A 50067-nucleotide genomic window follows, 5' to 3' on the forward strand; every position below is an offset into this window, starting at 1 on the left:
CGCGGAGTCGCGGCCCGCACCGCATATGCGCTGGTTGGCCGAACAGCTGCCCCAGGCCAGCGTCGTCATGGCCAGCAATGACAGCAGCGCCCGGCTTGAGGCGATCCGCGCCGGTCTGGGTCTGGGTTGGCTTTTGCCTGCCGACGCGGGCGAGATGATCGCTGTCATGTCGCTGCCGGAATGGGAATCGCAGCTTTGGCTGGTCAGCCATGTCGATCTGCACCGTTCCCCGAAGGTCCAGGCGGTCCTGCGCGCCCTGCGCGAGACCGGCTAGCGTGGTCGCCCAAGGGGGCTTGTATCCCGGCAGCAGATGTCGATGCTCTGCCCGCCTGAACACAAGGGGAAGAATCCATGGCCGATACGATCGCGGTGCCGCATGAGCGGCGGGAATCGCTGCGCGGCCATGCTGCCATGCTGGTGTTTTCCCTGCTGATTGCCGGATCCTTCTCGCTTGGGGCGCGGGCCGCAAACCTGATCGACCCGGCGGCCATATCGGCCGCGCGCTTCGTCATCGCGGCGGCGGCGGTCGGCGGCTTTGCGCTGGCGGCGGGCCCGGGCCTTCCGCGCGAGGCGTTTCGCGCGCCCTGGCGCTACCTGATCCTGGGCGGACTTTTCGCCGCCTATTTCGTGCTGATGTTCGAGGGTCTGAAAACCGCCCTGCCCGTCTCGGCCGCGGCGGTCTTTACCCTGACCCCGGTGATGGCGGCAGCCTTTGGCTGGATGCTGATGCGCCAGCGCATGACCTCGCGCCTGGCAATGGCACTGGCGCTTGGCGCGGCCGGGTCGCTGTGGGTCATCTTCCGCGGCGATGCCGCCGCATTGATGCGGCTGGAATTCGGTCGGGGAGAGGCGATCTATCTGGTCGGATGCGCCGCCCATGCCCTTTACACGCCCATGGTGCGGCGCTTGAACCGGGGCGAGAACCCGCTGGCCTCGACCTTCGCGACGCTGGTCGCAGGCGCGATCATCCTGGCCGTCTGGGGCTGGCAGGCGATTATCCACACCGACTGGACCAGCCTGCCCGCGATCGTCTGGATCACACTTTTCTACGTCGCGATTTTCGCAAGCGCCATGACCACCGCGCTTGTGCAATACGCGACCATGCGCCTGCCTTCCGCCAAGGTCATGGCCTATACCTACCTGACCCCGGTCTGGGTCATCCTGCTGGAGGCGATGTTGACCCACACCGTCCCCGGCATGATGATCCTGCCCGGCGTGATCGCAACCGTCGCCGCGCTGCTCCTGCTTCTCAAGGACTGATCGCGGACTTGGCAAGATGGGTATTTGGAAAACGGTGAAGACGGACGCCGCGCACCAGAATTCACCGTTTCTACAAATACCCCTGCAACGCGCGCCACAAGCTCAGGCAGCGACCTCGTCGGGCCCGGCGAGTGCCACGATATCCATCATGATGCGATTCAGCTCGAAATCCTTGGGGGTATAGACGCGGGCGACGCCCATCTCTTCCAGCCGCTCGGCATCCTCTTCGGGGATGATGCCACCGACGATCACGGGGATATGGGAAAGGCCCGCCCCGCGCATCCGCGCCATGACCTCGTCGATCAACGGAAGGTGACTGCCTGACAGGATGGACAGGCCGACGACATGCGCATCATCCTGCGCGGCCCGCGCGACAATCTGCTCGGGGGTCAGGCGGATACCTTCATAGGTGATGTCCATACCGCAATCACGCGCGCGAAAGGCGATCTGCTCGGCACCGTTCGAATGGCCGTCCAGCCCCGGCTTGCCGACCAGAAACTTCAGCCTCCGCCCCAGCCGCCGGCTGACCTGGTCCACCGCCTCGCGGATCGGCTCAAGCCCCTGCGTCCGGTTCGACGGGCTGGCAGAGACGCCGGTCGGGCCGCGATACTCGCCATAGACCTCGCGCATCACCGACGCCCATTCGCCTGTCGTTACACCGGCACGTGCCGCCGCGATGCTGGGTGGCATGATATTCGCGCCCCCCTGCGCGGCCACGCGCAGCGCGGCAAGGGCGGCAAGGGCGGCCGCGTCATCGCGGGCCTCGCGCCAGGCCAGAAGCCGCGCGATCTGGTCCTGTTCATCCGCGGGATCGACGACAAGGATCCCGCCTTCGCCCGCGGTCAGGGGTGAGGGTTCACCCTGCTGCCAGCGGTTCACGCCGACCACGACGGTCTCGGCCGCCTCGATCCGGTTCAGGCGCTCGGCATTTGACTCGACCAGTCGCGACTTCATGTAATCGATGGACGCGATCGCCCCGCCCATGCCATCCAGAAGCGCAAGTTCGGCCCTGGCACCGGTCTTCAACTCTGCGACCCGGGCGGCGATGACGGGGTTTCCGTCGAACAGGTCACCATATTCCAGCAGGTCGGTTTCATAAGCCAGGATCTGCTGCATCCGCAGCGACCATTGCTGATCCCAGGGTCGGGGCAGGCCCAGCGCCTCGTTCCAGGCGGGAAGCTGAACCGCGCGGGCGCGCGCATTCTTGGACAGCGTGACCGCCAGCGTCTCAAGCAGGATCCGGTAGACGTTGTTTTCGGGCTGCTGCTCGGTCAGGCCAAGGCTGTTCACCTGCACGCCATAGCGAAAGCGGCGGAACCGTTCATCCTCGATTCCATAGCGCTCGCGGCAAAGTTCGTCCCACAATTCGGTGAAGGCGCGCATCTTGCAAAGCTCGGTCACAAAGCGAATGCCGGCATTCACGAAGAACGAAATGCGCCCGACCATTGCCGGGAAATCCCGCGCCTCGACCTTGCCCCGCAGATCGTCGAGAACGGCGATAGCCGTCGCCAGCGCATAGGCAAGTTCCTGTTCGGGCGTCGCCCCCGCCTCTTGCAGGTGGTACGAGCAGACGTTCATCGGGTTCCATTTTGGCATGTGCCGAGCGGTGTGGGCCGCGACATCGGTGATCATGCGCAGGCTGGGCGCCGGCGGGCAGATATAGGTGCCGCGCGACAGGTATTCCTTGATGATGTCGTTCTGCACCGTGCCCTGAAGCGCGGAAACGTCGGCGCCCTGCTCTTCTGCCACCGCGATGTAAAGCGACAGCAGCCATGGCGCGGTCGCGTTGATGGTCATCGAGGTGTTCATCTGTTCCAGCGGGATCTGGTCGAACAGCGCGCGCATGTCGCCAAGATGGCCGATCGGGACACCAACCTTGCCGACTTCGCCCCGTGCCAGGACATGGTCGCTGTCATAGCCGGTCTGCGTCGGCAGGTCGAAGGCGACGGACAGCCCGGTCTGCCCCCGCGCAAGGTTCATGCGATACAGGGCGTTCGACCGGGCCGCCGTCGAATGGCCGGCATAGGTGCGGAAAAGCCAGGGCTTGTCCTTGATGGGCGCGCGTTCCGTCATCATCCATCCCGCAATATTATTTCTGCACCTGCGTTGATATCGTAACAATCGTGCCCGGTCAATTCGCCGCAGCGCAGAGAGCTTCACCACTTGCTCCGCCCGCCAAGCAAGGGACCGGGGCGGTGGGAACACATTTATTCCACTCCTTCGCCCGGATGTTCATTTGTATGTTTGGACTGCGGGGAAAGGGATGTTAGCGTCCAAACTCAGAACACCGACCGAGGGGCCGAATGATCACCCGCCGAACCGTCCTTGCCTCGCTGGCCGCGACGCTCGCCGCGCCGGCGCTTGCCAGTCCGAAGACCCCGTCCGGGATCATGGAACTGGCCTATTCCGACCATTCGCCCCGCAACATGCTGGACATCTATCGCCCCGAGGGGCCCGGCCCCTTTCCCGCGATCCTGGATATCCACGGCGGCGGCTTTCTGACCGGCGACAAGCGCGACCTGCGGGTGCCTCGGCAGGTGCTGGATCGTGGAATCGCGGTGGTCCGCATGAATTACCGCCTGTCCAGCCAGTCGCGCTGGCCCGCGCAGCAGGATGACGTGCTGAGCGCGGCCGCCTTTCTGCAAAAGCACGGCAAGGATCTGGGGCTGGTAACAGACCGGATCGCGCTTGGCGGTCGCTCGGCCGGGGCATTTCTGGCCGTTTCGGCCGCGATCAGCATGGTGCAGGCAGGCTGGTCCCCGGCCGCAGTGGTGAATTTTTACGGGCCGATGGATTTCGGCAGCATGGACGCCGACATGGCCCGGCTGGACCTGAAGGTCACGCGCCCGCCCGCGGATTCTGCGCAAAGCGTCGAATCGCTGCTGGTCGGTTATGCCGTCGGCGACCGCCGGAAAGAGGCGACGGCGATGGGCCCCGTCGGAAGGCTGGCCATGATGGCAGAGGGTGTGCGGCTGCCGCCGCTGATGATCCGCCACGGGATCCGGGACAATATCGTCTCGGCCCATCAGGCCGAACACCTGCGCACCGCCTGGCACCGCGTCGATCCGCTGACACCGATCGACTTCCAGCTTTTGCCCGATGAGGGGCATGGCACGGCAGCCTTTGGCGGCGACAAGGTGCTGGGAGATCTGGCCTCTTTCCTGGCGCGCTATCTGGTTCCTGTCATGAGCGGCTGACCAGCCAGAATCGGCCGGGTTATATTGTTGCTCATTCACGCCAGAATTTTATTGCAATGTTGCGCGAGCGATTTTACTCAGGGGGTGAGACGCCGATTCTGCACTGCGGCAAGACAGGAGATGCCGATGGCCCTTGATGCACCGAACTCCATCGCGCCCTATGACGCGCCCCTGAAGGACTTGTACGAGGTCGGAGAGATGCCGCCCTTGGGACATGTGCCCAAGCAGATGTATGCTTGGGCAATCCGGCGCGAGCGGCATGGCGAACCCGACAAGGCGATGCAGATCGAAGTCGTGGACACGCCCAGCATCGACAGCAACGAAGTGCTGGTTCTGGTGATGGCGGCAGGCGTCAATTACAACGGCATCTGGGCGGGGCTTGGCGTTCCGATCAGCCCCTTCGACGGACATGGCGCGGATTACCACATCGCTGGTTCGGACGCGTCCGGCATCGTCTGGGCGGTTGGAGATCGGGTCCGGAACTGGAAGGTTGGCGATCAGGTCGTCATCCACTGCAACCAGGACGACGGCAATGACGAGGAATGCAACGGCGGCGATCCGATGTATTCGCCGACCCAGCGCATCTGGGGATACGAGACGCCGGATGGCAGCTTTGCGCAGTTCACCCGTGTGCAGGCGCAGCAATTGATGAAGCGTCCCCAACACCTGACCTGGGAAGAATCCGCCTGCTATACGCTGACGCTGGCCACCGCCTATCGCATGCTTTTCGGGCATGAGCCGCATGAGCTGAAGCCGGGGATGAACGTGCTGGTCTGGGGTGCGTCGGGCGGACTTGGTTCCTATGCGATCCAACTGATCAATGCCGCCGGCGGCAATGCGATCGGTGTCATATCGGAAGAGGACAAGCGGGACTTCGTCATGGGCCTGGGCGCCAAGGGCGTCATCAACCGCAAGGAGTTCAGTTGCTGGGGCCAGCTTCCGACCGTGAACACCCCCGAATACAAGGAATGGTTCAACGAGGTGCGTCGCTTCGGCAAGGCGATCTGGGACATCACCGGCAAGGGCGTGAACGTCGACATCGTCTTCGAGCATCCCGGCGAGGCAACCTTTCCCGTCTCGACCTTCGTCTGCAAGAAGGGCGGCATGGTCGTGATCTGCGCGGGCACCACCGGATTCAACTGCACCTTTGACGTGCGTTACCTGTGGATGCACCAGAAGCGCCTGCAAGGCAGCCACTTCGCGCATCTGAAACAGGCCAGCGCCGCCAACATGCTGATGCTCGAACGCCGTCTTGACCCCTGCATGTCCGAGGTCTTTCCTTGGGCCGAAATCCCGGCGGCACATCTGAAGATGTATCGCAACCAGCACAAGCCCGGCAACATGGCCGTCCTTGTGCAGGCCCCGACCACCGGCCTGCGCACTTTCGAGGACGCGCTGGAAGCCGGACGGCGCTAAGGCGAATGCCGGTCGCGGCCATTCAGGCCGCGATCCGGTTTCCGCGCGAACGGCAGCCCCACCGATGGATGGTTTCGCGCGGATGGCTTCGCGTCCATTCCGCCAATTGGCTTTGCCCCTGCACCATGCACGTCATCAACCCGACGTCCTGCGTGAAAAGCAGGCTGCGATCCTGGCATTGCATCGGGCTTGCTGTCAGGCAGGTGACGAAGAACAGCTCGATCATGGGTCAATCCCCGCTGTAGTCGCCCTCCCCTGATTTCATCATGCCAGCAGCTGCGATCCGGCGGAAATCCGCAATCCGGGGGCTCCAGGCCGCGCCATCTGTTGCCGATCCAGTGCGCAGGCTCGGGGCCGCTTGCCCGCGGTCAGTGCAAAAGGGGATCAGATCTCGCGCATTTCCGGGTGCGCATATCGGCACTTCCACTCGCGCACCCGCTCACGCGGATGACCTTCGACCCAGCGCGCCAATTCGGTTTGACCGCGCTGCATGCAGGTGAAAAGCCCGTGCCTTTCCTCGAACAACAGGCTGTGCGGGTGACAAACCTGGGGGTCTGCGATCAGGCAGGTCACGAAGAACAGCTCGATCATGGCGTCTCCTCCGACCCAGTCAGCATACACGCTGGAACGACAGAAAAGTAGCCCGCAGGCAATTCCGGGTAACGCAATTGCAGGTTGAAACGCCTGTTCCCGCCGCGCTAAGCCAACCGGCAAACTGCCGTTGGATACCCATGCTGATCTTTATCGAACCGCGCCTTGTCCTGCTTTCGGTCCCCAAGACCGGGACGACGGCGCTTGAACAGGCGCTTCTGCCCCATGCCGAAATTTCCTTCCGCTCTCGGCCCGAGATCAAGCACATCAACCACCGGCAATATCTCAAGCAGATCCGGCCGCTGCTGGCGCCGCTGGGCCACCCGTCCTTTGACCGCGTGGCCGTCATCCGCGAGCCATTGGACTGGCTGCGCAGCTGGTATCGATACCGCGCACGGGATGCGCTGATCGGCCACCCGAACAGCACTGCCCAGATCAGCTTCGACCAGTTCCTGCGCGACTACCTGAGCGAGGGCGAGCGTCCGGCCCATGCCCGTCTGGGGCGGCAATCTGATTTCCTGCTGGATGCGACGGGTCGGATCAGCATCCAGCACCTTTACCGCTATGAGGCGCTGCCCGAGCTGGTCCGGTTCCTGTCCCAGCGGATCGGTGTGCCGATCAGTCTGGGCCGCAGCAATGTCTCGCCCGAGGCAGCCACGGATCTTGACCCCAAGGCCGAAGTCTGGGCCCGCGCGGCGCTGGCGCGGGAATACGAGGTGTGGGAGGGCGCGCGTCAGGCAGCGCCATACAATTCCTTGGCGCGCTCTTCGAACGCGCGGACGATACGGACCATAGCTTCGTGAAAGACCACCCCGATGACCTTGCCCAGGATAGCATTGCGGAATTCGAAATCGACGAAGAACTCGACCAGGCTGCCGCCTTCGGGCTGATCGACAAAGGTCCAGCCACTTTTCAGGTATTTGAACGGTCCGTCCAGATATTCGGTGTCGATGCGCCTTTCGTCTGCCCACAGGGTGACGCGGCTGCCGAAACGTTCACGAAAGACCTTGAAGCTGATGACCAGGTCGGCCTCGACCAGCTCACTGCCATCGGGACGCATCTGGCGGGACCGGATGCGCGCGGCGCTGTTCCAGGGCAGGAACTGCGGATAGCTTTCGATATCGGCGACCAGCCCATACATCTGGTCGGCGGAATAGGGCAGGATGCGGCTGTCGCTGTGATGAGGCAAGACATGGTCCCGGAGCTTGTTTCCGTTTCGCGCAGCACTAGCAGGGGATGGGGCAAATGAACAACCTCAACTGGCTGATCCGGGCGTCCCGCTGGGCCCGCCACCCGCCCAGCGCGAAAAGAGTTCGGCTGGTTCTCGCCGTGGTGGGCATATCCCTGGTCCTGGTCGGGTTGGAGCATTTCGGCCTGTGGCCGGATTGGGCGACGATGGACCGCCCGCGTGGAATGCACCTGCACCGACCCTGAACATCACGCACGATAACAGATGATCACGACTTGCTGATTGCCTTTTTCATGGGGCCGATGCAACGTCGCCCCAGATGATCCCTGGAGTCGACAGAATTGTCCTTACGTCCCGTTATGATTGCCTTTTCCGCGCTTGTCCTGATCGCTGGATGTCAGGATGAAGGCAGCCGCCGACCGAATGACATCACTCAGTCCAACATCAACCGCGAAACCCGGATCGTGAAGAACGACCCTGCGACACGGGCGATGGTGATGAATGATTGCCGGGCCAATGTCCGCAGGGGATCCGCCAAGGACCGTCAAAACATCGCCGTCTTCATGAAAGTGCCCGTGTCCGAGGCTGCAGAGACGTTCTGCTCAAGGATAGTCGGCGGACTGGAGAGCGGTCGACTGACCGCAGCGGACGGGAACGCTCTCAAGCGCGGCCGGATCACGCCCGCCGCGCTGGCGGTCCTTCAGGGCGAGTGAATGACGCGGCGGGGCCTACAGCCCCGCTTCCTTGAATGTGTTGCACTGCGCGATCTGCCCACTGTCGAAGCCGCGCTTGAACCAGGTCATGCGATCCTGCGATGAGCCGTGGGTAAAGCTGTCCGGGCGCACCGCCCGGCCCGCATTCTGCATCAGGGTGTCGTCACCGACGGCGGCGGCTGCATTGATGGCCTCTTCGATATCGCCATCCTCGATGGTGCCGAACTGCTCGTTGGCGTTCTTGCCCCAAACCCCGGCAAAGCAATCGGCCTGAAGTTCGGTCAGGACGGAGATGTGGTTCGCGTCGGCTTCGCTGGATTGCTGGCGCAGTTTCATCGTCTCGCCCAGGATGCCCAACAGGTTCTGGACATGGTGCCCAACCTCATGCGCAACCACATAGGCATAGGCGAAATCGCCGCCAGCCCCCATCTTCTGCTGCATGATCTTGAAGAAATCGGTGTCGAGGTAAAGCTTCTGGTCATTCGGGCAATAGAACGGCCCCATCGCCGCCGACGCACCACCGCAAGCCGACTGCACCGCGCCCGAAAACATCACAAGTTGCGGATCGGTATACTGGACGCCGGCCTGTTCGGGCAGGATGCGCTGCCAGACTTCCTCGGTATCGGCCAGCACGACCGAGACGAATTGCCCGACTTCCTGTTCCTCCTGGGTCAGTTCGCGGGGTTCCGAGCTTTCCTGACCCTGGTCGATGGCCCCCACGATGGGTGAGATGTCGATCCCGAAGAAATAACCGACGGCCAGGACGACCAGGACGCCCACGATCCCCATCCCCCCCGCGCCCGCCGTGCTGATGCCGCGCCTGTCATCGACGTTCCGGCTTTCCCGTCTGCCCCGCCACTGCATGAGACTTCCTCCACCACCCCAGATCCGGCGCGATCAGGCTACGCCAAACGCGCCATTGCACAATAGGTCTCAAGGGTTGACAGCGCCGCATGCGACCTTCAGCAAGCCCCCCAGACAAATGGAGTAACGCATGTTCGACTGGGTGGTTTCGACGATCGACAGCTGGGGCTATCTTGGCGTGCTGTTGCTGATGCTTGCCGAGAACGTCTTTCCCCCGATCCCTTCCGAGATCATCATGCCGCTGGCCGGGTTCCTGGCGGGACGCGGCGATCTGTCGCTGGGCCTGACGATCCTGATGGGCACCATCGGTTCAGTTCTGGGCACGCTGATGTGGTACCTGATCGCGATGTGGATCGGCGAGGCGCGCCTGCGTCATTTTGCTGCCCGGCACGGGCGGTGGCTGACCATGTCGCCCAGCGACATCGACACGGCACAGGGCTGGTTCGACCGTCACGGTGCAGCCGCAGTCTTCTTTGGCCGGATGCTTCCCACGATCCGCACCCTGATCTCGGTCCCCGCGGGCATCTCGCACCTGCCGTTCTGGAAGTTCCTGATCTACACCACCTTCGGCAGCGCGATCTGGACCGGGGGGCTGACCGTCGCGGGCCTGCTGCTGCACGAAAACTATGCGCTGGTCGGGGATTACGTCGATCCCGTCTCGAAGCTGATCGTGCTGGTCGTGGTCGTGATCTATCTTTACCGCGTCTTCACCTGGAAACCCCATTGAGATCACGCGATTGGCACTTGCCGGAAATCGCCTGCGGCCCTAACCCGGCAGCATGACCCAGACGAGCAACAAACAGCTAGGAACGCTTGCAGGCGCGGGATCCGCCGCGCTGCTGGCGGCCGCCCTGACCTTCCAGTCGCTGGGTTATGCGCCCTGCGAATTGTGCATCCTGCAGCGTTGGCCGCATCTGGCGGCGGCGATCATCGCCGCGCTGATGGCGGTCTTGGGCTGGCGACGGTGGCTGGCACTGCTGGGGCTGATCGCCGCGGCGACCGCCTTTGGCTTTGCCGTCTATCACACCGGGGTCGAAATGAAGCTGTGGCTGGGGCCGCAACACTGTTCGGGCGGGGTTTCGGGCCTTGCCACCATGTCCACGGGCGACCTGATGGCTGCGCTGGAAAAGGCGCCGGTCGTGCGCTGTGACGAAATCAGCTGGAGCTTGTTCGGCATCTCCATGGCGGGCTGGAACGCGATCTGCTCGGCGGGACTAACGGCGCTTTGGGCGGCCTGCCTGCGCGGGCGCAAAAGGGTCGCCGGGCTGGCCTGAGTCGCGTTTTCCGGGCCGTCAAGATTGCACCCTCGGCTGGTATGGGATAGACCTCATATCAACAAAATGTTGAGGCGTTCCAGTGTCCGATACCCCCGATCACGACGATGACGAGACCAATGAAAATGGTACCCCGGAACGTGCCGTGATGGCCCATGACGGGCCGGTCATCGACATCGCGAGCGAGATGCGCTCGTCCTACCTCGACTATGCCATGTCGGTCATCGTCAGCCGGGCGATCCCGGACCTGCGCGACGGGCTGAAGCCGGTGCACAGGCGCGTGCTTTTCGCGATGCACGAAACCGGGAACACCCATGACAAGGCCTATCGCAAATCGGCGCGTCCGGTCGGCGACACCATGGGTAAATATCACCCGCATGGCGACGCCTCGATCTATGACGCGCTCGTCAGGATGGCGCAGGACTTTTCCATGTCCCTGCCCTTGCTGGACGGCCAGGGCAACTTCGGCAGCATGGACGGCGACAGCCCCGCGGCCATGCGCTATACCGAAGTGCGGATGGACAAGCCCGCTGCCTATCTGCTGATGGACATCGACAAGGACACGGTCGATTTCCAGGACAACTATGACGGCAAGGACCGCGAACCGACCGTCCTGCCCGCGCGCTTTCCCAACATGCTGGTCAACGGCGCCGGCGGCATCGCCGTCGGCATGGCGACGAACATCCCGCCCCACAACCTGGGCGAGGTGGTCGAGGCGACGCTGGCGCTGATCGAGAATCCCGACCTGCCGACCGAACGCCTGCTGGAAATCGTGCCCGGCCCCGACTTTCCGACGGGCGGGATCATCCTGGGCCGCTCCGGCGCGCGCAAAGCCTATCTCGAAGGGCGCGGCAGCGTCATCATCCGCGCCAAGACACGGATCGAGGAAGGCCGCAACGGCCGCCAGATGATCGTGCTGGACGAGATCCCCTATCAGGTGAACAAGGCCAGCCTGATCGAGAAGATCGCCGAACTTGCCAAGGAAAAGCGCATCGAGGGCATCGCCCATGTCCAGGACGAATCCGACCGCGTCGGCGTCCGGGTCGTGATCGAGCTGAAGCGCGATGCCACCGCCGAGGTGGTGCTGAACCAGCTGTTCCGCTTTACGCCGATGCAGACCAGCTTCGGCTGCAACATGCTGGCGCTGAACGGCGGTCGTCCCGAACAGCTGACCCTGCGCGACTTCCTGACTCACTTCCTGACCTTCCGCGAAGAGGTGGTCGCCCGTCGGACCGCCTTTGAACTGCGCAAGGCCCGCGAACGCGCCCATGTGCTGTGCGGCCTGGCCGTCGCAGTCTCGAACGTGGACGAAGTCGTTGCGACCATCCGCAGCTCGGCCGACGCTGCCGAGGCGCGTTCTCGCCTGATGGAACGGCGCTGGCCCGCCCACGAGATCGTCGAATACCTGCGTCTGATCGACGATCCGCTGCACCCGGTGAACGAGGATGGCACCTACAACCTGTCCGAGACGCAGGCGCGTGCGATCCTTGAGCTTCGCCTGCAGCGCCTGACCCAGCTTGGGGTGCAGGAAGTCACCGACGAATTGAAGACATTGGCCGAGTCGATCCGCGAATACCTGGCGATCCTGGCGTCGCGCGACCGGATCATGGCGATCATTGCGGGTGAGCTGCGCGAAGTCAGCGCGCAATTCGCCGTTCCGCGCCGGACCGAGATCACCGACTGGGCCGGTGACATGGACGACGAGGACCTGATCGAGCGCGAGGACATGGTCGTGACCATTACCTCGGGCGGCTATATCAAGCGCACCGCGCTGGCCGAATTCCGTGCCCAGCGGCGCGGCGGCAAGGGCCTGTCCGGCATGGCGACCAAGGAAGACGATCTCGTCACCACCCTGTTCGTCGCCAATACCCATACCGAGCTTCTGTTCTTCACCACGGATGGCATGGTCTATCGGATGAAGACCTGGCGTTTGCCGCTGGGCGGACGGACCTCGAAGGGCAAGGCGATGGTCAACATCCTGCCGATCGACAGCGGCGTCTCGATCGCCGCGCTGATGCCCGTTGATGCGCCCGAGAAGGACTGGGACAATTATCAGGTGATCTTCGCAACGTCGGAAGGCGATGTTCGCCGCAACGCGCTGTCGGATTTCACCAACGTCAAGTCGAACGGCAAGATCGCCATGAAGCTGCCCGAAGGGGTCGAACTGATTGGCGCGCGCATGGCGACCGAGGCGGACGACGTGATGCTGGTCACGGCTTCGGGCCGGGCGATCCGCTTCCCGACGACCGACGTGCGTGTCTTCAAGGGCCGGGATTCCACCGGCGTGCGCGGCATCCGCCTGGGCGAAGGCAACCGCGTGGTCAGCATGTCCGTCATCCGTCACTTCGAAGCCGACCCGGCCGAACGCGCCGCATATCTGAAGATGCGCCGTGCGGTTGCGGGCGCGCTGGATGATGGCGCCGAGCCCGACGAGGACGAGGATGCGGTGGCCGAAGGCAGCATCACCCAGGAACGCTATGCCGAGATGTCGGCGGCCGAGGACCTGATCCTGACCATCACCGCCAAGGGTTCGGGCAAGATCAGCTCGTCCCACGACTATCCCGTACGGGGACGCGGTGGCCAGGGGGTCATGGCGATGGACAAGGCCATGCGCGGTGGCGAGTTGGTCGCCAGCTTCCCGGTCGAACCGGATGACCAGATCATGCTGGCCACCTCGACCGGGCAATCGATCCGCGTACCTGTCGACGGGATCAGCTTCCGGTCGCGCTCTGCCGGCGGAGTGCGCGTGTTCAATACCGGGGCGGATGAAACCGTGGTTTCAGTTGCCCGCATCGCCGAGAATGGCGAGGATGAAGCCGAAGCCTGACGCCTGCTGCCGGGGCGTCCTGCCCCGGCCCCGGCCCGCATCAGGCGAAACCTTAAGGGGACGTCTTGAGCGCAAATGACTCGCAGCTGAGCGAAAGGCTGCAGACGGGATTTCTTGGCGTCATCGCCTTTGCGCTGCTGCTGTTCCTGCTGGTGCAGGCGCGTTTCATGCTGACCTGCCTGGCCTTCTCGATCATCATCTTCTCGCTGACCAGCGACGCGATCTCGGCCTTTGCGCGGCTCAGGGTGCCGAACTGGCTGGCAACCACGCTGGCGCTGATAGCCATTGCCATCGCCCTGCTCTGGGCCGCGACAACGGTGGTCGCACAGGTAAACGAGGTCGTCTCGACCTCGATCCTTTACGCCGACCGCGCTCAGGCAACGATCCTCAGCCTCAGCCAGCGCTGGGGGCCACGGGTGCAGGAATCGATCCTGACCTTTTTGGGCGGCATCGACTTTGCCGGCTGGATCCGTTCCGCCGCCAGCCAGGCGTCGAACCTGATTTCCGGCTCGGTCCTGGTGCTGACCTTTGTCGGGTTCATGTTCGCCGAACGGATCTGGTTCCCGGTCAAGGTCGAGCGCCTGACCGGCGATCCCGCCCGCGCGACCGAAGTGCTGCGCATCATCCACAGCATCATGCGCCGCGTGAACCGCTATCTGGTGGTCAAGGCCGCGATCAGCGCGGTGACGGCGGCACTGATCTGGGTGATCTTCCGATCCGCAAGTCTGGAGCTATCCGGGGCCGTCGCAACGCTGAGCTTCATTCTCAACTTCATTCCGACCATCGGATCGATCATCGCCACGGTGATCGCAATTGCGGTGGTGCTGGCGCAGACGGGCGATCCCACGACGACCCTGGCCATCGGCAGCGCCTGCACGGCGGTCCATTTCCTGATCGGCAACATCTTCGACCCGATGCTTCTGGGCCAGACGCTGCGCCTGTCCTCATTCGGGATCGTTCTGGCGCTGGCCTTCTGGGGAGCGGTCTGGGGGATCGCAGGAACCTTCCTGGCGGTCCCGATCATGGTCGCGGTGATGATTGTCTGCGCCCATATCCGCTGGCTGCGACCGCTTGCCGTGATGCTGTCTCACGAGGGGCTGCCCGAGGAAGAGCCGCCCCGACCCCGCCTGCGGGGTTGAGGCTCAGCCCCATGCTTCAGGCGCGGCCATCCCCGTCGCCGTCCCCATCCCCGTCGAGATCGCCGTCATTGTCGTATTCCGGCGCGTCATCGCGCGGAATGGGGGCATTGACGGGCGCGGGTTCGGGCTGCGCGGGGCCAAGAACCTTGCCGGTCGCGCTGCGCGTCTGAGCGTCAAGATGACTGGCAAGCTGGGCAAGGACTTCGGGATTGCGCAGCCAGACATCCCTTTGCGCATTCGGGATCTCGATCCCCTCGTCGGCAAAGCGCCGGACAATCTGGTGGTTGATCTCGGACGTCACGCCCGCGCCACCGTTGATGTCGGAGAGGACCGCGCGGATCTCGAAATTCATGCTGTCCTGACCGAAACCTCGGAATAGGATCGCGGGCGCCGGATTGATCAGAACCGTCGGCTGATCCTCGGCGATCTCCATCAGGATGCGCGCGACCTTGCGGGTGTCGCTGCCATAGGCCACGCCCACCGGCACGATGATGCGCCCCTGAAGGCTGCCGCGCGTCCAGTTCGTCACCTGCTGCGTGATCAGGTCCGAGTTCGGGACGATCACGTTGTTGCGGTCGAAGGTCTGGATCTGGGTGGCGCGGACCGACATCTTCTTGACCACGCCCTGCTTGGCCCCGACCTCGATCCAGTCGCCCACGGCTATCGGTCGTTCGACCAGCAGGATGATGCCCGAGACGAAGTTCGACACGACCTGCTGCATCCCGAAACCGATGCCGACCGAAAGCGCACCGGCGACGATGGCAAGCGAAGACAGGTTGATCCCCGCCGCCGTGATTGCCAGGACAGCCGCCAGCGCCATCCCGACATAGCCCAGGATCGAGACAACGGCGTTCTGGCCGCCGACATCCAGCCGCGTCTTGGGCAGGATCGAGTTGCGGAACGCGCCCTGCACGAAGCGCGTCATGAAATAGCCCAACAGGAAGATCAGCGCGAAGGTCACGATCGCGGTCGGCGACAGGCGAACGCCCCCCAGGCTGACGCCCTGCTTGATCTTGGTCCATGCCTCGGCCAGGTCGCTGGAGCGCGCGCCCCAGATCAGGGCGAACATGGGCAGGGACAGCACGACCAGCGCAAAGCTGATCAGCACCGGCATCAGCGCGTCCCGCGCCGACTGGTCGCCCCCCGTGGCCATCGCATAGAGGTCCGCGATGAAATCCTGCAACACGATCAGCAACGCGACCAGCGCCAGCGACATGATCGAGGACCACAGGATCGCGTTCCCCGCCGTGACATAGCCAGCCGCCGCCAGCACGGGTGAAGCGACCGCGACCACCCGGCCGATGATCCCCAGCAGGACCACGATCCGCGTGCGGTAATCCGGCGCCTCGTGTTCGCCCGGCTTCAGCTTGCGCAGGACATTGCAAAGCTGGAACAGGAAGAAGGCGCCCAGCAGGATCATGAAGAAGTGCCAGACCCCGGCGGATGCCTCGCTCAGGCGCTCGGGCACGGTAAAGGCGTCGTTCTGGCTGTGGAAACCGGCCAGCGGCAGAACCGTGCGCGAGAACATCTGGTGCAGCGCCATCGCGAAGGCCAGCACGGTCGCGCGGAATGCGGCCATCCGCCTTTGCTTCTCGTCGATCGGCAGCGGCGGCGAATCCGAGGTGCCGGGTTCCGGAAAGACCCGGCGGACCAGCCAGAAGCCACCAAAGAACGCCATGCCCGCAACCGGGATGGACAGAAGAAGCGGCCGCCCCCAGGCACCGAACAGGTCGGTCGCGCTCAGCGCAGCGACGCCCAGCACGATGCCAAGGAAGGGAATTGCGATCTGCCCCAGCGAAACCGCGAAGATCAGCGCAGCCCGCGACCTTTCGCTGGCGCGCACGGACAGGCGCGAGGGCAGCGAGTCGACCCAATGCCGCCCGCGTGACAGCAGCAGCACCGCCGCCAGCAGGAAGCCCAGGGTGACGATGATCCGGCCCACCATGTCCGGCCCGCTGCCGAAATCGTTCCAGTTATCGCGGACTTCCTTATAGACGTGGACGCCGACATCGCCGGCCTCGGTCAGCGCCGGCCCCCAATTTGCAGGGTTGAGCGGCGTTGGCGTCCTGCGGATCAGCGCATGGGTCTGGCGCTGGCGGACCTTCTGGTCGATCTGCTGGATGATGCCATCCGCGCGACCATAGGATTCGACCGCCTTCAGGCCCGGCGCCTGCAATTCGGAAAGCTGGGTACCCAGCTCCTTGCGCCGCGCGGCCACATCCTCGGCCTCGGTCTGCCCCTCGGCCGGGGCCGGGCCAAGGGCCGCGATCTGGTCCTTCAGCGTGGCGATACGGGTCGAGTTCGTGCCCTGCGCGGCCTGAAAGGTATCGCGCCAATGGACCATCTTCTCGCGCAGGTCCTGAAGATCGCCATCGCTGGCCTGTCCGCTTTCCAGCGCATCTTCCGTCTTGTCCGCCTGACGGGTCCACGCCTCGTAATCGGGCGGCTGAGGCTGGGGCTGTTCCTGCGCAAGCGCCGGAAGCGAAAGCATCAGCGCCAGCATTAGAAACAGCGGCGCAATCAGTTTGGTAAGACGGGTCATGCGGTCTATCAGTCCTCGAAGACCTCCGGCAGCGCGGCCGGTTTGCGGGTCAGCCATTGAGGGACCGGCAGCCCCTTGGCGCGCAGGAATTCCGGGTTGAACAGCTTGGTTTGATAGCGGGTGCCATAGTCGCACAGCACCGTGACGATCGTGTGGCCGGGGCCCATTTCCCGCGCCATGCGGACAGCACCCGCGATATTGATCCCGGACGAGCCCCCAAGGCAAAGCCCCTCGTATTCCAGCAGGTCGAAGACGACCGGCAAGGCCTCGGAATCGGGGATGCGATACGAGAAGTCGGGCGTGAAGCCTTCAAGGTTCGCGGTGATGCGCCCCTGCCCGATCCCCTCGGTAATGGACGAGCCGGGGCTTTCGAACACCCCCTCGGTGTAGAAACTGTGCAGCGCCGCGCCCTCGGGGTCGGCCAGTCCGATCTTGACGCCCTTGGGTTGCAGCGCCATCGCCACGCCCGCCAGCGTTCCGCCCGAGCCGACGGCGCAGATGAACCCATCGACCTTGCCACCGGTCTGTTCCCAGATCTCGGGACCGGTGGTTTCGACATGGGCCTGGCGGTTGGCGACATTGTCGAACTGGTTGGCCCAGATGGCGCCGTTCGGCTCGGTCCGCGCCAGTTCTTCGGCCAGTCGCCCGGAATAGCGGACATAGTTGTTGGGGTTCTTGTAGGGCGCGGCGGGAACCTCGACCAGTTCGGCCCCGGCAAGCCGGAGCATGTCCTTTTTCTCCTGGCTCTGGGTCTCGGGGATCACGATGACCGAGCGGAAGCCCATGGACGAGCCGACAAGCGCCAGCCCGATGCCGGTATTGCCGGCCGTACCCTCGACGATGGTGCCGCCGGGCTTCAGCTCACCGCGCGCGACCGCATCCTTGATGATGTAAAGCGCGGCGCGATCCTTCACCGATTGGCCGGGGTTCATGAACTCGGCCTTGCCCAGAATCTCGCAGCCGGTTTCGTCCGAGGCACGGTTCAGCCGGATCAGGGGGGTATTGCCGATGGCGGAGGCGAGGTCGGGGCAGATGCGCATGGCGGGCCTTTCGCGATTTGGTCGCCCCCGGTCTACACGCGGCCGCCGCCGGGCGGCAACCCCGTGGCGGGTATGCAAGCGCGTGATCAACCAGCCACGGGCAGCCCGAGTTCCGCCCGGATGCGCGCCGCGCCGATTTCCAGCCACAGCGCCAGCGACAGAAGCGGCCCGTTGCGGATCTCTCCGGCCATCGCCATGCGGGTCAATTCGACGCGCGGGACGACATGGGAACGGATGTCCTCATCCTCGGAGGCAAGGCCCCCGAACCCCGCCGCATCATCGGGCAGGTCAGCGATCCCGACATAAAGGTAAAGGAACTCTGCCATTGCTCCGGGGCTTGAGTAATGGTGCGGTCCGGGGATCAGTCGATCAAGCGTGATGCCGGTTTCCTCGATCGCCTCGCGCAGCGCCGCCTGTTCGGGTGTCTCGCCCGCATCGACGCGCCCGGCCACCGTCTCGTAAAACCAGGGTTGCCGGTCCCCCCGCGCCACGGGACCAGGGCGGAACTGGTCAATGAGCAGGACATGGTCGCGAACGGGATCCCAAGGCAGCACGACCGTCGCGTCGCCTGACACGAAGATCGCCCGCAGCATGTCCGGCGACCAGTCGCCACGATGGCGCCTTTGCCGCAGCACCAGCGATTCGACAGAAAAATGATCGGCATAGGGTTCGCTCCACCCTGTCAGCCTTACGCGCTCCTCCCCGTCCGGGCCAAGCCGGGGCAGATCCTCCGTCTCGATACCGGCCCGCAGGCGAGATGCGATCCAGCCCGCGATCAGGGGCAGGCAACGGCGAATGTCCGCGGCCGAGCGGTCCTGCTGACGCGTCAGCAACCAATCCGCGATGGCCGCGGCCAGTTGGGGCTGCCACGCCCCCTCCCCTCGATCATCTCCGATGCCCAGCACCTCTCGTCCATCAAGTTGCCGGGGCACCAACGCGAAGATTTCTGCATAGCGGGACAGGTCGGGGGTCCAGGGCGTTTCCCAGGCGGGAAGCTCGGACCCGCCAGGTAGAAAGGCTGGAAAGCCCTCGGCCGCGATCCCGGCAAGAGCGCCGCCCACCAGCCGCCCATTCAGCGGCGCAGTGGCCGTCGCCTGCGGTGCAAGGCGTTCGCGCAGCAATGGATCCCCCAGCGGTCCGGTCAGAACCGGCATGGCGCAATCCCCGTCTTTGCGCGATCCGCGCGGCTGCTCCCGGCAAGAAAATCCATCTGTCACCCGATCTGCGTAAGGGAAGAAATGTTTTGCGCTTTTTTCTCCCGAACCCCCTTGCGCTTCAACCCCGGCCCGTCTAAATCCCCGCCACCACCCAAGAGCGCGGAGAGGTGCCGGAGTGGTCGAACGGGGCGGTCTCGAAAACCGTTGAGCCTGCAAGGGTTCCGTGGGTTCGAATCCCACCCTCTCCGCCACTTGGCTTTTAATCACTTGAATTTAAAGAATAAAATGAGCGGGAAGTTTCCTACCCGCCCATTGCACCGCCTATCCGTTAATGTTGCGAAACAGCAACGCTAGGCAGCTTTTGCTTTCCGCTCTGCCCAATGCCGCTTCAGCCCTTCCCGTCGCGCCTCTGACTTCGGCGCGACAGCTTCAGCTTTCGCCCGCCTCTTCGCATTATAAGCGTCGATCCGGTCTGGGTTAGCCTGCACCCATGTCGCCGCAACCGGATTGATATGCGTGCGGTATGCGCGGGTCCTGTGGCGTTCCAACACACATTGAATGCAGGTGCCGTTTGAGGTCCAACGCTCGGCAACATGGTTCTTCAGGCAAGGTTCGCCCGTAAAGAACCGGTTGCGCCCCAAACTGCGGGCCGTCTCCCGGTCAATCTCGGGGCCGAAATGGAACACTTCCGGGCAAGGCAGCGCCGGAATTTCATACTTCTCAACGCCAGCCATCAATAGGCCCCGTCATCTTTCCCCCAGTTCACCAGCCGCAGGGCCGCGTCAGGGTCAATCCCGGCTTCCCTGGCCATCGCCAGCCCCTGCACAAGCGTTGTCATGGCCCGCGCACGTCCCGACACGTCATAAGCCTGAACCGGGCGCATCACGTCGATTTCCACATTGCCGCCCAGCTTCAATGAAGCTTCCTCAGCCATCAGCATTGCCATCGGTTGCAACGTCCAGCCCGCAAGGTGCCGCTGCATCTCGCGCACCATTGGTCCAGTCGTCGCAGTATCAACGCCACCGGGCAACACACCGAAAGCGTTCAGGATCGAGGCACGCGCAGCCCCCCAGTTCTGGGTTGCCATGCTATCGGCAAGGTTCGGGGTCAGCCCCTGCGGTCGCCAATCAGACTGAGGCGCGACCGAGCCTTGCGCGGCCACGTTCACCGACTCGCGCAACAGCACGCGTCCCCGTCGCCCTTTGAAGCCCCGTGCCAGCGTGTCCAGATCAACGCCCGTGCTTTCCGGGAATGGCACCACTGAGCTACCCAACGGCGCATTGGCATATGTCTCGGATAGCGCGGTTTCCAGCGTCTCCAGAAGTCCGGCGCTCAGGCGCGCCCGGCGCAAGGGTGCCGTGCCGGTCCATGGGGCGGAAGAATCAACCCCGATCCTGAAATGCAGCACCTCAGCAGCAAGCGCGGTCACGGAGTAGTTGCCGCCCGACTCCGGGATGCTGAGCCGATACCCACGGATACGCCCATCGCGCGTGCTGAAGTCGTAATCGGCCACAGGAAGCAGCCCGTCATCGGCCATATACCAAAGCGACTCACCCCGTAGCGCCAGAGAACGCGCCACAGACGCCATGACGGACCGGGATAGCAAATCAGTGCCGGTCACATCAGAGGCCGATAGCGCCCCTTCCCAGAGGCTGACGCAGGCTTGCACCGTCGCGGTCAGTTCAGCCAGCCCGGTCTGGCCGCTGATCCACGCTTCCCGCAGCGCCATGACCTGCCCCGTATACCCGGTATCGGCTGCACGCGTCTCAGGGGCCGCTGCCTGCTTGCGTTTGAACAGATTAAACATGGGCAATGCCCGCCTTTCGGTGTTTGGTCAGAAGATCAGCCGCCCCGGAATTCGCCAGTGCGGTTGCATCGCGACGACGCGCCCAACTTTCTTGCAGACTGCCGTCGATGTTCACTGAGTATCGAGAATAGCCGCGCAAATCCTCTGACGCGTAATAGGCAGCAAGGCGGCGATACGCTTCCTCGACCTCGGGCGTTACTTCCTTGCCGCCAATTGTGCAGCGAACCAGAGCCCGGCCAGTTACCCGCACTTCGCCATATTGGTTCACTTCGGCAGGTTCGTCATCCACGGCCTCAATAACATACGGAACATACGGAGGACGCCAATTAACAGGGCAAGGAGGGTTAACTTCAAAAACAACCTCAGAAGTCGTCCAGCGCGAATTAACGTAGCTTTCCAGCTTTCCCCAGATAGCCGCCGGAACACTTCCATTAACCCCAGCAGGAGCATCAGGATAAACAATTGAGAGTTCATTTTCTGACTCAACATAAAGACTGGTCATGCGCGCCACCTGTAATGGGCAGATTTCTTCGGAACGATCAGCCCGCTATCCAGTTGCCGCAAATCCAAGGAGGTTTCGGTATATGCGGGCCGCGTCACAAGCGATAGCTCAAACAGGATGGCCTCAAAGATCGTGCGGATTAGGGCATTCCCCTCGCTGGGGTCTTCTTCGGTCGTTTCCTCGGCCTTCTTTACCGCCTCAGGTGGCGCAACACGAAAGCCGGGACTAATCCCGCCGACCAAACCCGCCGTGAACTGTGCAAGAAAATCCGTCCACCACGTCGCCTCTTGAATTTCAGGCAGAATGACCGCCTCGAAATTCAGCGCCTCGTCGGTGTCATTCAGCAGGAACGTTCCCGCCTTCTTCGACGCGAGGGGACGATCAAACGAATGTCCGACCAGCAGATGAATATCGCGATCCGGGTCATCAACCGCAAAGCCAAAGGCACGTGGCGCGAATGCTTCCTTGCGAGGCTTGCGACCGTTGCCGCCGGAATTGATGACTGCACGCGAGTTATAGGGGAATTTGCCCGTGAGCCTGCGGGAGCCGTCGCCAGCGTCCCGCAGTTCAAGGCCCCCCGCATAGATCGGGAAGCCGTCCATATCAGGCACCCGCCAGACCGGTCAGGATGCGGGTTTGAATGCCCCGCGCAACCTGCACATCGGCAGTGACAAGACCGGTCAGAACAAGCTGGCCGCTGTGTGCCTTGGTGAATTGATCACGAACCAGATCCACCCCCCAGATGCCCAAGAACGCAGGCGCAACGCCGTTAACCGTCGCAGTCAGGATGGCAGTCGCGGCAGGAATCTGGTTCGCCAGCACCGGCTTGACCCCGTGCGAAGCCATGCGGTCCAGTTCAGAGACAGCTGTTCCGGCGATCAGGGCATCATCCAGATCGGACCAGATAGCAGGCGGGAAAGCCACACGGACCTGTGCCGGGTCAGTGATCGCGTTCGCCTGCATGAAGGCGACGATCTCGGCGCGGAACGCGGCCCACGTCGCAGCGGCACCAACAGCCGTTGACGTAATGCCATAGGTCGCAGCACCTGGGATCAGGCCCAGCGGTTGACCAGCGGCACCGGTGCCCGTGATGACTGCAGCATCAAGCGCAACTTCAATCGCCGCCGACATGTCCTGACGAATGGCGTTCTCCAGCCCCGGCCCCGTCATCTTCAGGGCCTTGCGCGTGATGACCATCTGCGCCCCAAGCGTCTGATCGGGCGAGAGCACTTTCTCAGTGGTGGCGAAGGCAGAGGGACCGCCCACATTGCTAAGCTCATCAGCCTGCCAACCAGTCACAGCCCCGGCGGTGGCAACAGGGTATTCGACCTGCCCTGAGGTGATGTTGACCGACTGGACGCCAAGGCGGGCAGCAACCGAGTTCGGGAACAGGCGGGCAATGATATCCCGCGTCTGTTTCGGCTCATACAGCCCACTAGAAACGGTTTCGCCCGCGCGCTGTTCCAGTGCCGCCAGAGGAAGCGGGATGCCGCGATAACCGCCTTGGCTGCGAAGCTCTTGCACGACCTCGGCGGTCGCCCCGGACAGGGAAGCGCCCTCGTCAAGCGCCAGTGCGACTTGCCGAACCTCGAATTTGTCGATCAGTTCAGCGAATTGCTTGTCCGAGCGCGTTTCCAGTTCCGCGCCAGCTTCCCGGCGTTCGGCATCCTCGGAAACCATCGCAGCACGCAGCCTGACTTCAGATGCGCGGTATTCTTTATCAAGGGCGTCCATCGAACGCACCTCGTCATCGGTCGGAGTATCCTTGCCAGCAAGCTCCGAAAGCTGTTGGCGGATCTCCGATTGACGAAGCTGGATTTTCTTAGATTGCAGCATAATTATATCCGTGGTTAACCAAATTTGGATAACCATGTTTTACGCTAATCCCAGCTAAACGCCAAAGCGTCGGGATTATCTTCCGCAAACTCAATCATATGCCTGCCATATTCGGTCATACAGAGATAATCTCCGTCTTTGGCAATAAGATTGGCCCTAATCGCGCCATTTAAGGATGCGGTGGCGTTGCCAGTCGCCTTAAAGCCCAACAACTCTTGAATAGCTGCGGAACTGTTAGGAAAGTTCCCGGCGCTATCCATGACAGCAATCAAGATCGCGTAGTGATCCTTAGCGATGGCAAATTCGCCGCCAGCCCACGGCAGAGGGATGACGCCTTGCGAATGCAGATATGAGCAGTCCCGTTGATACTGATCTATCAGCAACTCGCGCAGTTCGTCTTCGTCGTATTCGTCGTAACGCTTCATATTCCGCCCCGTAGCAATTTGCGCCACCTCGACGCCTCAGGATCAACCTTGCCCCCAAATACTTCGGTGCGGGTCTTGGCGGCATGACAGGGCTTACACAGCATCTGAAGGTTGGCCGGGTCATATTCCCCGCCACCATCCCGAACCGGCTTAATATGGTCGCATTCCAGCATTCCAGCCGAACCGCATTTCACGCAGCGGTAATTGTCGCGGCGCAGGATTTCCTTCCGCAAACGCTTCCACCGTTCGGTGCGGATGACATGCGCGCTATGACGGTGCCAACTCATGCCCAGACAACCCTAGCAGGGCCACGCTCAGGAACAGCCGCCCGTCGCTGCCCTTCCGCAACCGCAACAACCAGAGCCGAAGCAGCATCGATCCGGCCCAGACTGCGCTTCTTGGTCAGCTTCTCATTGCCGCTGTCGTCAATAACCACGATGGCCTCTGCCATGGCAGAGCGCAGCAGCAGGCTGGGGAGGGTCTTAACGCGACCATCGAACAGCCCCGACCGGAACCGCTCAACGTCTTCGCCACCGTCTCGAAAGCCGTTGCCGCGCGCTACAAACGGGACACGAACGCCAGCCGCTTGCATGGCCTCCCGAAATTCGGCCTCCCTGAACCGGTCGCCGACGATGCACGCAATGGGGTAGCCCTCAGCGCGCCCGATAACCCGGCGCAACCAGTCGGCAGGCGGAACGATAAGGTCGCCCTGCGTCCACAGTTCGCCCCGTTCTTCCATTTCGACATAGCGCCGCCCGACGCCATCCGCAGCGCCACGATCCGCCAAGCCGGGATTTGTGGGGAACGCGCCCCAAACCTCGGCACGCCCCGTCAGCGGCCAATACAGCGCCGCAGCAGACATGGAGCGACTACCGCCAAGGTCCACGCCCAAAACGCAGGGGCCATCACGCCCCGGAAGCTCGGCAACCTCAGCCGACAGCCATTCATCAACCGTGACCAGCACCTTGCCAGTCTCGACGTTCACCCTCTGGTTCAAGTTCAGGTTTCTGAAGGACGCCAGCGCCGAACCACCGCGCGCAATAGCTCTCGCAGCCTGCGACTTGAGCCAATCCAGCGTTGAACCGATGCCCTCCGCCGCGCCGGGGTTGGCAATCTTCAGCGCCTCCACGTCATCCGGGGCGCATCCTTCCTGCGGGCGGTGTTCTTGCACGTATGTGCCGGGCGGCGGTTGATCTAGCCACCGACTGAAGGCGTTGGCGTCATCAGGGGCCGAGGTAGAGATGATGAACGCCCGGCCATCCCGCTTACCCAATCCCGACAAGATCGCGTTTTCCAGTTCCTGGCCCTTTTCCGGGTGCCACGCGGCCCGTTCGTCCAGAATGGCCATCGTCGGGGCACCCCCGAGGATCGACTTGCCGTCAGCCGGGATTACCCGGACGATGCCACCACCATTGCCGCTGTATTCCGCCTCCAGCCGCTGCCCCCGGCGAATGTCGAATAGCGCCCGGTCCTCATCGGGAAGCCCCTCAATGAACCCTAGGATAAACTGGAACGCGACCTTACCTTGATCGCGGTTACGCGCCACAAGCAACACCTCGCGCTTAGGTTGGGGGGCATCGTGCAACACGCCCATAACCTCAGCCAAAGCAACACCAGCCGAAAGCGCGGTCTTGCCGTTCCCTCGCCCGATAGAAAGGCACGCGACCATGATTTCAGGTTTGAGCGCGCCGTTAAGGAATTGCTTTTGATATTTCGCCAGTTTAACTTGCGAACCGGCTAGCTTTCCCTCGGGAATTTTCAGGTTCTCCAAGAACCTAATTGCCAAAGAGGCTTGTTTCGTTGGTCTTGCCATTTGTTACACTATAACATTTTGAGAATGTGAGAAGGACAGCCCCACCGCGTATTCAAGGCCCCAGATATTGCCTACGGTGGCCCCGCTTAGCCTTCCCGACGACGACGCGACCAAACGCGCTTAACCACAGCCGACCAACGAGCCATGGCCGCAGTCATACCAAAGCGACCGGAATGACTGGTCACAGCACCACCCGCAACACTCAGCCAGCCGAATTCTTGTTTGTTGAAGTATGTCGCCCGACTGCCGATATACACCCGATCCCCAAGCTTCAGATTAGCTAGCACGGCATCATCACTGGCAGCAGGATCGGGATAGACTTCATCGTTGGCACCCAGCGGAATAGCAGCCGTATCGGATACCACAATAGACCGCGACAGGTTGCCCGTCTCATGCGGCATAGCAGCTCGGGCTTCATTCGCGATACCACGCACGGACTCAGCGAACGTATCAAGCGATGCCTGATGCACCTGCTCGGTCCACTGCTCAACAGCATTAGTAAATGACTTCGACTTGCCCATGCCAACCTCAGATGCGGAACACCTAAGGTTTTACCATGTGGGCAGCACCACGACGAATGGGGCGCGTGGTGGTGGTGATATATGCTTGTCGCTACCCTCTGCGCCACCATGAACCGCCTCACCACCACCACCCCACCCTTTAGGGTGGAGGGTGGTGGTGGTGGTGGTGGTTGGGTCAAATGTCCGTAATCCATTCACCAACTATGATATAGGGGCGATCCTGTCCTTTCGTCTTGCGATTTTCTGTGCGCAGCACATCTTTGGCCAGCCATTCGCTTATCAGCGCCTTCACCCTTGCCTTGCTCTCTGGCAAAGGCAGGCCCAGCACATTTGCCACCGCATTACCCACCCAATCCCCTGACTGTTCGCTGGCTCGTGGTTCTGGCAGTTCGTCAATTGCCCTTTGCACTAGCAGCGTGTCCTTAACCGTAATGCCGTCAAACGTGTCTGGCACCTCGAAAGGCTCGACAGTGGCAACCCAGTCGCCATTCCCGATTGCAACCCCGACAGTTCGATACCATGATGCTCCGCTGCCAGTGGACATGTTAGTTTTGTCTTGCGTCACGCTGAAATAAGTCGCGTGATCAGTTGCAGTATTCACGCCCATCTTTTGCCGCTGTTCATGGCTTGCCCTATTGAGCACCCGACCGTCCCGTGCGGCATTGAGGAGCGCGGAACCGCCGCGCCCATCTTCGGAGGTTAGCGTCGCCCCGTTGCCCTTGCGGGTATGGTGAACGAGTTCGACGGATATGTTGCACTCGCGGGCAATGCGCGCCCATTCCGTTGCAACCGCATCAATTGCGCTGTTGTCATTTTCGCCAACCCGGTGCGATTTCACGAAGGGGTCAACGGTAAGATGATCTATACCATGTTCGCGAATGTGCTCGATTAGCTTCTCTGAGACAGGTTCGACAATCTGGATGCCGTCTCTGCCTTGGGTGGCGAGGCAAAGCTGTGAATCATTTCCGTCAATGTAGAAACGCCCAGCCAATTCATCAGGGTTGATATTGTGATGCAACATAGAAGCAGCAACACGCCGTTCCAGTTCATCGCGAGGCTCTTCAAGAAAAAGCCCCCAGACGGTAAGAGCCTCAGGCACAGCCGCCCCAAGGATTTCGCGCCCGGTGGCCATGCATAGCAGTTCCATGATCGCCAATGTGGTTTTACCAACGCCACCGGGCGAAACCGTGACACTGCACATCAGTCGTTGGAGGTGATTTCCATAGACCCAAGGGCGCGGCGGGATGGACGATGGATCACGCCACACGAACGGCGTGGGCCTTGGCGCAAGGCTGTCGATGATGATACGACCATCCACAGCAGCAAGCCGTGCAGGCGGCGGGGCGACGCCCGACGCTTGGATATCCGCGAAGATGCGGGCGTAGTCAGGCACCGCGTTCATGCAGCGGCCCTCCCCAGTGCAAATCCCAGGAAGGCCGTCTTTTCCTCGGGCGTCATTACCTCCCAGATCGCAATAAGATAGGTGCCACGTTCCTCAATGTCGGCATCTGATGCCCACCACGAAGCGGCGTCAGACGTGCGCGCGAATGGTGGCACGGCAGAAAGACCGGCCAGCTCGTCCTCAGCGAGCGCGGCTACCTCGTCGGGAGGCAGGGACAGCAGGAAGGATTCCGCAACTGCACATCTTTCTTCCTGCGTGAGCTGGGCTTCCCATACGATGGCCGCTCGGTGCCATGTTCCGGGCGTTCCAACTGTGAGGGCATACCCCAGCATCCGGGCCGCAGCTTTGTGCTGTGGTTCGATGAGATGGGAAATGGAGCCGCGCGCCTGCGGCTTGACTTCAGTAGCTTCCATCACTATTAATGATCCTGTAATCGCAAGTTACGAATTTGGCCCGGCAGGAATGGAGGTTCCTTCCGGGCCTCTTATTTTCAAGAAACGGCTTTCCAGTTAAAGCTGCCACCCGAGCGCGGTGGCTTGGGCAGTTCATCGCGGATTGCTTTTGATGCCCGCTCGATCATATGCCGCTCATAGTCATGGTCGGTGATGCGATGAACCATCGAGTAAATTTCCTCGGTTAGCTTCTTGATCTTGTCCGCATCCATCACGCAGCCATCCTGTTTTTTTCGAGGAACGCGTTAATTTCGTGTTCGGGCCAATATCGCTTGCGCCCAATGCGTATCGGCCTCGGCATCTTCACATCAGGATCACGCAGCCAACGCTCAAGCGTGGGCCGTGAAATACCTAGCGAGGCGCAGAACTTCGGGACGTCGATATGTTTTGCAATCATCGTTCACTCCTTACCTTCCCTAAACATGCACTATGATACCGTTGTCGACAAATCAGCCGCTTTGGAACCGGCATCGACACAGGCAATAACTTCATCATTTCCCGCGCGCCGGATTCGATAGAGCACGGTCACGTCAAGCATTCTGTCCCCCAGAATTTGTTGAGCCTCGCATCGACACCACATGTGCGGCCCACGCGTCCATTAACGCGCGCCGCTTCTCCACCATGTCCCCGCGCCGATAAGCACGCTCCACCGCTGACCCCACATTATGTGCCAGCGCGATCTCTGCCATGTCGCGCGGGTAGTCAGTGCGTTCCGCAGCCCAGTCCCGAAAGGTTGAGCGCATTCCGTGCGGGACGGCAGGCCGCTTACTTCGCGGGTCTATCCACGTTTTGGGTTTGGCCTCATCCATGCGCCGCATCACAGCGGATATGGTCATGTCAGAAAGCATCCCGCCGCGCAGTGCAGCAAAGACGTATGGGACGCCCTCGCGCCGCTCCATGGTTTCAAGGACCGCAACCGCCCGGCCCGAAAGCGGCACACGATGCTCGCGTCCTGCCTTCATGCGTTCGGCTGGGATTGTCCAAATGCGGGCTTCCAGATCAATCTCATCCCAAGTCGCGCCCCTTATCTCACCCGAGCGCGCAGCGGTCAGAGTCAGGAATTCCAGCGCCCGCGCGGCTGTTCCCTCCATGCCTTGCAACGCTTTGAACCACGCGGGGGCATCATCAATGGCCAAGGCTGGTTGATTGTCTTTGCTAGCTACGCGTGAGGGCTTGGGCAGCAGTTCCGAAAGATTGCCCTTCCACCGCGCCGGGTTGTCACCGCTCCGGTGTCCAGCGACCGTTGCCCAAGACAGAACGGCCTCAATTCGGCCCCGAAGCCGTGTCGCCGTCTCGGTCTTGCTTGTCCAGATAGGTTCCAATGCCTGCTTGACGTCATCGACGGCAATATCTGCCACGGCCATGCTGCCCAATACCGGCGCGGCATAGGTATCCAGTGTCGCACGCCATTGCTTCCGATGCTTCTCGTTGCGAAACTCATCCAGCTTGCCGCCAAGATACTCATCAACAGCCTGTGCAAAGGTGATGCGATCCCGCTTGCGCTTTGCAGCCGCTCGGGTTGCCTTCCGCTCGGCAATGGGGTCGCGCCCTTCACGGATCGCGTCTTTCACTTCTCGCGCCTTGTCGCGCGCTCTGGCGAGGCCCGTCTCAGGATATGCGCCCAATCCCAGTTCGCGCCGCTCGCCCGCAATGGTCGTCCGCAAGAGCCATGATTTGGCTCCGTTCGGCGTCACTTGAATGAGAAGGCCGGATACACCACCAACCGCGCGCAAGCTTGGCCGTTTAGAATGCACCGGCTTGAGATGCTTGACGTCAAGCGCCGACATTTCTTTAGCCACTCGCGGCATATTCACCCCCTAACCTACCCGCCTAAGCGTGTGCAATTTTATGACATTCAACGTTGCCGCATGAAACAGTGGCCTCTGAATTAGCCCTTATTTCATTGCCTTATCGTTGTATCATCGGGGGCTTTAGGGGGTCAAAATGGCGGCCACCCTCTCCGCCACTTGGTTGTGGTTTTTCTTCCCAGAAAATCAGACGCATCACGCCAGCCATCACTTGGCTGTCGCTAGCGTTTCAGGATTGCCACCAGGTCCAGTTGGCCGGTGCTGCGCTCGGTCAGGTCAAGGTCGCGCTTGATCTGCGCAAGATGGTCGCGCATCAGTTCAGCCGCCAGATCCGCGTCGCGGTCGCGGATCGCATCGACGATGCTGGAGTGATCGTGGTCGCGGCAATCGGTCATGTCCTGCGCGCCGAATATCCCGATGATCAGCGAGGTTCGCGTGATCAGTTCCCGCATCATCCGGGACATGACCGAGTTGGCGGCGACCTGCGCCAGAAGCCCGTGGAACTGCCCGGACAGGCGGATCGCATCCCGGCGACGCCCCGAATGATGGGCCTGATGCTCAAGCTCGATATGCTCGGCCAATGCGGCGATGTCGGCATCGGTGGCGCGCGCGACGGCCAGCCTCGTGATCGAAGGCTCCAGCGTCAGGCGTGCTTCAAATACTTCATGCGCCTGCTCGGCGGTGGGGCTTGCGACAAAAGCGCCGCGATTCGTGTGCAGGTCGACGATCTGCTGGCTGGCCAGCAACAGAAGCGCGCGACGGATCCGCATCCGACCGACCCCGAATGCCTCGCACAGGGCCGATTCGGAAAGTTTCGTGCCCGGCGGCAATCGCTGATCCACGACTGCCTCAAATATGTGCTCGACGATGTCTTCTTCGCCAATATCGGTGCCTTCGCCCTGTGCTTCGGCATAGTTCATCGGCGCTTGATCCCCCGTAATATGCTGCGGCCCAAGGAAATAGGTGCATTTGAAATCTACGGCAAGAATTCGGCTTTAGCCATATTGTTAACGAACGCTTGACAGAACCGTTAACAAGATCACCATGAGTGTGTCAGATCAGTTTCATAAACGCCTCCGCATCTATCGGAGTCAGTTGCGGACGGCCCAAATAACAGGGAGCACTGAAATGCAGCGTCGCAACTTTCTGAAAACCACCGCGCTTGCGGCCGTGGCAAGCATGGTGATGTTTTCGGCCGCCCATGCCGAAAACGCCAAGCTGAAGATCGGTTTCGTCGGCGTCACCTCGGGGCCTGCCGCGGCCTGGGGGATTTCAAACCAAAGATCGATGGAAGCCCGTGCCGCCTGGCTGAACGAATTGGGTGGGGTCAAAATCGGGGATACGACCTATGATATCCAGATCGTGCCCTTCGACGACCAGAAGGATCCCAAGCGCGCCATTGCCGGCATGGAAAAGATGGCGCAGGAAGGCGTCCATTACGTCGTCGGCCCGAACGTCGATGACGGCGCCGCCGCCGTGCGCCCGGTCGCCGAACAGAAGGGCATAATCTATTTCCCCTATGCCTTTCCGAAAACGCTTTATGTCGCCCCGGCATCGAATGCGATCCTGGGCATGGTCGCCAATTACCAATCCGGTCCGGCGATTTACAAATACCTGATCGACAACAAGGGGATCAAGAAGATCGCCTTTGTCGCCGCCAATGAATCCGATCCGTTGAGCCAGCGCGATTCCGGGGTCGAGGCCGCAAAGGCCCTTGGGCTGGAAGTGGTTTCGGACAAGGTGACGTATCAGGTCGATACCACCGATTTCACCCCGGTGCTGCTGCCGGTCATCCAGACGCAGCCTGATCTGCTGGTCCTGTCCGGCGTATCACCGGCCAATGCGCCGCAATTGATCCGCTCGGCCCGCGAATTGGGTTATCAGGGGCTGATCTCGACCGAAACGGCGCAGGATGCGGCTGTTCTGGCCGAAGGCGCGGGCGAGTTGGCGAATGGTTTCATTTCGGTGGGCGGAGCCTCGACCCCCGAACTGGCCAGCGACGCGATGAAGGAATTCGTGGATCGCTATACCAAGATGTTCGGCGAATATAATGACGAGTCGAACACCAAGGTCTATGCGCTTGAATACATCATCGAGACGCTGAAAGCGAACCCTGCCGCGATCGACAATGTCGACGAATACAAGAAGACCATCGACACGTTCGAGGCCCCGAACCCCTTCATGGTCGGTGACGCCAAGCTTCATTACGTCGGCACGACCTCGTTCCAGCAGAAACGGCAGATTTCGGTCCCGCTGGTGGTGAACGAATACAAGGACGGGGCTTTCCAGACCCTGTTCGTGGCGCAGGTCGACTGACACGGCCCACAAAAGCGCACGCGCGCCCCGGGGACCGGCCCGACCGGCCCCCGGCTTTCAAACACAGGGTGCGGAATGGAACAGATCATCGCAAACGGGCTGTATCTGGGTGCGCAATACGCACTGATCGCCCTGGGCCTGACACTTATCTTTTCCTTGATGAACGTGCTGAACTTTGCGCACGGCCAGATGTATGTCTTTGGCGGCTTTGTATGCTATACGGTCGTTTCGCAGCTGGGACTGCCTTTCATCGTCGGGTTGATTGCCTCGGCGCTGGTGCTGGGGGTGATGGGCGCGCTGATCGAGCGCTTCCTGTTCCGCCCCGTGATCCGAAGATCCAAGCGCGACGAATCCACCATGTTGCTGGCGGCGGGGATCGCCTTTTTCCTGGACGCGCTGATCCTGCTTCTGTTCGGGGAAAAGCAGCGCGGCGTGCCCAAGATCGTCAACGGCGTCTTCAACTGGGATTTCCGCCTTATCATGCCCTATGACCGCATCCTGATCGGGATATTGGCGATCGCCCTGATCCTGGGGTTCATCCTGTTCATGCAGTATTCGAAGGCAGGTCGCGCGATGCGGGCCCTGGCGCAGGACCGGACGGCAGCGCAGCTGATGGGCGTGGATGTGGACCGTTATTCGATGCTGGGCTTCGCGATGGGGGCAATGCTGGCCGGGCTGGTCGGTGCGCTTCTGGTCACGATCACGGGCGTCAACCTGGGGATGGGCGGGCCAACCTCGGTCAAGGCCTTCCTGATGATCATGATCGGCGGAGCCGGTGTCATCTCGGGTGCCATCGCCGGAGGCTTCATCCTGGGCATGATGGAAAGCGTGGGCCTGTCGGTCCTGTCCTCGTATGGCGACGTGACCTATCTGGTCATCTTCGCGACGCTCATGGCGTTCCTTGCGATCCGTCCGCAGGGGCTTATGGGCAAGCCGTGGGGTTGATGCCATGAACATGCCGAACCAAACCCAAAGCCGTCCCGCGCTGAAGTCCGGCAAGGCCCTGTCAATGCCACGCCTGCTGGGCGTGGCCGCCTTCCTGGCCTTTGTCTTTGCCGGCGTCCCGATGCTGATCGCGGCATCCGGCAGGTGGGATTTCTACTACACGCTGACCTCGGTGGCGCTTTTGTCCATCGGGGCAGCAGGGGTCTGGCTGACCTTCTATATCGGCCGCATCAACATCGGACAGGGCGCCTATGCGCTGGCCGGGGGCTATGTCTCGGCGATCCTGATCACGCAAGTCGGGGTCAGCTTCTGGCTGACGCTGCCGCTGGCGGGGCTGTTCTGCGCGCTGATCTCGGTCCTGATCGGGCTGCCGATTCTGCGCCTGCGCGGGGTCTATTTCGCGATGGTCACGCTGGTCCTGACCGAGGTGGCACGCCTGACCGCGCTGGCCCTGCCGGTCACACACGGGGCCAAGGGGATCACCTCGATCCCCATGCCAGGTGCGCTGTCGGTCTTCGGCATCACTTTGATCCCCGATTTCGCGACGCTGCAGAACCCGCGCCAGGCGTTCTATTTCGTCGCCGCCACGCTGATGATCCTGGCCTATCTGGTGATGTGGCGGATCGTGAATTCGCGCTTGGGGCACCTGTGCCGTAGCCTTCAGCAAAACGAGGAACTGTCCGCCTCGATCGGTGTCAACACCGCATGGCTGCGGGTGCTGGCCTATGCGATCTCCAGCTTCTTCGGCGGGGTCGCAGGGGCGATGTTCGTGTCGATCTCGCAATCCATCTACCCCTCTTCCTTCGTGGTGCAGGACAGCGTGAACTTCATGCTCTACTGCTTCCTTGGCGGGCTGGGCTATGTCTTCGGGCCGATGCTGGGGACGCTGCTTCTGTATTTCGGCTGGGATCTGCTGTCGGCGACCGGACGATACCAGTTGCTGCTGTATTCCGGGATCATGATCGCGCTGATGCTGGTGCTGCCGAACGGTGTTCTCAGCCTTTTTGACCGGAAGGAGGGCGGGAAATGACCCCCATCCTTGAAGTCCGCGGCGTCACCAAGAAGTTCGGTGGCCTTACCGCGAACAACGCGATCAGCTTTACCGTCGCCGCAGGCGAGATCCTGTCCGTGATCGGGCCGAACGGGGCCGGGAAATCCACCCTGTTCAAGCAGATCGCGGGTTTCCAGAGACCGACCAGCGGCGAGGTGATCTTTCAGGGTCAGCGCATCTCGGGCCTGCCCCCGCACAAGGTGGCGCGCATGGGCGTTGTGCGGACCTTTCAGGAAACCACCATCTTCCGCTCGATGACCGTGCGAGAGAACGTCATCGTCGCGCATCACCTGCGTTCTCGCGCCAGCCTGCTGGAATATTTCCTTGGCACATCCGCCGCTCGTTCTGACGAGGCGGAATTCGCCCGCTCGGCCGACGAGATCATCGGCTTCCTGGGACTGGCAGAGATCGGGGACGAACTGGCATCGACCCTGCCGCAGGGCCATCTGCGCGCCCTTGGCATGGCGATCGGGCTGGCCACCGACCCAAAGGTCATCCTGCTGGACGAACCCTTCGCCGGCATGAACCGGGACGAAACGATGCGCATGGTCGCCCTTGTTCGCCGGTTGCGCGACGAACGCGGGGTAACGGTGCTGCTGGTCGAACATGACATGCCCGCGGTGATGAAGATCTCGGACCGGATCGTCTGCATCAATTTCGGCGAAAAGATCGCCGAGGGCACTCCCGCCGACATCCAGGCCAACCCCCGCGTCATCGAGGCCTATCTGGGCTCGGAAGACGCCGCGATCGGGATCTGAGCGCATGACCACAATGCTGAGCTTCGACAATGTCGAACTGTATTACGATCACGTCTATGCGCTGAAGGGCGTCTCGATCCAATTGAACGAAGGCGAGACAGTGGCGCTGATCGGCGCGAACGGGGCCGGAAAATCCTCGATCCTGCGGGCGATCACGGGGCTGCGAAAGATCAAGTCCGGCTCGATCAGCTATATGGGGAGCCGGCTGGACGGAACCCCCGCGGCCGAGATCGTCCGCAAGGGCATCGCCATGGTGCCCGAAGGCCGGCGCGTCTTTCCATTGATGAGCGTCAAGGACAACCTGCTGATGGGCGCCTTTACCCGCAGCGACAAGGCCGGGATCCAGCAGACGCTGGACAGCGTGCTGACCCGCTTTCCACGCCTTCGCGAACGCTTCAACCAGCAGGCCAGCACCCTGTCGGGGGGCGAACAGCAGATGATGGTGATCGGGCGCGCGCTGATGGCGCGGCCCCGGCTGCTGCTGCTGGACGAACCCTCGCTGGGGATTGCACCCAAGCTGGTGCAGGACATCGCGCGGGCCATCGTCGCGATCAGCCGGGACGAAGGCGTCTCGGTGCTGCTGGTCGAACAGAACAGCCGCATGGCCCTGTCGATTTCAAACCGCGCCTATGCGCTGTCCACCGGGCAGGTCGTGCTGGCGGGAAACTCGCGCGAGCTTCTGGACGATCCGCGCGTCAAGGCCGCCTATCTCGGCGGAGAGGTCTGAGGGAACATGCGCATCCTGGTTCTGAACCCCAACACCACTGCCTCGATGACCGAAAAGATCGGGGCCGCCGCGCGGCGCATCGCCTCGGCCGGGACCGAGCTCATTGCCGCGAACCCGACCAGCGGGCCGCCGTCGATCGAGGGCTTCTATGACGAGGCGATGTGCCTGCCGGGGCTGTTGCAGGTGATCCGCGACACGCCCGACGTCGATGCGGTTGTAATTGCCTGCTTCGACGATACCGGGCTGGACGCCGCGCGCTGCCTGACCGACAAGCCGGTCATCGGCATCGGCGAGGCAGCCTATCACATGGCCTCGATGATCGCGAACAAGTTCTCGGTCGTGACCACGCTGGCGCGGTCGGTCCCGGCGCTGGAACACAACCTTCACCGCTATGGGCTGGCGGCGCGATGCGCGCGTGTGCGCTCATCCGAGGTCGCGGTGCTGGAACTGGAGGATCCGGGCAGCAATGCCTATGCCCGGATCACCGACGAGATCGGTCGCGCCGTTGCCGAGGATCGGGCCGAGGCCATCGTGCTGGGCTGCGCTGGAATGACTGACCTCACGGAACGACTTTCTGCCGAACACGGCCTGCCGGTACTGGACGGCGTCGTTTGCGCCGTCAGTCTGTGCGAGGCGATGGTCAGGCTGCGGCTGCGCACCTCCCGGCTGGGTGGCTATGCCCCCGTGCCACGCCAAAAACTTGCCTATGCCTGATCGTCCCAATTCAGACCGGAGAGACCGATGACCCTGCCCCGCCGTTTCCCGCTGCTTCTGGGTGCCGCAATGCTTGCCGCCATTTCTGCCGGACCGGTGCTGGCCGAGCCGCCGGTGATTGTCCTGATCAACCCGAATTCGAATACCGAAGCGACAAAGTCCATGGCGGACCTGGCGCGTGGCGTCGCCGGGGACCGTGCGGTCATTGTCGAGCGCACGAACGAGGGTGTCCCTGCATTGCTGACCACGCCCGAAGACATGGAGAATGCCGCCAAAGGCGTCGCCGCGATCGGGCAGCAGGCCGCGAAAGAGCCGGGCGTCGCCGCAGTGATCGTCGCGGCCTTCAGCGATCCGGGACTTGATGCGCTGCGCGAAAGCGTCACCGGCATTGGCCTTTATGGCATCGGCGAGGCTGCGTTTCATGAGGCTGCCCGGGACGGCCGCCCATTTTCGATCGTGACGGTCACGCCCGATCCGGGACTGATCGAATCCTTCCGCCTTCGGGCCGAGGCCCTGGGTTATGGCAGCCAGTATCGCGGGGTGACGGTCACCCCCGGTGATCCCAAGGAACTGGTGAAGGATCCAGCTGCGCTTGACGCGGCACTGACCGACGCGGTCCGGCAAGCGGTGGCCGAAAAGCAGGTCGCGGCGATCATCATGGGCGGCGGCCCGCTGTCCGCCCCAGCCCTGCGGATCCAGGACAAGGTCGGGGTGCCGCTGGTCGTCGCGGTCAGCGCCGCAACTGCTGCCGCCTTGTCCGATCTGGCAGCAGGAAAATAGCCGCGGGCTTGGGGTCTATTCGCTGATTTCCGGCTCGACCAGCCGGGCCAGCTTTTGCAGGCATTCCTGCCAGCCAAGATAGCAGCCATCGGGCGGGATCACATCCGGCACACCCTGCTGTTCGATATTGATCTCGGTGCCGACGGACACTGCCTTGAGGGTCACGGTGACGCGCATCTCTCCGGGCAGGTTCGGATCGTCGAAGCTGTCGGTATAGACCAGCCGCTGTGACGGGATGAGCTCGACATAGGTGCCGCCAAAGGAATGGCTCTTGCCGGTCGTGAAATTGCGGAAGGACATCCGGTGGCGGCCGCCGACCTTCGGGTCCAACTCATGTACGGTGCAAAGGAAGCCATGGGGCGGCAACCAGCTTGCAATGGCATCGCTTTCCAGAAAGGCGCGATAGACCTTTTCTGGCCGGGTCGCGATCACTCGGTGAAGGCGGATCGTGCTGGGCATGATTTCTCCTCCTGCTGCGGCAAGGGGGCGGGCACGGATGAGCGGCGGGCACACAGGGATACAAGGCGAACCGGCCGCGCGGGGCGCCGCCCCTGACCTGACGGCAGCATAGCAAGATCGGCCCCGCGCGCAAACCCGCGGGCCAGCAGCCTTCAACAGTGCCGCGACAGGGCCCGGCCGATGCGGCGTTGCGCCTCGCGCAGGGCGAGGCCGGGACGCAACTGGCGCGCCTCAGGCTCACTTCGTGCCAGCTGGTCCTGTGCCAACGCCAGGTTTTCAGCCCGCGTCAGCCCGACCCAGCGGCGCGGAAGAAGGATGACACGGCGCCGCGCCAGACGGGCATGATCCCCGCTCCAGATCATGAACCAGCGGGGGCCCGCGACCCTGACGCTCCAATGAGAGGTCCGCATGACGACATGCCAGCGACTGGCCGGCAGCAGCCGTTCGGCATTGCCCGGACTGGTCGTCGCGAGAAACAGCAGGTCCAGAATGCGTTCCGCCAGGCCCGGCGTCGCATCTCCTGTGCCGATTTCCATAAGCATGGCTTCTCTCATACAGACGCTATGCGGCTCGAATCCGCATCACAAGCATACACGATATACACGATAGTTTATATCGTTAATTGAGGTGTGCGAATGGCGTGAACAGCAGTTGTGGACTTTGCACGGCCCGCGATGATTGCTAATCCTGACCAACTCAGGGCCTGCCCGTGCCCCCAAAAACCGGAGAGCCGATCTTGCGCCAGTATCTTTCCGCGCTTCGCACCGTTCTTGAACAGGGCGTGCCCTCGACCGACCGGACCGGGACGGGCACGATCTCGCATTTCGGGATGCAATGCCGCTATCCTTTGGATCAGGGTTTTCCGCTGGTCACCACGAAGAAGCTGCACCTTCGCTCGATCGTGCACGAACTGCTGTGGTTTCTGTCCGGCGACACCAACATCCGCTATCTCAAGGACAATGGCGTTTCGATCTGGGACGAATGGGCAGATGACGACGGCGATCTTGGCCCGGTCTATGGCCACCAGTGGCGGCATTTCCCGACGGTGCGCGAAGAGGACGGACGTGTCGTGGTGGGTGAAATCGACCAGATCGCCGAACTGGTCCAGCGCATCCGCAAGACCCCGGATTCGCGCCGCCTGATCGTTTCGGCCTGGAACCCCGGAGAGGTGGACCAGATGGCCCTGCCGCCGTGCCACACCCTGTGGCAGGTCCGCATCCAGGGCCGCAAGCTGCATCTGCAGCTTTACCAGCGCTCAGCCGACATGTTCCTGGGCGTTCCGTTCAACATCGCCTCTTACGCGCTGCTGACGCATATGCTGGCCCATGTGACGGGATATGAGCCGGGCGACTTCATCCACACGATGGGAGACGCGCATATCTATTCCAACCACCTGGAGCAGGTGCAGACGCAGTTGGCGCGCGAGCCCCGTCCCCTGCCCCGACTGAGGATCACGCGGGATGTGTCGTCGATCTTCGATTTCCGCTTCGAGGATTTCGAGTTTCTGGACTATGACCCCGCTCCGGCGATCAAGGCTCCGGTGGCGGTCTGATGCTGACCCTGATCGTCGCACGCGCCCGCAACTCGGCCATCGGCAAGGACAACCAGATCCCGTGGCATTCGCCCGAAGACCTGAAGATGTTCCAACGCGAAACCACCGGGGGCGCCATCATCATGGGCCGCCGGACCTGGGACAGCCTGCCGGTGAAGCCGCTGAAGAACCGGCTGAATATCGTGGTGTCCCGCAATGCATCGCTGGCGGAACATGTCGCGCCCTCGGTCCCGGCAGCGATGGCGATGGCCACTGATGCGGGCCACAGCCGGATCTACGGCATCGGCGGACAGGCCATCTATCGCGAGATGCTGTCTTTGGCCGACCGGCTGATGCTGACCGAGGTGGCGCTGGACATCCCCGACGCCGATGCCTTCTTCCCGACCTTCGACGAGGCCGAATGGACCGAGATCTCGCGCCGCGCGCTGCCGGGCGACGGGCCGGCCTGCACGCTGCGCGAGCTGCTGCGCCGCCGTTAAAGCGCGGTCCAGCCCCCGTCGACCGAGATCGTGGTGCCGGTGATCTGGTCCGCCGCGGCCGAACACAGGAACACGGCGGTGCCGCCCATCTGCTCGACCGTGGCGAAGTCGCCCGAGGGCTGGCGCTGCAGCATCACCTTGGCGATTACGTCCTCCCGGCTCATGCCGTGGGTCTTCATCTGGTCGGGGATCTGCTTTTCGACGATGGGCGTCAGCACATAGCCGGGACAGATGGCATTGCAGGTGATCGGCTCGCGCGCGGTTTCCAGCGCCGTCACCTTTGTCAGACCGACAATCCCGTGTTTGGCCGCGACATAGGCGGATTTGAAGGGACTGGCGGTCAGCCCGTGAGCCGAAGCGATATTGATGATCCGGCCCCAGCCCGCGCTCTGCATCATTGGCAGCGCCACCGCGGTTGTATGAAAGGCCGAGGACAGGTTGATCGCAATGATCGCATCCCATTTCTCGGCCGGGAAATCGGTGATCGGCGCGACATGCTGGATGCCCGCATTGTTCACCAGAATGTCGCAGGCCCCCGCCTTTTCGATCAGCGCGCGGCAATCCTGCGCCTTTGACATGTCGGCCTGCAGATAGCGCGCCGTAATCCCATGCTCCGTCGCAAGCCTTGCCGCAAGCGCGTGGTCGTCATCGGTATCGGTGAAGCTGTTCAGGACCAGATCGGCCCCCGCCTTGGCCAGTTCGACCGCGATGCCAAGCCCGATGCCGGAATTCGAGCCGGTGACCACCGCCGTCTTGCCCTGCAGAAACCTTTGGAACATTCCCGTCTCCCCAACCCTGTTTCACCGTTCAGGGGGCAGGATGTGGAAAAACCACGGGCGAGACAACCCCGCCGGCCGCGTGGCTGAAGCTACATTTTTCCGTGATATGCGCGCTCGCGCGCGACGCGCCCAGCTGGCGACAAGCCCCTGTTGAAAATGGGCTTTGACCCAATAAAAATGCGCCCGCACAAGGCGGGCGCTAGTCATGAGGCAGGTTTCATACAGGCAAGAAACCTATCGAGCAGTGCTTTATCTATACGCTTTTCCCCAGATGAGTCCAATGGGTAAGTTTGCCTCGTGGGAATCGTGGCGCTAAGCTCGACCCTCGTAAAACCACAGACCCGAAAAACAGGGCGATCGAGCATGCGATTCTTCAAATTTGCTAACGAATCCGCGATCCGTCGCGCCTTCGCCGTATTGGCCTGTGTTGCAACGATGCCGCTGGCAAGCGCCGCGGAACCCATGCATGCCCTTGCAATGTATGGAGAACCCGCGCTTCCGGCGGGCTTTTCCCACCTACCCTATGCCAACCCGGACGCGCCCAAAGGGGGAACGATTCGTCTGGCCGAGTCGGGAAGCTTCGATTCGCTCAATCCCTGGATCCTGATGGGAAACCCGGTCTGGCCGATCTTCACCCAGCCCGGCCTGCTGGCCGAGCCGCTGATGATGCGCTCTATCGACGAACCCTTCACTCTTTACGGCCTGCTGGCCGAAAGCGTCGAGACCGATCCCGACCGCAGCTGGGTCGAATTCACCCTGCGCCCCGAGGCCCGTTTTTCGGATGGTAGCCCGGTCACGGTGGAGGATGTGATGTGGTCCTATGAGACGCTGGGGACCAAGGGCCATCCCCGCTATACCGCCGTCTGGTCCAAGGTCGCCAAGATGGAGCAGACGGGGCCACGCTCGGTCCGGTTCACCTTCAACACCGCCGACCGGGAACTGGCGATGCTGATGGGCATGCGGCCGATCCTGAAGAAGGCGCAATGGCAGGGCCGCGACTTCTCGCAATCGGGGCTGATGGCGCCGATCGGATCTGGCCCCTATGTCATCGACAAGGTCGATCCCGGCCGTGCGATCACCTTTCGGCGCAATCCCGATTACTGGGGTCGCGACCTTCCGGTGAACAAGGGCCTGAACAATTTCGACGAGATCCGCTTCGATTACTTCGGCGACGCCAATGCCATGTTCGAGGCCTTCAAGGCCGGTGAAACGGATGTCTGGCGCGAACTCGTCGCCGCGCGCTGGGACCGCGACTTCGATTTTCCCGCCGTTCGAGACGGCCGCGTCGTGAAATCCGAGATCCCGCATCAGCGGCCGTCGGGAATCATGGGGCTGGTGATGAACACCCGCAATCCGATCTTCGCCGACTGGCGCGTGCGCGAGGCGCTGATCGAGGCCTTCAACTATCGCTTCATCAACATGACGCTTTCAGGGGGCAAGGACGCGCGGATCACCAGCTATTTCTCGAACTCGGACCTGGCGATGCAGCCCGGCCCCGCCACCGGTCGCGAGGCAGAGTTGCTTGCCCCCTTTGCCGACCAGCTTCTGCCCGGCACGCTCGACGGTTATCGCCTGCCGGAAGGGGGCGACCGCGCCATCGACCGCAAGGGGATCCGTGCCGCGCTGAAGCTGCTGGCCGAAGCCGGCTGGACGGTGCGCGACGGCGAACTGCAGGATGCGCAAGGACGCCCCTTTGCCTTCGAGATCCTGCTGAACCAGTCGGGCAGCGCCATGCGCTCCAGCTCCGAAATGCGGCAGATCGTCGACATCTTCGTGGAATCGCTGCGCAACCTGGGCATCCAGCCCCGCGTGACCCAGCTTGATTCCGCGCAATATGTCGAGCGGACGAACAATTACCAGTTCGACATGACCTGGTATGAGCGCGGGCTGTCGCTGTCTCCGGGCAATGAACAGCTGCTTTACTGGGGCAGCGCAGGCGTGACGAAGCCCGGCAGCCGCAACTGGATGGGCATGAATTCGCCCGCGGCCGAGGCGATGATCGCCGAAATGGGCCGCGCCGAAACACCCGAGGATTACCACGCTGCGGTCCGCGCGCTGGACCGTATTCTGACCGCCGGCCGCTTCGTGATCCCCGTTAGCTATTCCCGGATTTCCCGCTTGGCGCACAAGTCAGAGATGCATTATCCTGAAAACACTCCACTTTATGGCGACTGGCCGGGATTCATGCCAGACACCTGGTGGCAAGAAGAAAGGAATTGATCGTGAGGCAGTTCGCAACCCTTGTCGTCCTTCTGGCGTTGGCCGGATGCAACACTGTCGCTGGCGTCGGCCAGGACATCACCGGCGCGTCGCATTGGGCGCAGGGCAACATCGGAGGAGGCGGCGGTTACTGATGAAGTGGGTGCATGTCAGCGAGAATTGGTCTGCTTTTTTTGAGGCGATCATCGAAAAATGGCCCGAGGCCGACGAGGCTGAACTGGAAGAGATCGACGGCGACCAGCGCGCCTTCATTCGCTACATCTCGGAGGTGACCGGTCAGGAAACCGCCGAGACGCGCGACGAAATCCGCGAATGGCTGGCGGGGGAAATACCCTCGGACATCGTCATGGACCCGGCGCATGACAATCATTCCATCGCGCTGTCGTCGAAATATCTTGGCGAGGGCGAAGACGAATATGATGACGACGCCCGCTTTGGCGACGATGACGAAGTGCGCGGCGACGGGGATCGCCCCCGCGACTAGACTTCAGGCGTCCAGGTCGACCCAGACCGGAACGTGGTCGCTGGGTTTGTCCTTGGCCCGTTCGTCGCGGTCAATGCCAGTGTCGATCAGCAGGTCGACCGCCTGTGGCGACAGCAGGATATGGTCGATGCGGATGCCGTTGTCCCGCTGCCATGCCCCCGCCTGGTAATCCCAGAAGGTAAAGGGCCCGCGGGCGTTGTCCGGATCACGCAGCCGGATGGCATCCGTCCAGCCGTCATTCAGGATCCGGCGCAGCGCGGCGCGGCTTTCCGGCTGGAACAGCGCGTCATCGACCCATTTATCGGGGGCCGCCGCGTCGCGCGGCTCGGGGATGACGTTGTAATCGCCCAGAAGGATCGTCGGCATTTCCTGCATGCGCAGGTGACTGGCGCGGGCGCGAAGCCGCTTCATCCATGCCAGCTTGTAGTCGAATTTCGGCCCCGGCTGCGGATTGCCGTTCGGCAAATACAGCCCGCCGATGCGAACTGCACGCTGACCGACCACCGTTGCCTCGATATAGCGCGACTGTTCGTCGGCATCGTCGCCGGGCAGGCCGCGCATCACGTCCTCGATCGGCAGCTTCGACAGGATCGCGACGCCGTTGAAGCCCTTTTGCCCGTGGGTTTCGATATTGTAGCCCAGATCAGCAATCGGATCGGCGGGAAAGCCTTCGTCCTGGGTCTTGATCTCTTGCAGGACCACGACATCCGGCTGTGCCTCGGAAAGCCAGCCGGTCAGGGTTTCGATGCGGGCGCGGACGCCGTTGATATTGAAGGTCGCGATTTTCATGGCGCGCAGACTAGCCGCGCGCCACGCACATGGCCAGATCAGATCGAAAGCCGGATCAGATCGAAAACGAGGTGCCACACCCGCAGGACGACGAGGCATTGGGGTTGTCGATGACGAAACGCGCCCCGATCAGCTCATCCGTGAAATCGATGGTCGCGCCCGCCAGAAATGGCAGCGAGACGGGATCCACGACAACGCTTTGCCCGTCTCCGTTCAGGACAAGGTCATCCTCGGCCGGGTCGTCCAGCCGGATATCGTATTGAAAGCCCGAGCAGCCGCCGCCTGCCACCGCGACGCGCAGGGGGCGCACCGGACCATCCGCATTGATTTCGGCCAGCCGCGCAAAAGCGCGCGGGGTGACCCTGGGGGGCAAGTTCAACTCTACGTTCATGGGGCGTTCCCGTTTCCGTCCTTGGAACTGGAATATAGGCTTCGGGGAAAGACCCCGCAAGGAACGCCGGACGACATGAACGCCCCCTATGCCTGCCAGCCCGAAGAAAGCCGCGGTCGCCACTGGCCCGAACGCATGTCGACCTTTCGCAGTCCTTGGCAGCGTGACCGCGACCGGATCATCCATTCCTCGGCGTTTCGGCGGCTGAAACACAAGACCCAGGTCTTCGTGGAACATGAAGGCGACTATTACCGCACGCGCCTGACCCACACGATCGAGGTGGCGCAGGTCGCCCGGACCATTGCGGGCGTGCTGGGCCTGAACACGGATCTGGCCGAAACGGTGGCCCTGGCCCATGACCTTGGGCACCCGCCCTTCGGCCATACCGGAGAGGACGCGCTGGCGGCCCTGATGGCCCCCTATGGCGGCTTCGACCACAATGCACAGGCCCTGCGCATTGTCACCCGGATGGAACGTCACTATGCCGATTTCGACGGGCTGAACCTCACCTGGGAAAGCCTTGAAGGGATCGCCAAGCACAATGGTCCGGTGACTGGCCCCCTGTCCTATGCGCTGGCCGAGGTGAATGCTGAATGGGACCTGGAGCTTGCGGGGAACGCCAGCGCCGAGGCGCAGGTAGCCGCCGTCGCCGATGACGTGGCCTATAACCATCACGACCTGCATGACGGGCTGCGCGCCGGCCTGTTCACCGAAGAGGATCTGTCCCAGCTTCCCGTCGTGGGCGAGGCTTTCGCCGAAGTCGACGCGCTGCATCCCGGCCTTGACCCGATGCGCCGCCGGCACGAGGCGCTGCGCCGGGTCTTTGGCGTCATGGTCGAGGATGTGATCGCCGTCGCGCAGAACCGGTTGAACAGCCTTCAGCCGCAATCCGTGCAGGACATCCGCGACATGGAGGGGCCGATCATCCGCTTCTCGAAGCCGCTTTACCAGAATCTCAAGGCGATCAAGCTGTTTCTGTTCCAGCGCATGTACCGCGCCCCCTCGGTCGTGGTCGAACGCGAGCGCGTGACACAGATGCTGAACGGCCTGTTTCCGCTGTTCCTGAACGATCCCTCGAAGATGCCGGACCATTGGCTTGCCGCTGCCGAGGCCGCGGGCGATGAAACCGGACGGGCGCGCGTGGTGCTGGACTACGTCGCCGGCATGACCGACCGCTTCGCGATTCAAGAAGCAGAGCGCCTGCTGGGCTAGGTCAGAAAGATCAAGCCCATGCCCGCGACCGCGATCAGCGCCCCCGCCCATGACGCGCCCGAGGGGCGCACGCCGGTCCAGACCCACAGGATCGGCAGGATCAGCACCGGCGACAGCGCCGACAGTGTGGACACGATGCCGACCTTGCCGCCTTGCAGGGCGAACATCAGCATGGTCATGCCGACGACCATTGCGATCAGGCCGGACAAGGCGGTCGCCCCCAGCACCGCCGGCGTAGGCCGGGCCGTGGCGCGCACGGCACGGATCGGCAGCGCCATCAGCAGGATCAGGCAGGCGACCGCGACCGAAACCCGGATCAGCGACGCCGCATAGGGGTCAAAGCCCCCCGCCATCACCGGGCGCGCGATCAGCGACCCCAGCGCCTGCCCCGCTGCCGCCAGCAACCCGTATGCGGCTGCGACCCAGACCGAGCCATTGACCGCCTCGAACCGGTGGCCGCCTGAACGACCGGTCCGACCCAGCACGGCGACGGCGACCCCCAATGTCGACAGGATCACCCCAAGGATGGCCAAGGGTGGCAGCGCCTCGCCCAGGACCAGCCAGCCCATCACCGCGGCCATCGGCGCATTCAGCGCAAAAAGCGCCCCGGACCGGCGCGGGCCAAGGCGGATCAGCGCGACGTAAAGCAGCGTGTCCCCCATGAAGATCCCGATCAGCCCGGACAGCGCCAGCCGCCCCAGATCGGCCATGGCGATGCCATGCCAGCGCCCGGTGGCCAGAACGATCACCGCCAGCATGGCCGCGACCATGGATTGGCGCAGCCGGTTGAAGCCGAACGGCCCCAGCGCCTGCGCCGCGCCCTGTGACAAGATCCCCGTAAACGCCCAGCACATGGCCGCGCCAAGTGCTGCCAGTTCATGAACCGGCATTTGCTCCACCCCTATTTTCCGGGCGGCATAGGTCGCGGCATGAACCCACGCAAGGGCTGATGCGTTGGGACGCGCAACTTCAGCCATCAGGAGAGAGTGACCATGATCGTCAATTCTGGTTCCGCGAAATGGGAAGGCGGGCTCAAGGACGGAAAAGGCCTGATTTCGACCAAATCCGGCGCGCTGTCGGACCAGCCCTATGGGTTCAACACCCGTTTCGAAGGCAAGCCCGGCACGAACCCCGAGGAACTGATCGGCGCGGCGCACGCCGCCTGCTTCAGCATGGCGCTGTCGATGATCCTTCAGGGTGCCGGCGTGACCGATGTGAAGATCGAGACCACCTCGCAGATCGGGCTGGACAAGGAGGGCGACGGCTTTGCCATCAAGACCGCGCATCTGGTCACCCGGATCACGGGCAATGGCGATCCGGCCGTGATCGAGGACTGCGCGCGTCAGGCCGAAAAAGGCTGCCCCGTCAGCAAGGTGCTGAACGCCGAGGTGACGCTTGACGTGACCGTGGGCTAAAGCTGACGCAGCATGCGGCCCGGCGCGACCCTGCGCCGGGCTGAACTGGGGAGGACAAGGCAGTCGATCAAGGCGCGGCTCGATATCCGAGATTGATGAGCGGATATGGTCTGCCCTGTCCGTCATGCGTCGATCGGCCGATCGGCTCAAATCCCATGTGCTTATAGAACCCCAGCGCCTTGTGGTTTTGTTCGTTCACATCCGTCGTCAGTTCAGGATGATCGGCAAGCGCCGCCTGAACAAGGGCCTTTCCCACTCCTTTGCCGTGCTGGCGTGGGTCTACGAAAAGTGCCTCAAGATGGCCCTCATGCAGGAACATGAAACCCTGCGCTGTTCCGGAGCAATCGATCGCAAGGATCAAACGCACCTGCGGAAAGAAGCCCAGAACCTCCGCCTCGATAGCGTTTCGGTCGTTGGTAGAGAGAAAATCATGGGTGGCATCTACGGCGCTCCGCCAGATTTCCATTACACGCGGCAGGTCCTGATCGGTCGAAGTTCGCAGTTCAAACATGCCCCACCTTTCAATGGTGCCCATCGCGCACTGTGGCCCCAGGCGGCTGCCCGGTCGCCGAGCCTTTACACCATCATCTCTTTCGTCGCAGTCAGCTTCAGTTCGGGATGATCGCGCTGCACGCGGTCGATGTCCCATTGCAGCCGCGTCAGATAGACAAGATCGCCGTCATGGTCTTGCGCCATGTGGCCCTTGTTCGCATTCGCGAAAGTCTCGACCTTGTCTTTCGGTCCCGACACCCAGCGGGCGCTGGTGAATTGCGAGGATTCAAAGCGCACCGGAAGGCCGTATTCGATCTCGATCCGGCTTGCCAGAACCTCGAATTGCAGGGCCCCCACGACACCGACGATGAAGCCCGAGCCGATCATCGGCTTGAAGACCTTCGCGGCGCCCTCTTCGGCGAATTGCATCAGGGCCTTTTCCAGATGCTTGGCCTTCATCGGGTCGCCCGCGCGCACGGTCTGCAACAGCTCTGGCGCAAAGCTGGGGATACCGGTGAAGCGCAGGGCCTCGCCTTCGGTCAACGCGTCACCAATGCGAAGCTGGCCGTGGTTCGGAATGCCGATGATGTCGCCGGCCCAGGCCTCTTCGGCCAGTTCGCGGTCGGCGGCAAGGAACAGGACCGGGTTCGACACCGCCATCGGCTTTTTCGAACGGACGTGCAGAAGCTTCATCCCCCGCTCGAAATGTCCCGAGGCAAGGCGAACGAAGGCCACGCGGTCGCGGTGCTTGGGGTCCATGTTGGCCTGAACCTTGAAGACGAAACCGGTCACGGGCTTCTCATCCGGGCTGATCTGGCGCTCGGCCGCGTTCTGCGGTTGGGGCTGCGGACCGAATTCACCGATGCCGCTCATCAGTTCCTTGACGCCGAAGCTGTTGATGGCCGAGCCGAACCAGATCGGCGTCAGATGCCCTTCAAGGAAGCTCTGGCGGTCGAACGCGGGCAGCAGCTCGCGCGCCATTTCCAGGTCCTCGCGCAGCTTGGTCAGCAGGTCGGCCGGCACATGCTCGGCCAGCTTCGGATCGTCAAGCCCCGCGATCTGGATCGACTCCGCGACCTTGTTGCGGTCCGCGCGGTCCATGATCTCCAGCCGGTCATTCAGCAGGTCATAGGCCCCGATGAAATCACGGCCCATGCCGATCGGCCAGCTGACGGGGGCGACGTCGATGGCCAGGTTTTCCTGGATCTCGTCGATGATCTCGAACGTGTCGCGGCTTTCCCGGTCCATCTTGTTGCAGAAGGTCAGGATCGGCAGGTCGCGCAGCCGGCAGACCTCGAACAGCTTGCGGGTCTGGCTTTCGACGCCCTTGGCCCCATCGATCACCATGATCGCGGCGTCCACGGCGGTCAGCGTGCGATAGGTGTCTTCCGAAAAGTCGCTGTGACCGGGCGTGTCGACCAGGTTGAACAGATAGGGACCGAACTCGAAGCTCATCGCCGAGGCCGAAACCGAGATCCCGCGGTCCTGCTCCATCTTCATGAAGTCCGAACGCGTGCGGCGCGCCTCGCCCTTGGCACGGACTTGCCCGGCCATCTGGATCGCGCCACCGAACAGCAGGAATTTTTCGGTCAGCGTGGTCTTTCCGGCATCCGGGTGCGAAATGATCGCAAAGGTCCGGCGACGGGCGATTTCGGGCGGAAGGACGGGAAGGTTGCTCATGCCCGGCCCTTTACCGCGCCGGACGGAAAGCCTCAAACGAATTGTTCGCGCATCAGCCGTTCTTCCAGCCCGTGGCCGGGATCGAAAAGCAGGCGGTGGCTGATCGAGGTTTCGGACCGGATCTCGACCCACAGGACCGAATCAACGCCGCGACTGTCGGCATCGGCCATGACCGGGCGCTTGTCCGGTTCCAGCACCTCGAAGCGCAGCGTCGCAGCCTTGGGCAAGATCGCCCCCCGCCAGCGCCTCGGGCGGAAGGCCGCGATCGCGGTCAGCGCCAGCACATCGGAATCAAGCGGCAGAATCGGGCCGTTCGCGGAATAGTTGTAGGCCGTCGATCCGGCAGGCGTGCAAAGCAACGCGCCGTCGCAGATCAGCTCCTCCATTCGCACCTGGCCGTTCACGGTGATGCGCAGCCGCGCGGCCTGCGGACCCGCGCGCAAAAGGCTGACCTCATTGATCGCCAGCGCGCAATGTTCATGCCCGTCGGTCGTGCCCGCGGTCATGGCCAGCGGGTTCGTCACGGTCTGTTCGGACGCGGCGATCCGCTCGGGCAGGTTCTCCTCGGAATAGGTGTTCATCAGGAACCCGACGGTGCCACGGTTCATCCCATAGACGGGAATCCCGCGATTCTGATGCATCACGTTCAGCATCAGCCCGTCCCCGCCAAGGGCGACGATCACCTCGGCCTCGCGGATGGGAACATGGCCATAGCGCGCGGAAAGCGCCTCTGCCGCGCTTGAGGCGGCCTCGGTGCTGCTGGAAATGAAATGCATCTTCATGCCCGCCATCATGGCGGCGGATGCCGGGGGCGCAAGCATGAAAGATCTACCGCCCGCGCGTCGCATCCATCCTAGCCGGGGGCGGCAATTCGGTCTATGAGGCCGACGAGCCGCTTCACATGAGGACAAGATGACCGACACCGGATTCTTCACCGAGACGCTGGACAGCCGGGACCCCGAGATTTTCGGCGCGATCCGGCAGGAGCTGGGTCGCCAGCGCGACGAGATCGAGCTGATCGCGTCCGAGAACATCGTCTCGCGGGCGGT

57 protein-coding genes, 1 tRNA gene and 1 pseudogene (1 of these 59 cut by a window edge) are annotated in these 50067 nt (G+C 62.6%); 27 read left to right on the forward strand and 32 right to left on the reverse strand.

Annotated elements, in window-relative coordinates:
- Both ACO2Q4_RS12300 and ACO2Q4_RS12305 read left to right on the forward strand, forming a co-directional pair.
- Nucleotides 1-274: the final stretch of a LysR family transcriptional regulator gene (locus tag ACO2Q4_RS12300; RefSeq protein WP_311758806.1), read on the forward strand. It extends 575 nt beyond the left edge of the window; only the last 274 of its 849 coding nucleotides appear in the window; its start codon lies beyond the left edge, outside the window; its stop codon occupies nucleotides 272-274.
- Nucleotides 275-351: 77 nt separating this feature from the next.
- A complete protein-coding gene (locus ACO2Q4_RS12305) occupies nucleotides 352-1260 on the forward strand; it encodes a DMT family transporter (RefSeq protein ID WP_311758805.1) in 909 nt (302 codons plus the stop codon).
- 102 nt (nucleotides 1261-1362) lie between these two features.
- On the opposite strand, the gene ACO2Q4_RS12310 is transcribed toward ACO2Q4_RS12305, so the two are convergent.
- Nucleotides 1363-3333: a protein meaA gene (locus ACO2Q4_RS12310; RefSeq protein WP_423319552.1), complete on the reverse strand. Its 1971-nt coding sequence runs from the start codon at nucleotides 3331-3333 to the stop codon at nucleotides 1363-1365.
- Between the two features lie 230 nt (nucleotides 3334-3563).
- Between ACO2Q4_RS12310 and ACO2Q4_RS12315 the strand changes: the two genes are divergently transcribed.
- Both ACO2Q4_RS12315 and ccrA read left to right on the forward strand, forming a co-directional pair.
- Complete coding sequence (locus tag ACO2Q4_RS12315; RefSeq protein ID WP_423319554.1) at nucleotides 3564-4457, forward strand: alpha/beta hydrolase fold domain-containing protein; 894 nt, start codon at nucleotides 3564-3566, stop codon at nucleotides 4455-4457.
- Between the two features lie 126 nt (nucleotides 4458-4583).
- Nucleotides 4584-5873 (forward strand): crotonyl-CoA carboxylase/reductase, encoded by a 1290-nt coding sequence (gene ccrA, locus ACO2Q4_RS12320; RefSeq protein ID WP_423319556.1) that lies wholly within the window; start codon nucleotides 4584-4586, stop codon nucleotides 5871-5873.
- 22 nt (nucleotides 5874-5895) lie between these two features.
- Here the strand turns inward: ccrA and ACO2Q4_RS12325 are convergent, their stop codons facing one another.
- Nucleotides 5896-6099, reverse strand: a complete 204-nt coding sequence (locus ACO2Q4_RS12325) for a hypothetical protein (protein ID WP_423319558.1) — start codon at nucleotides 6097-6099, stop codon at nucleotides 5896-5898.
- A 158-nt stretch (nucleotides 6100-6257) separates the two neighbouring features.
- Nucleotides 6258-6464, reverse strand: coding sequence for a hypothetical protein (locus ACO2Q4_RS12330; protein ID WP_423319560.1), 207 nt, complete (start codon nucleotides 6462-6464; stop codon nucleotides 6258-6260).
- A 140-nt stretch (nucleotides 6465-6604) separates the two neighbouring features.
- Between ACO2Q4_RS12330 and ACO2Q4_RS12335 the strand changes: the two genes are divergently transcribed.
- Nucleotides 6605-7267 (forward strand): gamma-glutamyl kinase, encoded by a 663-nt coding sequence (locus ACO2Q4_RS12335; protein WP_423319562.1) that lies wholly within the window; start codon nucleotides 6605-6607, stop codon nucleotides 7265-7267.
- Here ACO2Q4_RS12335 and ACO2Q4_RS12340 read toward each other — a convergent pair.
- The gene (locus ACO2Q4_RS12340; protein WP_311758798.1) at nucleotides 7198-7653 is read right to left on the reverse strand and encodes a type II toxin-antitoxin system RatA family toxin; all 456 of its coding nucleotides are present in this window, start codon (nucleotides 7651-7653) and stop codon (nucleotides 7198-7200) included. The genes ACO2Q4_RS12335 and ACO2Q4_RS12340 overlap by 70 nt on opposite strands.
- Nucleotides 7654-7709: 56 nt before the next feature.
- Here ACO2Q4_RS12340 and ACO2Q4_RS12345 point away from each other — a divergent pair, with 56 nt between their 5' ends.
- Together ACO2Q4_RS12345 and ACO2Q4_RS12350 are read left to right on the forward strand one after the other, a co-directional pair.
- Nucleotides 7710-7898 carry a hypothetical protein gene (locus tag ACO2Q4_RS12345; RefSeq protein ID WP_395133671.1) on the forward strand — a complete coding sequence of 63 codons (189 nt, stop codon included), beginning with the start codon at nucleotides 7710-7712 and terminating at the stop codon, nucleotides 7896-7898.
- A gap of 114 nt (nucleotides 7899-8012) precedes the next feature.
- The gene (locus ACO2Q4_RS12350) at nucleotides 8013-8366 is read left to right on the forward strand and encodes a hypothetical protein (RefSeq protein ID WP_423319564.1); all 354 of its coding nucleotides are present in this window, start codon (nucleotides 8013-8015) and stop codon (nucleotides 8364-8366) included.
- A gap of 15 nt (nucleotides 8367-8381) precedes the next feature.
- Here ACO2Q4_RS12350 and ypfJ read toward each other — a convergent pair whose 3' ends face one another.
- Nucleotides 8382-9230 carry a KPN_02809 family neutral zinc metallopeptidase gene (ypfJ, locus tag ACO2Q4_RS12355; RefSeq protein WP_311758795.1) on the reverse strand — a complete coding sequence of 283 codons (849 nt, stop codon included), beginning with the start codon at nucleotides 9228-9230 and terminating at the stop codon, nucleotides 8382-8384.
- Between the two features lie 130 nt (nucleotides 9231-9360).
- On the opposite strand from ypfJ, the gene ACO2Q4_RS12360 reads away from it, so the two are divergent.
- The 4 genes from ACO2Q4_RS12360 to ACO2Q4_RS12375 all read left to right on the forward strand — a co-directional run bounded on the left by ACO2Q4_RS12360 (nucleotide 9361) and on the right by ACO2Q4_RS12375 (nucleotide 14470).
- A complete protein-coding gene (locus tag ACO2Q4_RS12360) occupies nucleotides 9361-9957 on the forward strand; it encodes a DedA family protein (RefSeq protein WP_311758794.1) in 597 nt (198 codons plus the stop codon).
- A 52-nt stretch (nucleotides 9958-10009) separates the two neighbouring features.
- On the forward strand, nucleotides 10010-10504 hold the full coding sequence (locus ACO2Q4_RS12365) for a disulfide bond formation protein B (RefSeq protein WP_423319566.1): 495 nt from the start codon (nucleotides 10010-10012) through the stop codon (nucleotides 10502-10504).
- Between the two features lie 82 nt (nucleotides 10505-10586).
- The gene (gene gyrA, locus ACO2Q4_RS12370) at nucleotides 10587-13331 is read left to right on the forward strand and encodes a DNA gyrase subunit A (protein ID WP_395133664.1); all 2745 of its coding nucleotides are present in this window, start codon (nucleotides 10587-10589) and stop codon (nucleotides 13329-13331) included.
- 65 nt (nucleotides 13332-13396) lie between these two features.
- Nucleotides 13397-14470 (forward strand): AI-2E family transporter, encoded by a 1074-nt coding sequence (locus tag ACO2Q4_RS12375; protein WP_423319568.1) that lies wholly within the window; start codon nucleotides 13397-13399, stop codon nucleotides 14468-14470.
- A gap of 16 nt (nucleotides 14471-14486) precedes the next feature.
- Here the strand turns inward: ACO2Q4_RS12375 and ACO2Q4_RS12380 are convergent, their stop codons facing one another.
- The 3 genes from ACO2Q4_RS12380 to ACO2Q4_RS12390 all read right to left on the reverse strand — a co-directional run bounded on the left by ACO2Q4_RS12380 (nucleotide 14487) and on the right by ACO2Q4_RS12390 (nucleotide 19206).
- Nucleotides 14487-17012, reverse strand: coding sequence for a DUF3772 domain-containing protein (locus ACO2Q4_RS12380; RefSeq protein ID WP_423319570.1), 2526 nt, complete (start codon nucleotides 17010-17012; stop codon nucleotides 14487-14489).
- A gap of 8 nt (nucleotides 17013-17020) precedes the next feature.
- Nucleotides 17021-18052 carry a cysteine synthase A gene (locus tag ACO2Q4_RS12385; protein ID WP_311758789.1) on the reverse strand — a complete coding sequence of 344 codons (1032 nt, stop codon included), beginning with the start codon at nucleotides 18050-18052 and terminating at the stop codon, nucleotides 17021-17023.
- Nucleotides 18053-18138: 86 nt separating this feature from the next.
- Nucleotides 18139-19206, reverse strand: coding sequence for an NUDIX domain-containing protein (locus tag ACO2Q4_RS12390; protein WP_423319572.1), 1068 nt, complete (start codon nucleotides 19204-19206; stop codon nucleotides 18139-18141).
- A 164-nt stretch (nucleotides 19207-19370) separates the two neighbouring features.
- Here ACO2Q4_RS12390 and ACO2Q4_RS12395 point away from each other — a divergent pair.
- Nucleotides 19371-19460: transfer RNA gene (locus ACO2Q4_RS12395), tRNA-Ser, on the forward strand.
- Nucleotides 19461-19559: 99 nt separating this feature from the next.
- Here ACO2Q4_RS12395 and ACO2Q4_RS12400 read toward each other — a convergent pair.
- The 15 genes from ACO2Q4_RS12400 to ACO2Q4_RS12470 all read right to left on the reverse strand — a co-directional run bounded on the left by ACO2Q4_RS12400 (nucleotide 19560) and on the right by ACO2Q4_RS12470 (nucleotide 30695).
- Nucleotides 19560-19943 carry a hypothetical protein gene (locus ACO2Q4_RS12400; RefSeq protein WP_423319574.1) on the reverse strand — a complete coding sequence of 128 codons (384 nt, stop codon included), beginning with the start codon at nucleotides 19941-19943 and terminating at the stop codon, nucleotides 19560-19562.
- The gene (locus tag ACO2Q4_RS12405) at nucleotides 19943-21016 is read right to left on the reverse strand and encodes a phage portal protein (RefSeq protein ID WP_423319576.1); all 1074 of its coding nucleotides are present in this window, start codon (nucleotides 21014-21016) and stop codon (nucleotides 19943-19945) included. Before ACO2Q4_RS12405 ends, ACO2Q4_RS12400 begins: the two co-directional genes overlap by 1 nt.
- Nucleotides 21009-21518, reverse strand: a complete 510-nt coding sequence (locus ACO2Q4_RS12410; protein ID WP_423319578.1) for a hypothetical protein — start codon at nucleotides 21516-21518, stop codon at nucleotides 21009-21011. Before ACO2Q4_RS12410 ends, ACO2Q4_RS12405 begins: the two co-directional genes overlap by 8 nt.
- On the reverse strand, nucleotides 21515-22120 hold the full coding sequence (locus ACO2Q4_RS12415; RefSeq protein ID WP_423319580.1) for an HK97 family phage prohead protease: 606 nt from the start codon (nucleotides 22118-22120) through the stop codon (nucleotides 21515-21517). The genes ACO2Q4_RS12410 and ACO2Q4_RS12415 overlap by 4 nt, the downstream gene beginning before the upstream one ends.
- Nucleotide 22121: 1 nt before the next feature.
- Entirely contained in the window at nucleotides 22122-23390 is a 1269-nt protein-coding gene (locus tag ACO2Q4_RS12420) for a phage major capsid protein (protein WP_423319582.1), read from the reverse strand.
- Nucleotides 23391-23398: 8 nt separating this feature from the next.
- Complete coding sequence (locus ACO2Q4_RS12425) at nucleotides 23399-23779, reverse strand: hypothetical protein (RefSeq protein ID WP_423319583.1); 381 nt, start codon at nucleotides 23777-23779, stop codon at nucleotides 23399-23401.
- Complete coding sequence (locus tag ACO2Q4_RS12430; protein WP_423319585.1) at nucleotides 23776-24066, reverse strand: HNH endonuclease; 291 nt, start codon at nucleotides 24064-24066, stop codon at nucleotides 23776-23778. The genes ACO2Q4_RS12425 and ACO2Q4_RS12430 overlap by 4 nt, the downstream gene beginning before the upstream one ends.
- Nucleotides 24063-25592 (reverse strand): terminase large subunit domain-containing protein, encoded by a 1530-nt coding sequence (locus ACO2Q4_RS12435; protein WP_423319587.1) that lies wholly within the window; start codon nucleotides 25590-25592, stop codon nucleotides 24063-24065. Before ACO2Q4_RS12435 ends, ACO2Q4_RS12430 begins: the two co-directional genes overlap by 4 nt.
- Before the next feature lie 86 nt (nucleotides 25593-25678).
- The gene (locus tag ACO2Q4_RS12440; RefSeq protein WP_423319589.1) at nucleotides 25679-26113 is read right to left on the reverse strand and encodes a hypothetical protein; all 435 of its coding nucleotides are present in this window, start codon (nucleotides 26111-26113) and stop codon (nucleotides 25679-25681) included.
- A gap of 175 nt (nucleotides 26114-26288) precedes the next feature.
- A complete protein-coding gene (locus tag ACO2Q4_RS12445) occupies nucleotides 26289-27515 on the reverse strand; it encodes an AAA family ATPase (RefSeq protein WP_423319591.1) in 1227 nt (408 codons plus the stop codon).
- On the reverse strand, nucleotides 27512-27928 hold the full coding sequence (locus tag ACO2Q4_RS12450) for a hypothetical protein (protein ID WP_423319593.1): 417 nt from the start codon (nucleotides 27926-27928) through the stop codon (nucleotides 27512-27514). The genes ACO2Q4_RS12445 and ACO2Q4_RS12450 overlap by 4 nt, the downstream gene beginning before the upstream one ends.
- A 77-nt stretch (nucleotides 27929-28005) precedes the next feature.
- Nucleotides 28006-28179, reverse strand: coding sequence for a hypothetical protein (locus ACO2Q4_RS12455; RefSeq protein ID WP_423319595.1), 174 nt, complete (start codon nucleotides 28177-28179; stop codon nucleotides 28006-28008).
- A complete protein-coding gene (locus tag ACO2Q4_RS12460) occupies nucleotides 28179-28364 on the reverse strand; it encodes a helix-turn-helix transcriptional regulator (RefSeq protein ID WP_423319597.1) in 186 nt (61 codons plus the stop codon). The genes ACO2Q4_RS12455 and ACO2Q4_RS12460 overlap by 1 nt, the downstream gene beginning before the upstream one ends.
- Nucleotides 28365-28497: 133 nt before the next feature.
- The gene (locus tag ACO2Q4_RS12465; RefSeq protein ID WP_423319598.1) at nucleotides 28498-29754 is read right to left on the reverse strand and encodes a tyrosine-type recombinase/integrase; all 1257 of its coding nucleotides are present in this window, start codon (nucleotides 29752-29754) and stop codon (nucleotides 28498-28500) included.
- A 242-nt stretch (nucleotides 29755-29996) separates the two neighbouring features.
- A complete protein-coding gene (locus ACO2Q4_RS12470) occupies nucleotides 29997-30695 on the reverse strand; it encodes a GntR family transcriptional regulator (RefSeq protein ID WP_311758787.1) in 699 nt (232 codons plus the stop codon).
- A 208-nt stretch (nucleotides 30696-30903) separates the two neighbouring features.
- Between ACO2Q4_RS12470 and ACO2Q4_RS12475 the strand changes: the two genes are divergently transcribed.
- From ACO2Q4_RS12475 to ACO2Q4_RS12505, 7 genes are all read left to right on the forward strand, one after another.
- Nucleotides 30904-32091, forward strand: a complete 1188-nt coding sequence (locus ACO2Q4_RS12475; RefSeq protein WP_311758786.1) for an ABC transporter substrate-binding protein — start codon at nucleotides 30904-30906, stop codon at nucleotides 32089-32091.
- A gap of 75 nt (nucleotides 32092-32166) precedes the next feature.
- The gene (locus ACO2Q4_RS12480; RefSeq protein ID WP_423319601.1) at nucleotides 32167-33036 is read left to right on the forward strand and encodes a branched-chain amino acid ABC transporter permease; all 870 of its coding nucleotides are present in this window, start codon (nucleotides 32167-32169) and stop codon (nucleotides 33034-33036) included.
- A gap of 10 nt (nucleotides 33037-33046) precedes the next feature.
- The gene (locus ACO2Q4_RS12485) at nucleotides 33047-34066 is read left to right on the forward strand and encodes a branched-chain amino acid ABC transporter permease (RefSeq protein ID WP_395133873.1); all 1020 of its coding nucleotides are present in this window, start codon (nucleotides 33047-33049) and stop codon (nucleotides 34064-34066) included.
- A complete protein-coding gene (locus ACO2Q4_RS12490; RefSeq protein WP_311758783.1) occupies nucleotides 34063-34845 on the forward strand; it encodes an ABC transporter ATP-binding protein in 783 nt (260 codons plus the stop codon). The genes ACO2Q4_RS12485 and ACO2Q4_RS12490 overlap by 4 nt, the downstream gene beginning before the upstream one ends.
- Before the next feature lie 13 nt (nucleotides 34846-34858).
- Complete coding sequence (locus ACO2Q4_RS12495) at nucleotides 34859-35572, forward strand: ABC transporter ATP-binding protein (RefSeq protein WP_423319628.1); 714 nt, start codon at nucleotides 34859-34861, stop codon at nucleotides 35570-35572.
- A gap of 6 nt (nucleotides 35573-35578) precedes the next feature.
- Complete coding sequence (locus tag ACO2Q4_RS12500) at nucleotides 35579-36286, forward strand: aspartate/glutamate racemase family protein (protein ID WP_423319603.1); 708 nt, start codon at nucleotides 35579-35581, stop codon at nucleotides 36284-36286.
- Between the two features lie 27 nt (nucleotides 36287-36313).
- The gene (locus tag ACO2Q4_RS12505) at nucleotides 36314-37066 is read left to right on the forward strand and encodes an aspartate/glutamate racemase family protein (RefSeq protein ID WP_423319605.1); all 753 of its coding nucleotides are present in this window, start codon (nucleotides 36314-36316) and stop codon (nucleotides 37064-37066) included.
- 15 nt (nucleotides 37067-37081) lie between these two features.
- On the opposite strand, the gene ACO2Q4_RS12510 is transcribed toward ACO2Q4_RS12505, so the two are convergent.
- Complete coding sequence (locus ACO2Q4_RS12510; protein ID WP_311758779.1) at nucleotides 37082-37525, reverse strand: SRPBCC family protein; 444 nt, start codon at nucleotides 37523-37525, stop codon at nucleotides 37082-37084.
- A gap of 152 nt (nucleotides 37526-37677) precedes the next feature.
- Entirely contained in the window at nucleotides 37678-38067 is a 390-nt protein-coding gene (locus tag ACO2Q4_RS12515; RefSeq protein WP_423319607.1) for a hypothetical protein, read from the reverse strand.
- Nucleotides 38068-38261: 194 nt separating this feature from the next.
- Here ACO2Q4_RS12515 and ACO2Q4_RS12520 point away from each other — a divergent pair, with 194 nt between their 5' ends.
- Nucleotides 38262-39077 carry a thymidylate synthase gene (locus ACO2Q4_RS12520; RefSeq protein ID WP_311759055.1) on the forward strand — a complete coding sequence of 272 codons (816 nt, stop codon included), beginning with the start codon at nucleotides 38262-38264 and terminating at the stop codon, nucleotides 39075-39077.
- The gene (locus tag ACO2Q4_RS12525) at nucleotides 39077-39556 is read left to right on the forward strand and encodes a dihydrofolate reductase (RefSeq protein WP_423319609.1); all 480 of its coding nucleotides are present in this window, start codon (nucleotides 39077-39079) and stop codon (nucleotides 39554-39556) included. Before ACO2Q4_RS12520 ends, ACO2Q4_RS12525 begins: the two co-directional genes overlap by 1 nt.
- On the opposite strand, the gene ACO2Q4_RS12530 is transcribed toward ACO2Q4_RS12525, so the two are convergent.
- Nucleotides 39553-40335: a 3-hydroxybutyrate dehydrogenase gene (locus tag ACO2Q4_RS12530; protein ID WP_395133646.1), complete on the reverse strand. Its 783-nt coding sequence runs from the start codon at nucleotides 40333-40335 to the stop codon at nucleotides 39553-39555. The genes ACO2Q4_RS12525 and ACO2Q4_RS12530 overlap by 4 nt on opposite strands.
- A 363-nt stretch (nucleotides 40336-40698) precedes the next feature.
- On the opposite strand from ACO2Q4_RS12530, the gene ACO2Q4_RS12535 reads away from it, so the two are divergent.
- The 3 genes from ACO2Q4_RS12535 to ACO2Q4_RS12545 are packed head-to-tail and all read left to right on the forward strand — an operon-like array spanning nucleotide 40699 to nucleotide 43039.
- The gene (locus ACO2Q4_RS12535; protein ID WP_423319611.1) at nucleotides 40699-42555 is read left to right on the forward strand and encodes an extracellular solute-binding protein; all 1857 of its coding nucleotides are present in this window, start codon (nucleotides 40699-40701) and stop codon (nucleotides 42553-42555) included.
- Between the two features lie 2 nt (nucleotides 42556-42557).
- Nucleotides 42558-42689, forward strand: a complete 132-nt coding sequence (locus tag ACO2Q4_RS12540) for a hypothetical protein (RefSeq protein ID WP_311758774.1) — start codon at nucleotides 42558-42560, stop codon at nucleotides 42687-42689.
- Nucleotides 42689-43039 carry a hypothetical protein gene (locus ACO2Q4_RS12545; RefSeq protein ID WP_311758773.1) on the forward strand — a complete coding sequence of 117 codons (351 nt, stop codon included), beginning with the start codon at nucleotides 42689-42691 and terminating at the stop codon, nucleotides 43037-43039. Before ACO2Q4_RS12540 ends, ACO2Q4_RS12545 begins: the two co-directional genes overlap by 1 nt.
- A gap of 3 nt (nucleotides 43040-43042) precedes the next feature.
- On the opposite strand, the gene xth is transcribed toward ACO2Q4_RS12545, so the two are convergent.
- A complete protein-coding gene (xth, locus tag ACO2Q4_RS12550) occupies nucleotides 43043-43828 on the reverse strand; it encodes an exodeoxyribonuclease III (protein ID WP_311758772.1) in 786 nt (261 codons plus the stop codon).
- Nucleotides 43829-43883: 55 nt separating this feature from the next.
- A complete protein-coding gene (locus ACO2Q4_RS12555; RefSeq protein ID WP_311758771.1) occupies nucleotides 43884-44219 on the reverse strand; it encodes a HesB/IscA family protein in 336 nt (111 codons plus the stop codon).
- Between the two features lie 75 nt (nucleotides 44220-44294).
- Between ACO2Q4_RS12555 and ACO2Q4_RS12560 the strand changes: the two genes are divergently transcribed.
- Nucleotides 44295-45431: a deoxyguanosinetriphosphate triphosphohydrolase gene (locus tag ACO2Q4_RS12560; RefSeq protein WP_423319615.1), complete on the forward strand. Its 1137-nt coding sequence runs from the start codon at nucleotides 44295-44297 to the stop codon at nucleotides 45429-45431.
- On the opposite strand, the gene ACO2Q4_RS12565 is transcribed toward ACO2Q4_RS12560, so the two are convergent.
- Nucleotides 45428-46321: a DMT family transporter gene (locus ACO2Q4_RS12565; RefSeq protein WP_423319616.1), complete on the reverse strand. Its 894-nt coding sequence runs from the start codon at nucleotides 46319-46321 to the stop codon at nucleotides 45428-45430. The two genes, ACO2Q4_RS12560 and ACO2Q4_RS12565, sit on opposite strands and share 4 nt — an antisense overlap.
- Nucleotides 46322-46423: 102 nt before the next feature.
- Between ACO2Q4_RS12565 and ACO2Q4_RS12570 the strand changes: the two genes are divergently transcribed.
- A complete protein-coding gene (locus tag ACO2Q4_RS12570; protein ID WP_423319618.1) occupies nucleotides 46424-46846 on the forward strand; it encodes an OsmC family protein in 423 nt (140 codons plus the stop codon).
- A gap of 67 nt (nucleotides 46847-46913) precedes the next feature.
- On the opposite strand, the gene ACO2Q4_RS12575 is transcribed toward ACO2Q4_RS12570, so the two are convergent.
- From ACO2Q4_RS12575 to ACO2Q4_RS12585, 3 genes are all read right to left on the reverse strand, one after another.
- Nucleotides 46914-47357, reverse strand: a complete 444-nt coding sequence (locus ACO2Q4_RS12575) for an acetyltransferase (RefSeq protein WP_423319620.1) — start codon at nucleotides 47355-47357, stop codon at nucleotides 46914-46916.
- Nucleotides 47358-47422: 65 nt separating this feature from the next.
- Nucleotides 47423-49018, reverse strand: a complete 1596-nt coding sequence (locus ACO2Q4_RS12580) for a peptide chain release factor 3 (protein ID WP_423319622.1) — start codon at nucleotides 49016-49018, stop codon at nucleotides 47423-47425.
- A 32-nt stretch (nucleotides 49019-49050) separates the two neighbouring features.
- On the reverse strand, nucleotides 49051-49800 hold the full coding sequence (locus tag ACO2Q4_RS12585; protein WP_311758765.1) for an NAD kinase: 750 nt from the start codon (nucleotides 49798-49800) through the stop codon (nucleotides 49051-49053).
- Between the two features lie 130 nt (nucleotides 49801-49930).
- On the opposite strand from ACO2Q4_RS12585, the pseudogene glyA reads away from it, so the two are divergent.
- Nucleotides 49931-50067: pseudogene (glyA, locus tag ACO2Q4_RS12590) on the forward strand (serine hydroxymethyltransferase); the annotation flags it as partial.

Origin of the sequence: Paracoccus sp. KR1-242 (assembly GCF_049446195.1) — a bacterium.
GTDB lineage: Bacteria > Pseudomonadota > Alphaproteobacteria > Rhodobacterales > Rhodobacteraceae > Paracoccus > Paracoccus broussonetiae.

Coding starts and splice junctions, on each gene's coding strand:
- ACO2Q4_RS12330 (WP_423319560.1), bottom strand. CDS start 6,464: ATGATCGAGCTGTTCTTCGTGACCTGCCTGATCGCAGACCCCCAGGTT.
- ACO2Q4_RS12480 (WP_423319601.1), top strand. CDS start 32,167: ATGGAACAGATCATCGCAAACGGGCTGTATCTGGGTGCGCAATACGCA.
- ACO2Q4_RS12350 (WP_423319564.1), top strand. CDS start 8,013: ATGATTGCCTTTTCCGCGCTTGTCCTGATCGCTGGATGTCAGGATGAA.
- xth (WP_311758772.1), bottom strand. CDS start 43,828: ATGAAAATCGCGACCTTCAATATCAACGGCGTCCGCGCCCGCATCGAA.
- ACO2Q4_RS12365 (WP_423319566.1), top strand. CDS start 10,010: ATGACCCAGACGAGCAACAAACAGCTAGGAACGCTTGCAGGCGCGGGA.
- ACO2Q4_RS12450 (WP_423319593.1), bottom strand. CDS start 27,928: ATGGAAGCTACTGAAGTCAAGCCGCAGGCGCGCGGCTCCATTTCCCAT.
- ACO2Q4_RS12345 (WP_395133671.1), top strand. CDS start 7,710: ATGAACAACCTCAACTGGCTGATCCGGGCGTCCCGCTGGGCCCGCCAC.
- ACO2Q4_RS12485 (WP_395133873.1), top strand. CDS start 33,047: ATGCCGAACCAAACCCAAAGCCGTCCCGCGCTGAAGTCCGGCAAGGCC.
- ACO2Q4_RS12380 (WP_423319570.1), bottom strand. CDS start 17,012: ATGACCCGTCTTACCAAACTGATTGCGCCGCTGTTTCTAATGCTGGCG.
- ACO2Q4_RS12530 (WP_395133646.1), bottom strand. CDS start 40,335: ATGTTCCAAAGGTTTCTGCAGGGCAAGACGGCGGTGGTCACCGGCTCG.
- ACO2Q4_RS12460 (WP_423319597.1), bottom strand. CDS start 28,364: ATGATTGCAAAACATATCGACGTCCCGAAGTTCTGCGCCTCGCTAGGT.
- ACO2Q4_RS12400 (WP_423319574.1), bottom strand. CDS start 19,943: ATGGCTGGCGTTGAGAAGTATGAAATTCCGGCGCTGCCTTGCCCGGAA.
- ACO2Q4_RS12580 (WP_423319622.1), bottom strand. CDS start 49,018: ATGAGCAACCTTCCCGTCCTTCCGCCCGAAATCGCCCGTCGCCGGACC.
- ACO2Q4_RS12410 (WP_423319578.1), bottom strand. CDS start 21,518: ATGACCAGTCTTTATGTTGAGTCAGAAAATGAACTCTCAATTGTTTAT.
- ACO2Q4_RS12535 (WP_423319611.1), top strand. CDS start 40,699: ATGCGATTCTTCAAATTTGCTAACGAATCCGCGATCCGTCGCGCCTTC.
- ACO2Q4_RS12455 (WP_423319595.1), bottom strand. CDS start 28,179: ATGGATGCGGACAAGATCAAGAAGCTAACCGAGGAAATTTACTCGATG.
- ACO2Q4_RS12325 (WP_423319558.1), bottom strand. CDS start 6,099: ATGATCGAGCTGTTCTTCGTCACCTGCCTGACAGCAAGCCCGATGCAA.
- ACO2Q4_RS12505 (WP_423319605.1), top strand. CDS start 36,314: ATGACCCTGCCCCGCCGTTTCCCGCTGCTTCTGGGTGCCGCAATGCTT.
- ACO2Q4_RS12570 (WP_423319618.1), top strand. CDS start 46,424: ATGATCGTCAATTCTGGTTCCGCGAAATGGGAAGGCGGGCTCAAGGAC.
- ACO2Q4_RS12510 (WP_311758779.1), bottom strand. CDS start 37,525: ATGCCCAGCACGATCCGCCTTCACCGAGTGATCGCGACCCGGCCAGAA.
- ACO2Q4_RS12560 (WP_423319615.1), top strand. CDS start 44,295: ATGAACGCCCCCTATGCCTGCCAGCCCGAAGAAAGCCGCGGTCGCCAC.
- ACO2Q4_RS12495 (WP_423319628.1), top strand. CDS start 34,859: ATGCTGAGCTTCGACAATGTCGAACTGTATTACGATCACGTCTATGCG.
- ACO2Q4_RS12475 (WP_311758786.1), top strand. CDS start 30,904: ATGCAGCGTCGCAACTTTCTGAAAACCACCGCGCTTGCGGCCGTGGCA.
- ACO2Q4_RS12440 (WP_423319589.1), bottom strand. CDS start 26,113: ATGGGCAAGTCGAAGTCATTTACTAATGCTGTTGAGCAGTGGACCGAG.
- ACO2Q4_RS12585 (WP_311758765.1), bottom strand. CDS start 49,800: ATGAAGATGCATTTCATTTCCAGCAGCACCGAGGCCGCCTCAAGCGCG.
- ACO2Q4_RS12500 (WP_423319603.1), top strand. CDS start 35,579: ATGCGCATCCTGGTTCTGAACCCCAACACCACTGCCTCGATGACCGAA.
- ypfJ (WP_311758795.1), bottom strand. CDS start 9,230: ATGCAGTGGCGGGGCAGACGGGAAAGCCGGAACGTCGATGACAGGCGC.
- ACO2Q4_RS12305 (WP_311758805.1), top strand. CDS start 352: ATGGCCGATACGATCGCGGTGCCGCATGAGCGGCGGGAATCGCTGCGC.
- ACO2Q4_RS12565 (WP_423319616.1), bottom strand. CDS start 46,321: ATGCCGGTTCATGAACTGGCAGCACTTGGCGCGGCCATGTGCTGGGCG.
- ACO2Q4_RS12385 (WP_311758789.1), bottom strand. CDS start 18,052: ATGCGCATCTGCCCCGACCTCGCCTCCGCCATCGGCAATACCCCCCTG.
- ACO2Q4_RS12465 (WP_423319598.1), bottom strand. CDS start 29,754: ATGTCGGCGCTTGACGTCAAGCATCTCAAGCCGGTGCATTCTAAACGG.
- ACO2Q4_RS12390 (WP_423319572.1), bottom strand. CDS start 19,206: ATGCCGGTTCTGACCGGACCGCTGGGGGATCCATTGCTGCGCGAACGC.
- ACO2Q4_RS12445 (WP_423319591.1), bottom strand. CDS start 27,515: ATGAACGCGGTGCCTGACTACGCCCGCATCTTCGCGGATATCCAAGCG.
- ACO2Q4_RS12575 (WP_423319620.1), bottom strand. CDS start 47,357: ATGTTTGAACTGCGAACTTCGACCGATCAGGACCTGCCGCGTGTAATG.
- ACO2Q4_RS12420 (WP_423319582.1), bottom strand. CDS start 23,390: ATGGTTATCCAAATTTGGTTAACCACGGATATAATTATGCTGCAATCT.
- ACO2Q4_RS12490 (WP_311758783.1), top strand. CDS start 34,063: ATGACCCCCATCCTTGAAGTCCGCGGCGTCACCAAGAAGTTCGGTGGC.
- ACO2Q4_RS12430 (WP_423319585.1), bottom strand. CDS start 24,066: ATGAGTTGGCACCGTCATAGCGCGCATGTCATCCGCACCGAACGGTGG.
- ACO2Q4_RS12415 (WP_423319580.1), bottom strand. CDS start 22,120: ATGGACGGCTTCCCGATCTATGCGGGGGGCCTTGAACTGCGGGACGCT.
- ccrA (WP_423319556.1), top strand. CDS start 4,584: ATGGCCCTTGATGCACCGAACTCCATCGCGCCCTATGACGCGCCCCTG.
- ACO2Q4_RS12315 (WP_423319554.1), top strand. CDS start 3,564: ATGATCACCCGCCGAACCGTCCTTGCCTCGCTGGCCGCGACGCTCGCC.
- ACO2Q4_RS12525 (WP_423319609.1), top strand. CDS start 39,077: ATGCTGACCCTGATCGTCGCACGCGCCCGCAACTCGGCCATCGGCAAG.
- ACO2Q4_RS12515 (WP_423319607.1), bottom strand. CDS start 38,067: ATGCTTATGGAAATCGGCACAGGAGATGCGACGCCGGGCCTGGCGGAA.
- ACO2Q4_RS12545 (WP_311758773.1), top strand. CDS start 42,689: ATGAAGTGGGTGCATGTCAGCGAGAATTGGTCTGCTTTTTTTGAGGCG.
- ACO2Q4_RS12555 (WP_311758771.1), bottom strand. CDS start 44,219: ATGAACGTAGAGTTGAACTTGCCCCCCAGGGTCACCCCGCGCGCTTTT.
- ACO2Q4_RS12335 (WP_423319562.1), top strand. CDS start 6,605: ATGCTGATCTTTATCGAACCGCGCCTTGTCCTGCTTTCGGTCCCCAAG.
- ACO2Q4_RS12435 (WP_423319587.1), bottom strand. CDS start 25,592: ATGGCAAGACCAACGAAACAAGCCTCTTTGGCAATTAGGTTCTTGGAG.
- ACO2Q4_RS12425 (WP_423319583.1), bottom strand. CDS start 23,779: ATGAAGCGTTACGACGAATACGACGAAGACGAACTGCGCGAGTTGCTG.
- ACO2Q4_RS12405 (WP_423319576.1), bottom strand. CDS start 21,016: ATGTTTAATCTGTTCAAACGCAAGCAGGCAGCGGCCCCTGAGACGCGT.
- ACO2Q4_RS12360 (WP_311758794.1), top strand. CDS start 9,361: ATGTTCGACTGGGTGGTTTCGACGATCGACAGCTGGGGCTATCTTGGC.
- ACO2Q4_RS12470 (WP_311758787.1), bottom strand. CDS start 30,695: ATGAACTATGCCGAAGCACAGGGCGAAGGCACCGATATTGGCGAAGAA.
- ACO2Q4_RS12310 (WP_423319552.1), bottom strand. CDS start 3,333: ATGACGGAACGCGCGCCCATCAAGGACAAGCCCTGGCTTTTCCGCACC.